This window comes from Streptomyces umbrinus (genome assembly GCF_030817415.1).
GTDB lineage: Bacteria > Actinomycetota > Actinomycetes > Streptomycetales > Streptomycetaceae > Streptomyces > Streptomyces umbrinus_A.
The window spans coordinates 6,417,839-6,471,889 of record NZ_JAUSZI010000002.1 but is presented as its reverse complement, the minus strand read 5'-3'; the positions used below and the strand labels follow the sequence as shown (position 1 = coordinate 6,471,889).

Below are 54,051 nucleotides of genomic sequence, written 5' to 3'. Positions count from 1 at the left end.
CGTCCACGGAGGCGAGCACGGTCGCGGTGAGGGGCGCGACCAGTGTCACCATGCCGAGGCCGAGCACCAGGACGGCGGGCAGCACGTCGCCCACGTACGAGGCGTCGGTGCCCACCCGCAGCATCAGCAGCATCCCGGTCGCGCACAGCAGCGGGCCCACGGTGAGCGGGATGCGGGGGCCGATGCGCTGGGCGAGTTCGCCGGAGCGGGCCGACAGGAACAGCATCAGGACCGTCGTCGGCAGCAGGGCCGTGCCGGCGCCGAGGGCCGAGTATCCGGCCACGACCTGGAGCTGGACCGCGGAGAGGAAGAAGAACCCGCTGAAGGCCGCGTACACGCACAGGGTGACGACGTTGACCGCCGTGAACTGGCGGGACGCGAAGATGTCGAGCGGCATCATCGGGTCGGCCCGCCGCCGCTCCACGGCCACGAAGGCGACGCCCGCCGCGACCCCCGCGGCAGCCGTCACGGCGACGACGGCCGTCGATCCGGCGGACGCCTCGATGAGGGCGTACGTCACCAGGGCCAGCGCCAGCGCGCCGAGGGCCGCGCCGAGCACGTCGAAGCCGCGCCCGTGGACCCGGTCGTCCTTCGACTCCGGTACGTGGCGCAGGGCGATCGGGGCGCAGAGCAGCGCGAGCGGGACGTTGAGGAGGAACACCCAGCGCCAGCCGGGGCCGTCCACCAGCCAGCCGCCCAGGAACGGGCCGACCGCCGCGCCGATGCCGCCGAAGCCCGACCACAGTCCGACGGCCCTCGCCCGGTCGTCCGGGTGGAACGACGCCTGGATCAGCGCGAGCGAACCGGGCGTGAGCAGCGCGCCGCCGATGCCCTGCAGCGCGCGGGCCGCGACGAGGACGCCCGCGCTGGGCGCGAGCCCGCAGAGCAGGGACGCCGCCGCGAACCACACCACGCCCGACGACGAACACCTTCCGGCGCCCGAAACGGTCACCGAGCGCTCCGCCCAGGAGGATCAGACCCGCGAGGGTCAGCATGTACGCGTTGACGGTCCACTGGAGGCCCGCCAGGTCCGAGTCGAGATCGCGGCCGATCGTCGGCAGCGCGACGTTCACCACGGTCGAGTCCAGCATCGCCATGCTCGACCCGAGCACGGTGGTAAGCAGGATCCACTTCCCGGCGGGGGAGGACATTCTGACGGCCGGGGACTCCTGGGGCGGGGCAGCCATACACCGGAGCATACGGACATACGGCGGGGCCCGGCTCTCCGAAAGGAAAACCGGGCCCGAGCCGTACGAAACGGGGTTACTTGATCTTCGTGCCCGTGGAGCGCAGGTTGGCGCAGGCCTCGGTGACGCGGGCGGCCATCGACGCCTCGGCGAGCTTGCCCCAGGTGCGGGGGTCGTACGTCTTCTTGTTGCCGACCTCGCCGTCGACCTTCAGGACGCCGTCGTAGTTGCGGAACATGTGGTCCGCGACCGGGCGGGTGAACGCGTACTGCGTGTCCGTGTCCAGGTTCATCTTCACGACGCCGTTCTCCAGCGCGGTGGCGATCTCGTCGGCCGTGGAGCCGGAGCCGCCGTGGAAGACGAAGTCGAACGGGGACGGCTTGCCGTACTTGGCACCCACGCCCTCGTTCAGCTCCTTGAGGAGCTCGGGGCGCAGCACGACGTTGCCCGGCTTGTAGACGCCGTGCACGTTGCCGAAGGACGCGGCCAGCAGGTAGCGGCCCTTCTCGCCCAGGCCCAGGGCCTCCGCCGTACGAATGGCGTCGTCGACCGTCGTGTAGAGGGAGTCGTTGATCTCGTGCGAGACGCCGTCCTCCTCGCCGCCGGTCGGGGTGATCTCGACCTCAAGGATGATCTTCGCGGCGGCGGCGCGGGCGAGCAGCTCCTGGCCGATGGCCAGGTTGTCGGCCAGCGTCTCCGCCGAGCCGTCCCACATGTGGGACTGGAACAGCGGGTTCTCGCCACGGGCGACGCGCTCCTCGGAGACCGCGATCAGCGGGCGTACGTACCCGTCGAGCTTGTCCTTGGGGCAGTGGTCCGTGTGCAGGGCGACCGTGATGTCGTACTTCTTGGCGACGATGTGCGCGAACTCGGCCAGGGCGACCGAGCCGGTCACCATGTCCTTGTTGTACTGGCCGCCCAGGAACTCCGCACCACCGGTGGAGATCTGGACGATGCCGTCGCTCTCGGCCTCCGCGAAGCCGCGCAGCGCAGCGTGCAGGGTCTGGGACGAGGTCACGTTGATGGCCGGGTAGGCGAACTTGCCTGCCTTCGCCCGGTCGAGCATCTCGTTGTAGACCTCGGGGGTTGCGATCGGCATCTGTCCGCTCCTTGTGTATGTGCGGGTGGCGTTCTGCTGCTTACGGCCCTGACCTAGGGGGTGACGTCATCGTCGGCCCCATCTTTCCAGACTTGCCCGGATGCTCCGGCCCCCGTGCCCAGCCTGTGGACAACTCCCGGCGCGGGCTCGGACCGGGGAGGAGACGGGGGATGGGACCGGGGCCCGGAACCGGGCTCAGTCCAGGCCCAGTTCGTCCTTCGAGTAGGCGAAGAGGTACGGAACGCCCGCGCCCTTCTGGATCTTCTCGCCGGCACCGGTGGCGCGGTCGACGATGGTCGCGACGGCGACGACCTCGGCCCCGGCCTCGCGCACGGCCTCGACGGCGGTGAGCGGGGAGCCGCCGGTGGTGGAGGTGTCCTCGACGACGACCACGCGGCGGCCCGCGATGTCCGGGCCCTCCACGCGCCGCTGCATGCCGTGCGCCTTGGCCGCCTTGCGTACGACGAAGGCGTCCAGGCGGCGGCCTCGCGCGGCGGCCGCGTGCAGCATGGCGCCGGCCACCGGGTCGGCGCCCATGGTGAGGCCGCCGACCGCGTCGAACTCGAGGTCCGCCGTCAGGTCGAGGAGCACCTGGCCGACCAGCGGGGCGGCCTCGCCGTCCAGGGTGACCCGCCGCAGGTCGACGTAGTAGTCCGCCTCCAGGCCCGAGGAGAGGGTCACCTTGCCGTGCACCACGGCCTTGTCCTTGATCTGCTGCAGCAGCTCGCCGCGTACGTCACTCATGCGGGCCAGCTTAGAGGCGCCGCCGGGTCACTCGCCCTGTCCGGTCGTCCGGTCAGAGGCGCCGCCAGGTCCAGGTGGTGGTGGCTTCGAGGGGATCGATGGGGGTGACCAGGCGGGGCAGGGTGTTGAGCCCGTTGGGCGGCCCGGTCTGCGGCTCCACGCAGACGGCGGCCTCCTGCTCGTCGTACACGACGACCCAGTGCTCACGGCTCGCGACGTTCAGCTCCAGCCGGCCCGGCCAGGTGAGGGTGACGTCGACTCCGTCCGGCATCCCGAAGCAGTCGTCCCAGGGGCCGGGCTTCGGGTCGATACGGCGGCCGGTGGGCAGGTGGTCGTCGCCGCGCTCCTCCTGCCAGGCGGCGGCGAAGTCGACCCGCACGTCCTCGGTGCCCCCGCCCAGGTTGCGGTTGAACCAGGGGTGCCAGCCGATCTGCGCCGGGAAGGAGTCGTCGTACGTCTCCACCGACATGGTCAGCGTCAGGGTGTCCGCGGTCAGCGCGACGACCTGCGTGACGCGGCCGGTGTACGGCCAGGGGTCGACGAGGTCGTACGTGATGACGGCCTCGTTCTCGCTCCTGCGGGCCGTGTGCCAGGCGGCGTCCCGGGCGGTGCCGTGGATGGCGTGGGGTGGGGAGTTGAGGGGGAGCTGGTGGGGGGTGGCGCCGTTCAGGAAACGGCCGTCCCTGGTGCGGCCGCACCAGGGGACCATCGGGAAGCAGCCGAACTTCTTGCCCTGGCGGAGCAGTTCGACTCCGTCGACCTTCAGTCCGCCGATTCGTCCGCCGTTGCCGGGCTGGACGGTCACCTCCGCGTCGGCCGCGGTCAGCGTGATGTCTTCGTTACTCACGCAGGAACCCTACGTGGCGCTCCGCGGGGTTGGGGGACTTGGGTCGTGGCTTGGCTGCGGGCGGGTGGGGGCTTGTCGCGCAGTTCCCCGCGCCCCTAAAAGCGGCTGCGCCCCGGCTTTTGTCTTTAGGGGCGCGGGGAACTGCGCGCTCAGCCCACGACAACCCGCGGACGACTTCCCGGGGGTGGGCCCCTTCAGGGGCGCGGGGAACTGCGCGACCAGACCCCACCGGGCCCGCAGCCGAGACGTCTACCGGCGCTTACGGAGGGCTCTGCCCAGTACTACCGCCGAGGCCAGGAGGAGGGCCGCCGCGGGGGCCGCCCAGCGGAGGGCCGCGCTGGGGCCCGTCGCCTCGGGCGCGGGGACGGGGGCGTAACGCCCCCGCGGAGGCGCGTGGTCCACCTCCTCCGCGCTGCGGCCGATCATCGTGCGCCGGGCGTGCGCCGCCTCGGCGGGAGCGCCGGACGCCGGGACCGCGTCGTCCTCGAAACCGCCCTCGAAGTCCTCCTCGGCGAACGGTTCGAGAGAGGGAGGCGGAACCTCGGCCTCGTGGATCGAGGAGGACTCCTCGACGTCAGGGGTCTGCTCGGCGGGCGAGGCCTCCTCGGCCGGCGGAGGCTCCGAGGCCGCCGCCTCGGGCGCGGGGGCGGACGCCTCGGGCTCGGGAGCCGCTTCCGTCGCCCCCGCCTCACCGCCGGAGGCCGCCGCGGCCAGCCCCTCCGCGAAGCGGCTCAGCAGGCGGGTCGTCGCCGAGGTCACCGCGTCCGCCGGAAGTTCCGTGACCCGGCCGTCGGCCGACGCCGTACCGGTGAACGTGACGGTCGAGCCGCTCAGGTCGTCGTCCTCGCGCGAGCGCAGCGACAACGTGAGGGCGAGCTTCACCGTTCCGCTGCCGCGGGCCTCCGTGGCGTCGGCCTCGACGGCGTACGTGCCGTCGTCCTGCGGGGAGACGGTGAGCGCCCCGCGATACGTGATGGCGTGCCCGCCGACGCGTACCTTCAGGCGGCCGGAGACGGGCGGTGTCCCCGCGTCCTGCTGGAGCCCGGGCACGGCCCGGGCAACCCGCGCGGGATCGGCGAGAGCCTCGCGCAGCGACTCGACGGGAACCGGAACGAACACCTCATGCTCCATGTCGGCCGAGCCTACCCAGCACCGCCCGTACCGCACCTCTGTATGAGGGGATTCCCCCGGATCCGCCGGCAGAGCGACTCGGTCGGAGTCAGTCCGCGTACCTCGGATGCACCAGCGTGGACGGCGGGAGGCCGGTGAGCCGGGTGCGTTCCGCCGCCCGCACGCCCGCCCGCAGGGACGGCACGTACGGGGTGCCCGGCGGCGTACGCAGCTCCGGCCGGGCGCGGGACGCGAGGACGAACCCCCAGTCGTGGGGAGCCCGGGACCGGCTCGCCGCCGCCGGGTCGCGTCCGGCCACGGCGTACGGGACGGTCCGCAGACCGGCCGCCCGTACCGTCGCGTCGACCGTCCAGAAGGCCCGTGGCCGCGACTCCACGGGCCCCGCGTGCACGACGAGCCGCCCGCCGCCCGCGAGCACGCCCCGCGCGAGCCCGTAGAACTCCTGCGAGTACAGCTTCGTACTGGACGTGATCCCGGGATCGGGCAGATCGGAGACCATCACGTCGTACGCGCCCCGCGGGGCCCTCCGCAGCCAGCCGAACGCGTCCGCGGCGACCACCCGCACCCTCGGGTCCCCGTAGACGTGTCCGTTCAGTTCGGACAGCGCCCGGTCGGTGCGGGCCAACTCCACGAGCCGTGTGTCGAGTTCGACGACGTCGACCTGCCGTACGCCGCCGTGCCGCAGCACCTCGCGCACGGCGAGCCCGTCGCCGCCGCCGAGGACGAGCACGCGCGCGTGCGGGCCGTTCATCGCGGGGTGGACGAGGGCCTCGTGGTAGCGGCGTTCGTCGCTGCCGCTGACCCGCAGGCGTCCGTCGAGGTAGAGGTCGAGGGGACGGCCGTCCGTGCCGCCGGTGAGGACGACCTCCTGGACGTCGGTGTGCATCGCCACGCGTACATCCTTGCCGTACACCGCGTGCCGCGCGGCCCGTTCGAAGTCGTCCACGAGGACGGCGGCCGAGGCGAGCAGTGCGAGCACGACGAGGTTGGCGACGACCAGCAGCCAGCGGGCACGCCGGCTCAGGTCCTGCCGGAACAGGCCGAGGACGAGGGCACCGCCCGCGATCGCGTTGACGGTTCCGGTGATCAGCGTCGCGGTCAACTGGCCGAGCAGGGGCAGCAGCAGGAAGGGGAAGGCGAGCCCGCCGGCCAGCGCGCCCACGTAGTCCGCGGCGAACAGGTCCGCGACCGCGCCGCCCGCGTCCTGTCTGCGGATGCGCTGGATCAGCTCCATCAGCAGGGGGACCTCTGCGCCGATGAGCAGCCCGATGGCCAGGGAGAAGGCGACAAGGACGTAACTGGAGCCGCCCTGCCAGGCGCCGCCCCAGTCGCCGGTCCAGGCGAAGACGGCGTACAGGGCCATCGCGCTGCAGCCGCCGACGAGCGCGAGCAGTGCCTCGACGGCGCCGAAGCCGGCCGCGGCGCGGCCTCGCAGGCGCTTCGCGACGAGCGAGCCGAGGCCCATCGCGAAGACCATCACGGACAGCACGACGGAGGCTTGGGTGACCGAGTCGCCGATCAGGTACGAGGCGAGGGCGACGAGTTCGAGTTCGTACACGAGTCCGCAGGCCGCGCAGATGAAGACGCCTGCGAGGACGAGGAACCGTCCGGTGGCCGTGCTGACCGGCAGACGCGCCGGGCCCTGGCCGCTCCAGGGCGGCGGGGCCTTGGCCGTGCCGGGCTGGGCGGGGGCCGTGGCCGTGCCGGGCTGGGCGGTGGCGTGCGGCTCGATCACCCAGCGAACGGTACGTCACCGAACAACTGCGTCCTGTCACCCACACGTGTGAAAAGTCGGGCCTGAACGCATACTTTGGCCAGGGCGCGTACGGGCCGTGAACGGGGTTCTTGTCTTTTTACGGTCGCGTTGTCGGGTGCGGGTGAGTGCGGGCTTGTCGCGCCCACGCGGCGGAGCCGCAAATGTCACAGCCCCGCGCCCCTTACGGGGCTTGCCCCGCGGCTCTGTCCGATTCTCCTGGGGCCAAAGGACTACTGAACGCCGATCACGGCTAGGGTCGAAGTCAGGTAACCACGTGCAATCCTCAGGAGTACCCACCGAATGTCTATCGACCCGTCCTCGATTCCGAACTTCGGGGGCCAGCCCGAGCCGAACCCCGGCGGACCGGCGGGCCCCGTCGTCCCTGATCAGGACCTTGTGAAGCAGCTCCTGGACCAAATGGAGCTGAAGTATGTCGTCGACGACGAGGGTGACCTCGCGGCGCCGTGGGAGCAGTTCCGCACGTATTTCATGTTCCGCGGTGAAGGCGACCAGCAGGTCTTCTCGGTGCGGACGTTCTACGACCGGCCGCACCAGATCGACGAGAAGCCCCAGCTCCTTGAGTCCATCGACGACTGGAACCGGCGCACGCTCTGGCCGAAGGTCTACAGCCACACGCACGACGACGGCACCGTCCGCCTGATCGGCGAGGCGCAGATGCTGATCGGCACCGGCGTCAGCCTGGAGCACTTCGTGTCGTCCACGGTCAGCTGGGTGCGGGCCGCCATCGAGTTCGACAAGTGGCTCGTCGAGCAGCTCGGCCTGGAGCAGGAGATCGACGAGGCCGACAAGCCCGAAGAGGACGAGTAGGACTCACTCGGGCGCGAGCCCCGCGGGCCACGGCCGCGCGGCGGCTCACAGCGGCTTGTGGGCGAGCACGACGAGGTACGCCCCGTACGCGAACGAGAGCCCGGCCAGGGCGCCGACCACCAGGGTCGCGTGCCACGGTCGGGCTCTCGCCGTCCGTACCAGCGCGCAGGCCAGCGGCAGCAGCAGCGGGAACGCCGGCAGCAGGAACCGCGGCTTGCACTCGAAGAAGCCGGCGCCGCCGACCGCCACGAGCAGCAGCGCGCCCGCGTAGACCAGCAGCGGCAGAGGCGCGCGGTCGGCGATCAGCAGCCCGTACAGCAGCAGGCCCGCCGCCACGATCACCATCGACATGGGGAAGACCAGCCGGTCGCCGTGCAGCAGCAGATGCTTGACGAAGCGCAGCGCGCCGAGGCCGAAGTCGAAGCGTGAGCCCCACAGCCGCTGCACCTCGAAGTACCCGCCGAGCAGATCGCCCTTGCGCCGCCCCACCCACAGGAAGAACCCCGCCCACCCGAGCGGTGCGAGCGCCGCGCCCGTCCACAGCCTGTGGGAAACCTTTCCGCGCCGCCTGAAGATCTCGTACGCCGCCGCCGCGAGCACGGCCGCCGCCACGGCGAAGCCGTTCGGCCGGGCCAGCCCCGCGCAGGCCGCGAGGGCGCCCGCCCACACCCAGCGGCCGGAGAGGACGGCGTAGAGCGACCAGGCGGCGAAGGCGGTGAGGACCGGCTCCGTGTACGCCATCGAGAGCACGACGGAGTGCGGCATCAGGCCCCACAGGAGGACCAGGGTGGTGGCGACGGCGCGGTCGTGCAGGCGGGCCCCGATCGCGTAGATCCCGCAGGCGGCGACCGCGGCGGCCGTCCACGAGATCAGCAGGCCGGCGCCGGGGCCGCTGAGCGGGGTCAGCTCGGTGACGGCCCGCAGCAGCCCGGGGTAGAGCGGGAAGAACGCCAGGTCGCTGTGGACGACGGTGGGGCGGAAGTGCAGGCTGCGTCCGTAGCCGTCGCCGGCGATCCGCAGATACCAGACGGAGTCCCAGGACCGGCCGAGCAGGAGCACCGGGTGCCCGCCGGTCGCCCAGGCGGTCATGGCGACGGCCGCGGCGCCCAGCAGCCGGGCGGCGGCGAACAGCCCGAGGGCGGTACCCATCGCCGCCGCCGGGGACGGACGCGGACGGGCACGGCCCTCGGTGGCGGGCTTTGTGACGGCGAGGGGCGGGGGTGCGAGGGTACTTGCTTGGGTCACACCAGAAGATTGCTGGCAATTCGTATCATTTGCGAGCAACGCGCGGCTCGGAGAGTGCGAATTCCCCCGAGGCGGACGTCCGCCGACGAAGCCGCGGCCATACCGCCGGCGGGTCCGCTCCCGATGCGCCTTGGAAAAAAGCTACGGGCCGCTGTCGATTGGGCCACGTCTCATTCGACATCATGATGTGCGGCGCCTCGCCACACGATGACGTTGACAGGACCTGACGAGGAAACCCATGGATCAACTGCTGAGAGTCATGAACTTCATGGTCTCGAGTGACGGCATCGGTGCCGGCGAGGACCAGAGCTTCGAGCACCCGTTCGGCCGTGCCATCAATCCCCAGAGGATGTTCGCCTGGGCAGGCGCCACGGCAAGCTGGCCCATGCGCACCGATCCCGGGGGGAGCCGGGGCCTCGATGACTACTTCACGCGAGACTACGAGCGCAACATCGGTGCCGAGATCATGGGCCGCAACAAGTTCGGGCCCCAGCGCGGGCCCTGGCACGACCACGAGTGGCTCGGCTGGTGGGGTGACGAGCCCCCGTTCCGCACCCCGGTGTTCGTCATGACTCACCACGAGCGTCCGTCGTTCACGCTCTCCGACACCACATTCCACTTCGTCGACGGCGACCCGGCCACGGTCCTCGCGCAGGCACGGGAGGCGGCGCAGGGCAAGGACGTCCGGCTCGGCGGCGGGGTTACCACCATCCGGCAGTTCCTTGACGCCGACCTTGTCGACACCATGCACGTGGCGGTCTCGCCGGCAACGCTCGGGTCCGGACTACGACTCTGGGAGTCCCCCGATGAGCTGCTCGACCGGTTCCACCTGGAGGTCGTGCCCAGCCCGAGCGGCGTGACGCACCACCTGTTCTGGCGAAGGTGACGCGAGGACCCACTCGGGGATGCCGACGCACCCGCACAGGCCCGGCCACCCCACCTCCAGCGGTCGGAGCGGACGTCACCGCCCGTCCGCCGCTCCGACCGCCCCGACCGCCCCGACCGCCCCGACCGCCAACCCGGCGAACCCTCCCGGTCGGAGCACTAAACGACAGCTGATGGCTCGATGGGCACCTCCGCCCATACCGTCTTGCCCACGAGTCGACGAGGCTCGGACCCCCAGCACACGGCCAGGACGTCCACCAGGAGGAGCCCTCGGCCCGACTCGCCCTCGGGGTACGACGAGGGCGGGGCCGTGGGCGGCCGCACCGCGGAAGCGGCGTCCGCGACCTCGATACGCACCAGGCCCGCAGCCGCGTCGAGGACGAGCCGGAGGCCGAAGTCACGCCCGGGGACCCGGCCGTGCTGCACGGCGTTCGCGGCGAGTTCGCCGACGACGAGGGCGACCGTGCACGACGCGTCCGACGCGGGCGGGTGGCCCCACTCCTCCATTCGCCGGACGGCGAGCCGCCGTGCGAGCCGCGCACCTCGCGGCGAGGAGACGAACTGCTCGCTGTATGAGGGGAGTTCGCGTGCCGCGTCGGCGAGCGCAACGGTTTGCGCGGCATGGGGCGCGGCGCTCCGCCGTGGCTCGTCTCCCGGGGTGGTCGTTCCTGTCAGCACGGCTTGTCCGTCCTTGTCTGTCGAGCTGGGCGACATCCCGTGACGTACACGATTCGTCACGTTCCGTGCTCAAGAGTCGTCCGATCGCCCTACGCTCGACAGGTGACACGGCCTTACTTTTCAGCCCGTAAGGAACGGAAGTGACGCTTTGGCCAACGGAATTGACCCCAGTACGTCGATGGCGGCGCTGTTCGGTTCGCGGGTGCGCAGACTCCGTACGGCGGCCGGACTGACCCAGGCCGAACTCGGCGACCGGACACACGTGGTGAGCACGCGGATCACGCAGATCGAGCGAGCGTCCGGAGCGAAGCCGACGCTGGAACTGACGCGTGCGCTGGACGCGGCCCTCGGTGCGGACGATCTGCTGGTCGACCTGTGGCCGTACGTGTACCGGGAGGCGTTTCCGGACTGGTCGCGGAAGTTCATGGAGTACTCGGGGCGGGCGGTGGCCATCCGCGAGTACGCGGCTCATGTGGTGCCTGGCTTGTTGCAGACGGAGGACTACGCGCGGGCGGTGCTGAGAGTCGGTCGAACGCTTGGCAGCGAAGAGCAGTTGGAGGAGCGGGTCGCCCTTCGCATGGGACGACAGGAGCGTCTCGGAATGCCCGACCGTCCCGAGCTGTGGGTGGTCCTCGACGAGGCGGTACTCAGGCGTCCGGTCGGTGGCCAGGCGGTGATGTGTGAGCAGTTGGCGCGGTTCCTCAGGACCGCGGCTGAACTTCACATCACCGTGCAGGTACTGCCGTTCGACCAGGGCGAGCACGATGTCATGGGCGGCTCGCTCACGGTTCTCACCATGCCGGACGGCTCGGAGATCGCTTACACGGAAGGCGCGCACTACGGCCAACTCGTCGAGGATCCGGACGAAGTCAGAAGATTCGCGCTGACTTACGATCGGCTGCGGGCGGCAGCTCTGCCCCCGCTCATGTCACTCGACATGATCCGATCCGTGATGGAGGACAACCACCGTGGAGCGAAGGTCCCGTCCCGATCTGAACGGCGCCGCGTGGCGCAAGAGCAGCTACAGCAATCAGGAAGGCGGCAACTGCGTGGAGGTGACCGACGGGTTCCGGGCCGTCGTCCCCGTCCGTGACAGCAAGGTCCCGCACGGTCCGGCGCTGTGCTTCGAAACCGCCGCCTGGGCCGCCTTCATAGGCGAGTTGAAGTCCGGGAACCACCGTCCCTGAGGCGGCCGGACCCCGGCCGCCGTCCGTCTTCCGGGCTCGCCGGGCCCTTGTCCGCGAGGGTCCGGCGGGCCGCTGACCTCCCCAAAGAACCGGGGGAAAGAACTACCCGCCCACCCACCCTCCCCCGCCAGGAAGCCTGCGTCACCCGTCCGAGTGACCGGCTTGCAGGCGCGGGACACGGCCGGTTACGTTCGCCGCGACAACCGCAAACAGATACGGCCCCCGGCCGGGACTGCAATCCCGAACGAGGGCCTGACCAACCAGGAAGTAGCACCTTCCCGATGGCTGACTCGCAGTCTAACGCGCGCCTGCGCGCCGACGCCGGAGCTCCGACCTCCGGCGTGATCCACGTACGCACCCGCCTCACGGCCGACTTCACCGTCATCGCCAACGCCCTCGCACAACGACGCGGCAGCGCGGTCACGGTCGGCGTCGCGGTGTACATCCTCTCCCTGCCCACCGGCACCCCCGTGACCATCGCCGCCCTGTGTGAGCACTTCACCGAGGGCGAGATCCTGATCTCGCGGGCGCTCAGGGAGCTGGAAGCGGCCGGATACCTGGAGCGCCGCCGCGAGCGAACGCCCACCGGGCAGGTCCGAACCCGGACGTACTTCTACGACGTCCCCGGCGGCGATCCGGACCGTCCGGACCCTGACGGGTCTCCCGAGCCACCCAGGCCCCGCCGTCCCCGGGAGCAGCCCGCCGCGGCGACAGTCACACCCAAGTCCGCGTCCGTGGAGGAAACGATGGCCGCGCCCGTACAGGCCGAGGCGGAGGCACCCGTCCCGCTCGCCGACGCAGACCCGCAGGCCATCGCCGTACTCGCCGCCCTGCGCAGGGTCGACCCCCGTCTTGTCCTGTCCGCGCGTGAAGCCGTACGACTCGCACCGGCCGTCTCCCAATGGCTCGCGGCCGGCCTCCTGCCCACACAGGTCACGGACCACCTCACTTCAGGGCTCCCGGTCGGCCTCCTGATCCGCCCGGCCGGCATCCTCGCCTACCGGCTCAAGGAGACTCCCCTGCCCGCACCGGCCAGAGGCGCAGAACCCGCAGTACGTCCGTCGATCGCGCCCATGCGGAACTGCGACGGCTGCGACCGGGGGTTCCGCTCGACGGAACCCGGCCGTTGCCGGGACTGCAGGTCGGGGGACCGTCTCCGTGCGGCCGGTTGAGCCCGTGGCTTGGTGTGTGATCCACCCGCAGGTGGGAGTCTTGACGTGCGACGACGCGAAACTCGGTGCCAAGAGGAGGTGGGGCATGGTCGACAGGTTCCAGGACGGGCTTCTGACACCTACGGAAACGGCCTCCTACCTTGAGATCCCGCAGTCGACTCTCACCTCGTGGCTGAAGGGCAAGGCGGCCGGAGCACCACTGGTTCACCAGGTGGAGCCGGTGCGCAAGGGGCAGCCTTCGGTGCCGTTCATCGCGGTGGCCGAGGCACACGTCCTTCGATCTCTGCGTTCCCTGGGGCTCCGCATGAGCGAGATCAGGGAGGCGGCCGCCGCCGTACGGGACGCGTTCGACACCCCCTATGGCCTCGTGTCCAAGCGGATCGCCACGGACGGCGTGGACATCTTCGTCGAGCACGGTTGGGGGGATCTCCGCAGAGCCCGCGACGGCCAGGTCCCCATCCAGGAAGTGGTCTCCGACTATCTCCGCTACCTCACCTGGGAGCCGGGCGACGACTTCCCTTCCAGCCTGCGACTGAGGCAGTATCCGGACTCGGTCCCTGTCGTGATCGATCCGAGGTTCGGCCACGGTCTCCCCGTGGTGGCCGCCAACCGCGTCACGGTCCGGGCCATCACCGACCTGTGGGAGGCCGGGGAGACCATCGAGGACATCGCGTACGACTACGACATGACGCCTGAGCAGGTGGACGCGCTCTGCCGAGCAGTGGTTCACCTTGCCGCCTGAGTTCTTCCTCGACCGGAATCTCGGTCGTCGTGTCGCCGAGGGGCTGAGAAGCTCCGGATGGACGGTTCACCGCATCGGGGACGTCTTCCCGGACGACGGGCAGGATGTTCCCGACGAGGAGTGGATCACTCACGGTCTCGACCGATCCTGGGTCCCGCTGTCGAAGGACGGGCGGATCAAGACCGGGACCTGGAGATCCGGCCCGTCCTGGAGCGCGAGGCAGTGCTGTTCTACCTGGACAACCAGCAGCTTCGCAGCGCCGAGATGGTCGAGCGGCTCGTCGCACGCCGTGACGCGATCCACCGGGCTGTCGAGAAGGGTGGTCCGGCGGCCTACGCCGTACGGCACGACCGTGTTGAGCTCACCTGGCCCTGACAAGCGGACGGTCCGGACCGGCTTGCCGCCGCCTGGGACGAAGACCGAAGCCCAGCCCTTCGCGTCGAAGGCGAGGGCTCAGCTCCCATCCGTGCAGTACCTCTGGAGTTCCCGCGACCACCGCGCTCTCGCAGAGGAACACATGCACATCACGGTCGCACGGCACCCGCTTCGGCCATACGACGGTCCAGTTGGGCATCCAGTTCGGCCTGCTCGGCATCGTTCGGGTCGCAGCCGTTCCACTCCCGCCGTACCACCCGCGCCTTCTCCGCCCGCTCGGCCGGGGTGAGCAGAGCCTCGGCAAGCCGGACGCGGGCATCGGCGGGGATGCGGATGTTGGCGTCCGACATGATGAGGGCTCCCTTTCGTTCGATCGCGCGGGTACGGGTACATCCCCGTACCCGTCGCTCTGACCCGCCCGTTGTGCTGCGGGCAGGTACATCGCGGCAGGCGCCCACAGGGCGGCCCCGCCCACCGGGCTCACCCCGCGAGCGTCTTGAGGCGCTTCACCGCCTCCTCCAGGACGGGCGTCTGCTTGCAGAAGGCGAAGCGGACGAAGGGGGCCCCGGCCTCGCGGTGGTCGTAGAAGACCGCGTTCGGGATGGCGACCACGCCCGCGCGCTCGGGCAGCGCGCGGCAGAACGCGAACCCGTCGCTCTCGCCGAGCGGCCGGATGTCGGTGGTGATGAAGTACGTGCCGGCCGGGCTGAACACCTCGAAGCCCGCCTCCGCGAGCCCCGCGCCGAGCAGATCCCGCTTGGCCCGCATGTCCGCGCGGAACGCCTCGAAGTACGTGTCGGGCAGCGCCAGCGCCTCGGCGACCGCGTACTGGAAGGGCCCCGAGGCCACGTACGTCAGGAACTGCTTGGCAGAGCGGACCGCCGCCACCAGGTCGGGCGCGGCCGTCACCCAGCCGACCTTCCAGCCGGTGAAGGAGAAGCTCTTGCCCGCGCTCCCGATGGTGACCGTGCGCCCGCGCATCCCGGGCAGGGTCGCGAGCGGGATGTGCTCGGCCTCGTCGAAGACCAGGTGCTCGTACACCTCGTCGGTGACGACCAGCAGGTCCCGCTCGACGGCCAGCTCGGCGATCGCGGTGAGCTCCTCGCGGGTGAGGACCGTGCCGGTCGGGTTGTGCGGGGTGTTGATCAGCAGCAGCCGGGTGTTGTCGGTGACCGCGTCGCGCAGCTCGTCCAGGTCCAGACGGAAGCGCCGGTGCACGACCCCGTCGTGGGTGTCCTCGTGCGGGCGCAGGGTGACCGGTACGCGCGTACCGCCCGCCATCGCGATGCACGCCGCGTACGAGTCGTAGTACGGCTCCAGGGCGATCACCTCGTCGCCCGGTTCGACGAGGGCCAGCAGCGCCGCGGCGATGGCCTCCGTGGCGCCCGCCGTGACCAGGACCTCGGTGTCCGGGTCGAACGTGAGGCCGTAGCGGCGCTCCTGGTGCGCGGTGATCGCGGTACGCAGCTCGGGCACGCCCGGGCCCGGCGGGTACTGGTTGCCGCGGCCGTCGCGCAGCGCCCGCACCGCCGCCTCGCGGATCTCCTCGGGGCCGTCGGTGTCGGGGAAACCCTGGCCGAGGTTGATCGAGCCGGTACTCAGGGCCAGGGCCGACATCTCGGCGAAGATCGTCGTGCCGAACTCTGCGAGGCGGCGGTTGAGGAGCGGGCGGCGTGCACTGGAGGTCATGACCGTCATCCTGCGCTCAACCTCTGGAGTTGCTCAACTCTGCTTTGGTCCGTGAGGCGCGGGGGCATCCCCCTTTCACACAAGAAGCACACACGGGAAAACAGCAAGAGGAACAGACAGAAACGCAGACAGAAGCACTGGCAAGAAGCAGAGCCCACGGGGGGCCGCTTCGGGGGAACGGAAGGAGGGTGGCGCCATGATCGTAGGCATCATCCTGGCGGTGTTCGTCGTACTGGTCGTCATTGGACTCGTGTCCGCCGCGACGAGCGGCAGCAGGCGGCGTTCGCGCCGGTCCAGGCACAGCTGGTGGGCCGGCGGCTCGGGTTCGGGCTCGGGCGGGGGCGCCGGCTGTTCGACGGGGAGTTCTTCGTGCGGTGGCGGTTCGTCCTGCGGAGGCGGGTCGTCGTCCTGCGGGGGCGGGGGCGGTGGGGGCGGATGCGGCGGAGGCAGCTGACACGGGGCAGCTGAGCTCCGGACGGGGAACCGTGTCCGGGCCGTCCGGCACCACGAGAGTCCGTCGGGATTCTTCTCCCGGCGGGCGCTTCGCCGTGTGCCGGGGTTCGCCGCCCGCGGGGGCTCTTCGCCGTGTGAGGAGAGCCGGGCGGGTGTCGAGGAGTGTTGAGGGACGTTGAGGGGCGTTGAGGAACGTTGAGGGAGTGGGGGGCGTGAAGGCGCACGTGTGAGCCAATGGCGCACCTCCTGCTTGAACAGTTGAGCTGTGGAGCCCTCGGAGGGATGGAAACCCTACGAAGTTGGGTAAAAACGCTTTGGCGGACGCGCCGTTCATGATTCCCTCGTAATTGCCGACGCAGACCCCGGAACATCCTTCTGACCCGGCCGCCTGGGCCCAATCCCCGCCCGGCGCCGACCGGGGTGCGACGGACCGACTCACCCTCACCCTTCACAGACACCAACCCCACCCTTTTGCGTGCAGCGGAGCGGACCCATGCTCACAACCCTCAACACCGCCTATTCCGACACGCGTGCGGCAGATCTCGCTTGGGCCCTTGGTCGCGAACCGCTGCCCGCGCTCGCCACGCTCGATCTCGAACTCTCGGGTTCGAAGCTTCAGTTGAGACTGCTCGGGGCGTCCCACCAGGTGCTATTGGAGGAGGAGCGGGGCAGCTGTTCGGAGACCGTCGCCTGTATTCCGGGCAGCAGCACACCGTTGCCGCTCGGCGTCGCCAAGCGGGTGGGCGACTGGGAGTACGAGTTCGCCGCGCGGGTCGAGACGTTGTCCCGGGGCTCGTTCGCGGGGCGCGCGCAGGAGTTGCTCGCGCTGGTGGCCGACCATCCGAATGGTCTGGCGGGGGTCTTCCCCGGCAGCCCGCACGCCTTCACGGCGATGCTCGCGCAGCGGCATGAAGGCCAAGTGCACTGGCGCACTTGGCATGCGTATCCGCAGGACGGGCAGCTTGTGGCCACCCGCACGCGGGTGGGTGTGCGGGTGGCTGCGCCGGCGTGAGGGGTGGGTGGGGTTCGGTTGTGCGGGTGCGGCCCGGTGGGGGCTTGTCGCGCAGTTCCCCGCGCCCCTAAAGGCGAAAGACGGGCTGCGCCCCCGTCTTTCGCCTTTAGGGCGCGCAGCCCCTGCTTTTAAGGGGCGCGGGGAACTGCGCGAGCAACCCCCACCGGCCCGCACACGAACTCCGGCCTCCTTACAGCTCCTTGCCGGAGGCGGCCGTCGCCGGGCCGACGATCAGGCCGTCGCCGAACGCGTCCACGCGAACCGTGTCGCCGTCGTTGACCTCGCCGGAGAGGATCTCCTTGGCGAGCCGGTCACCGATGGCGGTCTGGACGAGCCGCCGCAACGGCCGCGCCCCGTACGCCGGGTCGTTGCCCTCGTCGGCGAGCCAGGCCAGCGCCGCGTCGGTGACCTCCAGGGTGAGCCGCCGCTCGGCGAGCCGCTTCGCGAGCCGGTCGACCTGGAGCCTGGCGATCCGCTCCAGCTCGGTCTTGTTCAGTGCGGAGAAGACCACCAGATCGTCGAGCCGGTTGAGGAACTCCGGCTTGAAGGAAGCCCGTACGACCTCCAGGACCTGCTGCTTCTTCTCCTCCTCGGACGTCAGCGGCTCGACCAGATACTGGCTGCCGAGGTTCGAGGTGAGGACCAGGATGGTGTTGCGGAAGTCGACCGTCCGCCCCTGCCCGTCCGTCAGGCGGCCGTCGTCCAGCACCTGGAGCAGGATGTCGAAGACCTCCGGGTGCGCCTTCTCCACCTCGTCGAGGAGCACCACGCTGTACGGGCGGCGGCGGACCGCCTCGGTCAGCTGGCCGCCCTCCTCGTAGCCGATGTAGCCGGGCGGCGCGCCGACCAGCCGGGCCACGCTGTGCTTCTCCCCGTACTCCGACATGTCGATGCGGATCATGGCCCGCTCGTCGTCGAAGAGGAAGTCCGCGAGGGCCTTGGCGAGTTCGGTCTTGCCGACGCCGGTCGGGCCGAGGAAGAGGAACGAGCCGGTCGGGCGGTCCGGGTCGGCGATGCCCGCGCGGGTGCGGCGTACGGCGTCCGAGACGGCCTGTACGGCCTCGGTCTGGCCGATCAGCCTGCGGCCCAACTCCTCCTCCATGCGCAGGAGTTTCTGGGTCTCGCCCTCAAGGAGGCGTCCGGCGGGGATGCCGGTCCAGGCGCCGACCACGTCCGCGATGTCGTCCGGGCCGACCTCCTCCTTCACCATCGTGCCCTTGGCGGCCTCCTCCTCGGCCTCGGAGGCTTCCTCCAAGTCCCTTTCCAGGGTGGGGATCTCGCCGTACAGCAGCTTGGAGGCGGTGTCGAAGTCGCCGTCGCGCTGGGCCCGTTCGGCCTGGCCGCGCAGTTCGTCGAGCTTCTCCTTCAGCTCACCGACACGGTTGAGGGACTGCTTCTCCTTCTCCCAGCGGGCGGTGAGGCCGCGCAGTTCCTCCTCCTTGTCGGCGAGGTCGCGGCGCAGCTTTTCGAGGCGCTGCTTGGAGGCGGGGTCGGTCTCCTTGTCGAGCGCGAGCTCCTCCATGCGGAGCCGGTCGACGGCCCGCTGGAGTTCGTCGATCTCGACGGGGGACGAGTCGATCTCCATCCGCAGCCGGGACGCGGACTCGTCGACGAGGTCGATGGCCTTGTCGGGCAGGAAGCGGGAGGTGATGTACCGGTCGGAGAGCGTGGCGGCGGCGACGAGCGCGCTGTCCGCGATGACGACCTTGTGGTGGGCCTCGTACCGCCCCTTGAGTCCGCGCAGGATCGCGATGGTGTCCTCGACGGTCGGTTCGGCGACCAGCACCTGCTGGAAGCGGCGTTCGAGGGCGGGGTCCTTCTCGATCCGCTCGCGGTACTCGTCGAGGGTGGTCGCGCCGACCATGCGCAGCTCACCGCGGGCGAGCATCGGCTTCAGCATGTTGCCGGCATCCATGGAGGAGTCGCCGCCGGCGCCAGCGCCCACGACGGTGTGCAGCTCGTCGATGAAGGTGATGATCTGCCCGTCGGAGTCCTTGATCTCGGCCAGGACCGTCTTGAGGCGCTCCTCGAACTCACCGCGGTACTTGGCGCCGGCCACCATCGCGCCCAGGTCGAGCGAGACGAGCCGCTTGTTCTTGAGGGACTCGGGCACATCGCCCTTGACGATCCGCTGCGCGAGCCCCTCGACGACGGCGGTCTTGCCGACGCCGGGCTCGCCGATGAGGACGGGGTTGTTCTTGGTGCGCCGGGACAGCACCTGGACGACCCGGCGAATCTCCTGGTCACGGCCGATGACGGGGTCGAGCTTCCCCTCACGCGCGGCCGCCGTGAAGTCCGTACCGAACTTTTCGAGTGCCTTGTACTGGCCCTCGGGATCCGGGGTGGTCACCCGGCGCCCTCCCCTGCTCTTCTGAAAGGCCTCAAGCAGCTTCTTCGCACTGGCCCCCTGCTGGGAGAGTACGTCCCCGCTCTGGCCGCCCTTCGCCGCGATCCCCATGAGCAGGTGCTCGGTGGAGAGGTACTCGTCGCCCAGCTCCTTGGCGCGCTCGGCGGCGTCGGCGATGACGGCGAGCAGTTCGCGGTTGGGCTGCGGCGGGGCGACGGTGGAGCCCGTCACGCTGGGCAACGCGCTCAGCACGCGCTCCGCGCCGGTCCGTACGGCGGCCTGGTCGGCCTCCACGGCGGCCAGCAGGTCGGTGATGTTCTCGTTCTCCTGCCCCTCAAGGAGCGCGAGGAGCAGATGCGCGGGGGTGAGATCGGCGTGACCCCCGGTCACGGCCCGGTTGCTGGCCGCGTTGATCGCGTCCCGGCTCCTGTTGGTCAGCTCGGCGTCCACGTGTCCGTTCTCCTCCTCGTGCTCCTGCACATACGCGTGCTCCAGGTCGGCCTGACCCAACCAACGTACACAAAGTTGAGTCTATTCCACTCAAGAAGGTGCGGGCGAGGGTCAGCGGATAGGTTCCGGTCCATGGCCTCGTACCCCGTGAACCCGCACGATCCCGACGACTCGTACCTCGGATTCTGGCGGGAACGTCACCTGTGCACCCTGACCACCCTCCGTCCCGACGGCACGCCGCATGTGGTGCCCGTCGGGGTTACATACGATCCGGAGGCCGGTCTCGCTCGGGTGATCGCGAACAAGTCCAGCACGAAGATCCGGAACGTGCAGGCAGGCGGGCCCGACGGCGTCCCGGCTGCGGTCTGCCAGGTGGACGGGCGGCGATGGGCGACGCTGGAGGGGCGCGCGACGGTTTCCACGGATCCGGCCCGGGTCGCGGAGGCGGTACGGCGGTACGCCGAGCGCTATGGCCGGACCCCGTCCCCCAACCCGTCCCGGGTGGTCATCGAGATCGCGCTGACGTCGGCGATGGGGCACGGTTGAGGGGACGACCGATGGGATGGCCGATGGCACGGCTGACGGGAAACCGGTGCGAGGCGAGCGCACAGCGGGACACCAGTTCGGTACCAGGCCGATTTCAGCCCTTGTGAAAACTGGTGGATGCCCTGAAATATGCCTGGAAACTGCAGCGGCGTCACCGTGTTCAGGTCACGGTGACGCCGCTGCGGGGGGAAGCGCCTGAGCGATTTACAACGACGGGGGAATCGCGTCAGGCACTGCGGGGGGTGGCTGAGATGGCTCGTACGTCCGGGGCTTCCGGCTCGTCCAGTCGGTGGTCGCGCTGGTCGAGGTTCACAAAGATCATTCCGTACCGAATGGCGCACCGTACCGGCTGCGGCGCCCCCCGAGGCCGTCGCAGACACCGGTACGCCCGCAGGTCGTCGTCGTCGTCCCGGGTCACCACGACCGGCTCCCCGAACACCGTCACCATCAACGAGTCACCGCTGTGGGGGACAGCAGTGGCCAGATCGATGAAGTGCCAGCCGGAGCGGTACGCGGTGGCCATTTCTCGGCGGAAGGAGCGGTCGTCGGGAGGGGTGGTCATCGGCTCAGCCCCAGGAGCTGTCAGGGGGTGTTTCCGCGTCGTTCACACTGGCGGGCTGCGCCGAGCCCCAACTACTGTCCGCCGTTACGTCGCTCGGCTCCCCCGACAGGCCGCTCAAGGCCCCGAAGGCCACGACCGCGGAGAGAGCAGCAGCAAGTACCGAGCGAAGCATTCTGTTCCGCATAGTCGGCTTCGTCCTCACTTGAAGGTCTCCTCTTCCCCCGTCGAGTACGACGATGGCTCATTCAGGCACGTCATGGCCACACAATCGATGCATCATGTTCCTGCATGTTCAGGACCCTGGGGGGTGGAAATTTGGCAACACATGGGACACAACGGACACATCCCCATGGCGTCACCGAACTGTGTGCCGAAGGTGAGCGTCTCTACGCGAATGCGCTGCGCACAGGACGCATCGCCCGAACGGAGGCGGAATCTGCTCCCTGCCTGATGGAGCTGGCCCTGGTCCACCCCGACCCCGACGACGCGAACTGGCTGCGTCCGGTGCCTCCGTCGGTCGCCCTGGCTCAGCGCCTCCACCCCATAGAGCGTGAGATCACGGAGCGTAGGCGGCTCTCCATCGAACTGGCCGACGCTTTCGAGCCGTTCCTCGCGGTCAGCGCCCAGGCCACGGCGTCCACACACGCAATCCGGGTGCTGGAAGGATTCGAACGGATCAATGCGGCGCTCGACCTCGCCACGGCCGAGTGCCGCTCCGAGATGCTCACGGTCCAGCCGGGCGGCCGACGCCTGGAGTCGACCCTGCTCCAGGGGCTGGAACGCGACAGACCGTTGATCGACCGCGGAGTGAGTCTGCGCACCCTCTACCAGCACACCGCCAGATACAGCCCCGAGACGCTGGCCTATGTGGACCAGATAGTCAAAGGCAAGGTGGAGATACGCACCATCGACGAGCTCGTCGAGCGTCTCATCATCTGCGACGAGACCGTCGCGTTCATCCCCACCCGCGACGACAGACAGGTCGCCCTGGAGCTACGGCACCCGGGCCTCGTCCGCTACCTGGTCAAGGTCTTCGAGTTCATGTGGGGACGCGCGGTCCCGCTGGCCGCCGGCGATCCGTACGAAACCGCGTCCGACGGCATCACCGACATCCAGCACTCCATCGCGAAGCTCCTCGTGGAGGGCTACGTCGACGAGGCCATAGCCCGCCGCCTCGGCATGAACGTACGCACCTGCCGCGCCCACATAGCGAAGCTGGCCACCGCCCTCGGCAGCGGCAGCAGGGCCCAACTCGGCTTTCTCATAGCGCAGTCGGGGATCCTGGAGCAGGATCACTGACATGTCCTCCAGACAGAACCGTGAGCTTCATGCACACGGGGCCGAGGAGCTGTGCGAGGCAGGCATGAGCCTCTACGCCCGCGCCCTGCGCGAGGGAAGTGTGCTCGAAGTTGATGTCGAAGCTGCTCCCTGTCTGCTCGGCCTCGGTCTGTTGCACCCCGGCATGGACGACGAGAAGCGTCTGGTGCCCACGGCACCGGCCGTAGCGCTGCCCCGGCTGCTGCGGGCGTTCGACGAGCGGATTGCGGAGGAGCGGCGGCGGGAGACTCGGCTGGCCGACTCGTTCGAATCGCTGATGAGGATCGACGGACGGAACACAGCCCCGGCGGAACCGACGGGCATCACCGTTCTCAACGGCCTCGAGCGGATCAACACGGCCATCACCGAGGCCATGGCGGACGCCTCGACGGAGCTGCTCACCGTCCAGCCCGGCGGCGCCCGGCCTCTCAAGGCCCTCGCCATCGCCCTGCCCCGCGACCAGGCCCTGCTCGACCGCGGCTGCCGTATGCGCACGCTCTACCAGCACACGACCCGCCACGCCCTTCCGGTGGTCGCCCACTATGAACGGCTGCGCGGCGCCGTCGAGGTACGTACGCTCGACGAGATCACGGAGCGCTTGATCGTGGTCGACGGGGCCGTCGCGTTCATCCCCGCGAAGCGGGACCGCACCATCGCTCTGGAACTGCGCCATCCCGCGCTGGTGGACTACCTGGTCACCGTCTTCGACCGCCTCTGGAGCCTGGCCACCCCCATGCACCCCAAAGCGGTGCGCCGCCCGTCCCTCAACGGCATTACCCCCCGCCAGCACGCCATCGCCGCCCTCCTCATCGAAGGCCACACCGACGCGGCCATCGCGGACCGGCTCGGGCTGAACATCCGCACCGCCCGAGTCCACATCGCCAAACTCGCCGCCACCCTCGGCAGCGAGAGCCGGGCGCAGCTCGGTTACCTCATCGGTCGGTCGGGGATTCTGGAATCCCGGGACCGGGAGCCGTGAGGGGCTGGAGTTCCGGGTCGCGGGGCGGGCCGTCGAGGCCGGCCTGGGCGATGCGGACGCCGAGCTGGGTGCGGCTGGCGGCGCCCAGGGTTTCCGAGAGGCGGGCTATGTGGGCGCGGCAGGTGCGGACGCTGATGCCCAGCCGCTCCGCGACGACCGCGTCCTGATGGCCTTCCGCCAGCAGCGCCGCAATCGACCGCTCCCGGTGCGTGATGCCCTCGATGCCCGTGTCCGGGAGGGGTGCGGTGAGGGGGATCGCCAGGCGCCAGAGCCGTTCGAAGACGGTGACCAGGTAGTCCACCAGCGCCGGGTGACGCAACTCCAGCGCGATCGTGCGGTCGGCGCTCGCCGGGATGAAGGCGACCGTGCGATCGAAGACGATGAGCCGCTCGGTGACCTCGTCGAGGGTGCGGGCCTCGGCCGCGTCGCCCATCAGCTCCATGTAGTTGAGCAGGCCCTGCCCGTGCCGGGCCACATGCGTGTACAGGTCGCGCATGCGCACGCCCCGGCGGCGCAGCGCCATCGCCCGGTGCAGGCCCTCGGAGAGTTCGTCCTCGCGTCGGATGCCGCCCGGCTGGACGGCCAGCACCTCGGACGCGCACGCCTCGGTCGCCTCGTCCATCGCGGCCCGGATCCGGGGCAGTCCGTCGAGCACCCGGATCGCCACGCCCTCGGCGCGCGAGTCGGCGTTGCCGCCGAGGGCCGCGTACCACTCGAAGGCGGACACCGCCGAGCCCATGCGCGACTGCGTCGAGGCGACGTGCTCGTGCATCTCCCTCAGCAGCCGTGTCATGACCTCCTGCGGCGAGGTCGGCACCAGCCAGCCCATGTCGTCGGGGTCGGGGTGCAGCAGCGCCAGCTCGACCAGGCAGGGCACGGTCTCGGCGTCGTCGCGGGACACCCGGCCGCGTCGTACCGCCCGGGAGTACACCCGGTCCCCCGCCTCGCACAGGCGGTCAGCACCGTGCGGATGCGCTTCCTTCCCGTGCCCGGCCATCTCCTCAACCCCCGGTTCCAGCCTCTTCCGGAGCGCAACTATGCGCGGCTGCCCCCGCCTCCGCAACATGGGCTCCACCGAACCGTGCCCCCTATCGACACAGTGAATCCCCATTTGTCCACTCCTCAGCATGGCTCGTTGCAACAAGCTGATGGTGGTGGGCGGGCGCGTACCCGTTGCATCGTGGGACCGCTTAACGACTTCAGAACGTGCGGACTGTCCTCCCAGAGCTTCGACACGGTTTCGTGACCCGCCTCGCCTCACGCAGCTACCTGTGCTTTCTCCGGGCACGCAGCGTCGGAACCTCTCTCGCCGTCATCGCTGCGGTGAGCGCAGTTTCACTGCTGGCCGGCGCAAGCCTCATCGACCTCCGCGTCGGAAGCGGCGCGGGAGTCCCCTATGCCACGCTCGCGCCGGCCATGTCGGGAAGTCTGATCGCGGCCTCTGCCCGCAGTGGCTTGTTCCGACAGGAGCAGTTGGCCTCCAGAAACCTATGGGGCCCCCGCGCCGCCCTGCTCCTCGGAATGGTCCTGTGGGCCGCGGCATGGGCAGCCATCGCCCAACCGACACTCCCCAGCTCACCCGGGGACGTCGCCGCAGTCCGCAACGTCGTCGGCTTCACAGGACTGGGGCTGATCGCCAGCCGCATCGTCGGGGGTCGGCTCGCGTGGATCGCGCCGATCAGCATGGCGATCGCCGCGCTGACCTTGGCCAGTTCCAGCGGTCAGTCCCGTGGCGCCGCACTCGTATGGCCACTGACCGCCGACGGCAACGTCACCGCAGCTCTCGTAGCTCTCACGTTATTCGCGGTGGGTGCAGGCATCGTCATTGCACAGGGAACGCGCGAGCGGGAGACAGGTGCAGAGGAATGATGTCAGCAGACCTCAGCCATTGTTCACAGACCGGTAGACGACGGACTCGACGCGACAGAATACTGATCACATGCCCGAATTGATGTCAGAGGATGCGGTTCGAGACCTCGCACAGGCCCCTGCCGAAACCCGGTCCTTGCACCGCAACGAAGTCTTCCCCGTGCACGTGCTCCTCTGCGTTGCTCACCATGAGAGCGATGCGAGCAGCCTGCTGAAGGCCGCGGGAGTCGAGTACTCGGTCCTGCACGCGGCACTGACGGCCGGTCAACCGGCCGACAAGCCGACCAACAAGCGAGAGCTCCCGTGGTCCAGCTCGATGGATCACATCCTCCAGCTCTCCCAGAGCTACACCAAGAAGCACTTCACCTCGAGTCACTTGCTGGCCCTGATCCTGGACAACGACAAGGACAGCGTCACGCTGCTGCGCGAGTGCGGCCTGAACGTCCCAGAATTCCGAGCCGCGCTTCTCTCAACGTTTGGGTGACGCCTGACCGCCAATCGAGCGGGAGTCCGTCCCTCCTGCACGGATTGCTCGGGCAAGCCCGCCCTGCGGAAAGGGCAGCCGGTCAGGTTAAGGGCGGTCCGCTCACCCAGCAGCACCCCCGTTAGGCGCGTTTGTCCGTTTCGCCTGTTTCGGGGAGCTGGTGAGGGATGGACATGCGGCAAGTGGACGGCATGCGGGCGGAGTCAGCTCGGTTCGTGGCGGATGTGTTCGCGTCTGTGCCACGTCGGGAGCAGCGCGCCAAGGGTGACTGTTACCTGCGGATGTTGATACTGGATGGCCGGCGCAAGTCGATCGCCGCGATGCCAGGCCGGTTGCCGGACGGTGATGAGCAGAATCTGCAGCAGTTCGTGAACCAGTCGCCGTGGGATCCGCAGCCGGTGCGGCAGCGGATCGCCAAGCGAGTGGTGCCGCTGATCGGCCCGGATGCAGGGGTGGTCGACGATGTGTCCTTCGCCCAGGACGGCCGCATGTCGGTGGCGGTGGCGCATCAGTACTGCGGTGCGCTGGGCAAGCAGGCCACTGCCAGGTCGCGGTGAGCGTGCATGCCGTCACCGACGCTGCGTCCGTCCCCTTGTTCTGGCGGCTATTCCTGCCCACGGAGTGGGATTCGCCAGCGGCATCGACTATCCCCGCTTGGGTCCGGTGATCGCCGTGCCGATCACGAAGCCCTTGGCGGGGCCTTCGGGGATGGTTACCTCGGTGCCGTAGAGGACGCGGTGGATGTCTTCCCAGTCGGCCTTGTCGGGGCGCGGTCCGGTGAACAAGGTGACGGAACCCTGATCATCGAAGTCGTCGATGATGACGTAGATGGGGATGCCGGAGCGGGCGCCCTACGCTTCCGCACTCGGTCCCGGTCCCGGTCCTGGTTGCGGCTGCCCGGAGAGACGACTTCGACGATCAGGCACACGGACTCGGCCGTGACTCCGAGGTCGTCCTCGTCACCGCACTGCTCGGTGTCCTCAGGCGCGACGAAGGCATCCGGAATCCATGCCCTGCGCTTGTGGATCACGTTCACATCCTGGTGACAGGCGTACTCGCCGCCGTCCAGGAACTTGTCCAGAGCCCTTCGCACACGGTTGGTGATCAGGCCGTGCGACCGGCGAGCGGTGGGCGACACCTCGATGGCTCCCCCGATGATCTCGGCGCGGTAGCCCTCGGGGAGTTCCAAGGCTTTCCATGCCTGCCACAGGACCTCGTCCAGGTCGGGGCCGTTCTCGGCGGGGGACACGGACTTCGTCCTGATCTCAGGCATGGTCTCGGGCCTCTCGTGCGCAAGAGCGGTCATGGCGGCACCTCCTCCTCAAGTGTGGGCTTGGCGTAACAGAGGCACAAGCAACGCGATCACGGTACGTACGTCGATAGGGCCGACCAGGGGAATGGTCCCCGCGTCACCCGCTGCGGTGAGGGTGGAGCGGACCGTCGGCTGCCGCATCCCCCAGCTCGAATCGAGGCCCTGGTCGCGATGAGCGAGGACAGCGGCAAGGGCTGGTGGACCGGGTACCGCCGCGCGCTGAGCCAGCCAGTACTGGATCTGGCGGAGCTTGAGGCAGCCGCTGACGCGCTGTTCTCGTATGAGTCCCTGTTCGTCCCAGGCATCCTTCAGACCCCGGAATACACTCGCTCCATCTTCCGCTCCAGCCAGATCGAGCGGCCCCGTGACAAACTGGAGAAGGCCGCTCAGTTCCGTACCGAACGGCAGCAGATCCTCACGCGGGTAACGCCCCCGACCCTGCACGCGGTGATCCACGAGGCCGCTCTACACATGCGGTTCGGCGGAATGGCGGTCATGCGCAGGCAGCTCCTGCACCTGATCCGCATGGCGGAACTCCCCCATGTCACCATCCAGGTGCTGCCGTTCACGGCTGAGGGCCTGTCGGCCTGTAGCACCCCGCTTCTGCTCATCGAGTCCCACGGCTCGGCGCTGGACACTGTCCTCGTGGACAACCCTGCGGCTGCGCTCTTCATTCACGAGGAGGACGCGATCCTGAAGTATCGAACGCGCTTCGACCGACTGCGTACCGCGTCCCTCCCGCCTCTGGACCCAGGAGTGTCCGCATCCACGCATGAGTCCCGCGATTCCCTGGGACTGCTCCAGCATGTGCTCTACAGCCTTCAGGAGGTCTGACCATGTCCGAACCCACCTGGCAGAAGTCATCGTTCAGCGAGGATCAGGTGAACTGCATATACGTCGCCCCCGCCCTCGACGGAACCATCCACCTCCGGGAGAGCGAAGAACCCCGCACCGTACTCACCAGCGCCCCGCAGGGACTTACCGCACTCCTCCGCCATCTCAAGGCCGAACCGCCCACACCTGTGTGACCGCGACGCACCACGTGAGCTGCCGGAATTCACCGAGTGATCGTCGTGTCACGTGCTGCATCCACCGTCAGGCCATGGCGGACATATGTGACGCATACGCGTTGGCCGACGCCCTCTCGGGCGACGAACGCCGGCCCTCGGACGTGGACGCCTCACTCCCCTCGGTACAGCCGCCCGAGGTCAATCAACTGGACGGACGGATCGGTAGCGGCGGTGCCGCGGAGGTTGTCGGTGAACCCCGCGCCGCTGAAGCACAGCAGGCGGGTACCGGCGGCGTCCGCACCCGAGCGCTTACCCAACAGCTCGCGGATGCGGCGAAGTCGGTCGAGGTGACCTGCGCCCATGGTCTCGTTCCACTTGGCCTCGCCGATGGCCAACAGGACCTCACGGCCGTCGTCCGCACGTCCGAAGACCGCCAGGTCGACCTCGCGGCTGGTCCTGGCCGTGGGGTCCGCGACCGTGCCGGACTCGACGCGGGTTCGCTGTCCGCCCAGGGTGTCGGCGGAGGCGTACCAACGGGCCCAGGTGCGGCAGATCTGTTCGAAGTGCGGGCCGACGACCTTGCTGCGGAAGGTGGACTGCGACCGCTCCCAGACGGCCGGCGCCTGTCCCGGCCGCTCCAGATCGCTCCACTCCGGGCGCATGACGGCGTAGTAGAAGGTGAGGATGGGCTCGGCAATACGGTAGGCGGAACGCTTGCCATGGAAGGCGTCCGGATCGCGCGTGATCATGCCGGTGTCCTCGAGGACGGTCAGCGCGTGGCCGAGGTCGGTGGACTTGCGTTCCAGGAAGCTCGCGATACCGCCCCGGGTGTGGTTGCCCTGGGCGATGGCAGCGAGGACGCCGTGGTAGAGCGCGGTGTCACGCAGATCCGGCTCCTCGGCGAGGAGGAATCGCGCCTCGCGGAAGAGAGGGCGGCCGGGGTTGAGGACGTTGCGCAGTATCCAGGGGCCGAAGTCGTCGAGGTCGGCGGGGGTGTCGCCGAGCACGAACTCACGGCCATAGGCGGGGGTGCCGCCTACTACGGAGTTGAGCACGAGAGCCAGGCGGGGGTCCTCGACGCCCCAGAACCGGGCGGCGGACCGGTAGTCGAGCGTCGGCACGACCAGCTCCAGGCTCGCCCGGCCGCGCAGCGGCGCCGTACCGGAGAGCAGGTTGCCCATGAAGGACAGCGCCGATCCGCACAGCAGCAGCCGGACGGGCCCGCCCTCCCGGCGCCCCTGCGGCCCCAGGGCGCGCTGGAGCAGTGAGGGCAACTCGGGCGAGGCCTTGACCAGGAACGGGAACTCGTCGAGTACGACGGTCAGTGGTCCGGTGTCCGACGTCGCGAGCCGCATCATCGCCTCGACGGCCTCGTCCCAGTGCGCGAACCGGTACGGCGTCCGCCGCCCCTGGAACCGGGCCATCGCCGCGCCGAACTGCCTTAGCGATTCGGCCTCGGTGGCCTCACTGGCCGCGAAGAAGAACCCGCCGTTCGCCCGGCACACCCCGTCCAGCAGAAAGGTCTTGCCCTGCCGCCGCCGCCCGGACACCACGCCCAATGTGGCCTCGGGCCCCTGGTAACCCGCGTAGCGCACGAGCTCCGCCCACTCGAAGTCGCGGTCGAACATGGTCTCGGGTTTGGGAATCACGGGGCCTCCAGGTGTGCCGCGTCCTCTTGCAAGGATTCAATAAGCAGGGAATCTATTATAGGTGTGCTTATTACAAGGTCCCGCACGCCCCACCGCCCCTCGCCCCGCCCCTCGATCACCTGCGTGAGCTGCCGGAAATCACCGAGTGATCGTCGTGTTACGTGCCGCATCTAACGTCAGGCCATGGCGGACATATTTGACGCATACGCGTTGGCCGACGCGTGGGACGAGATGTTTGAGCGGCCGGGTGAGGTCAGGACCGCCTATGAGCCGGTTCTGGCGGCACTCCAACCGATGGAACCGGCCGAACTTCGGTTCAGGGCCGATCAGATGGCCCGGTCGTTCACGGACCGCGGTGTGACGTACGCGTTCGCGGGGGAGGAGCGGCCCTGGCCGCTGGACCTCGTGCCGCGCGTGCTGGACGCGCTGGAATGGGATCTCATCCAGCGCGGGGTTTCTCAACGGGTCAGGGCTCTGGAGGCCTACCTCGCGGACGCGTATGGACCGTGCCGGGCCTTCGAGGACGGGGTCGTGCCCTGGCGGCTCCTCCTCAACTCCCCCCACTTCCACCGGGCCGCGCACGGCGTGGAGCCCCCGGGAGGGGTACGCATCCACGTCGCCGGCATCGATCTCGTACGGGACGAGGCGGGCGACTTCCGGGTCCTGGAGGACAACGTCCGGGTGCCGTCCGGCGTCTCGTACGTCATCGAGAACCGGCGGGCGATGACCCGGATCTTCCCCTCGCTCTTCGCGGAGCAGCATGTGCTGCCGGTCGACGGGTACGGGCAGCGGCTGCTCGCGGCGCTGCGCGCGGCGGCGCCCGACGGGGTCGGCGACCCGCGCGTCGTCGTGCTCACCCCGGGCCCCAGCAACGCCGCCTACTTCGAACACGCCCTGCTGGCACGGCTGATGGGCGTGCAGCTGGTGGAGGGGCACGATCTGGTCTGCCGCGGGAACCGGGTGTGGATGCGGACCACGCGCGGCGAGATGCCCGTCCATGTCGTATACCGGCGGCTCGACGACGACTTCCTCGACCCGCTGCACTTCCGGCCCGACTCGGTGATCGGCTGCCCCGGCATCATGAACGCCGCCCAGGCCGGGAACGTCACACTCGCGAACGCCGTGGGCAACGGCATCGCGGACGACAAGCTGCTCTACACGTACGTTCCCGATCTCATCCGGTACTACCTGTCCGAGGAACCGGTCCTCCCCAATGTCGAATCGTTTCGCCCTGATGAACCTGGGCAGTTGGAGGCAGTCCTCGACCAGCTCGACCAGCTCGTCGTGAAGCCGGTCGACGGGGCCGGCGGGCAGGGCATCGTGATAGGACCGCACGCGGACCGGCAGACACTCGATCGCGTACGCAAAGAGGTCGTCGCCGATCCTCGGGGGTGGATCGCCCAGCGGCCGGTGGCCCTGTCCACCTCCCCGACCCTCGCGGGCGAGCGGATGGCTCCGCGCCACATCGATCTCCGGCCGTTCGCCGTGAACGACGGCAGCGATGTGTGGGTGCTGCCCGGCGGGCTCACCCGGGTCGCGCTCCAGGAGGGCAACCTCATCGTCAACTCCAGCCAGGGCGGCGGCTCCAAGGACACCTGGGTGCTCGCGGAGGGACCGGCGGAGGGACCGGCGGCGGAGCCCACGGGCCCCCTGCCCGAGGTCGCCCCGCGTCAGCTCGGCCCCGACGGCGAACGCCTCGTCCCGCAGGAAGGGGCGCAGCAGCAATGACAGCCACACATGGAGTGCCCGCACAAGCAGCTCGAACAGCTCAGGCAGCACATGCAGCACAAGCCGCTCAAGCAGCAGGAGGTACGGCCGTGAACGACGTGATCCTCTCCCGCATCGCCGAGGCACTGACCTGGACGGGCCGCTATGTCGAACGGGCCGACACCACCGGCCGCATCCTCGACGCGTATCTGCACCGGCTCCTCGAAGACCCCTGGCGGGACGAGGACGTCGCCTGCCGTTCCCTGTACGCGATCCTCGGCGTCGACGCCGGCACCGACGCCGTCGACATGCAACAGGTCCTGGACCAGCTGGCCTTCGACGCCCGCTCGACCTGTTCCATCGAGGGTGCGCTGGGCGCCGCCCGGCTGAACGCGCGCAGTGCCCGCGAGGCGGTGTCCTCCGAGATGTGGGAGTGCCTCAACTCCACCTGGCACGCCCTCGCCGACCAGCGTCTGGCGGCCCGCCGCACCGGTCCGTACGCCTATCTGGAGCTGGTCCGCCGACGGGCCGCGCTCTTCTTCGGGCTGGCCGACTCGACGATGAGCCGGGACGACAGCTGGCGTTTCGTGGTGCTCGGCAGGAGCCTGGAGCGGGTGGACATGACCGTACGGCTGCTGTCCGTACGGGTGCTGGACGCGGCGCACGCGCCCGACTGGCCGACGCTGCTCAGCGCGAGCGGGGCGGACGAGGCGTACGCGCGGGTGTACGGCGGTTTCGGGGACACCGCCCGGGTGGCCGAGTTCCTCATCATGGACCGGGAGTTCCCGCGGTCGGTGCTGCACGCGCTGACCACGGCGGAGGAGTGCCTGGCGGCGCTCGGCCGCCCGCGCCAGGATCCGGCGCGCCGCCCGATCGGCAGGATGCGCACCCGCCTCGAATACCTGGACTCGACGGCTCTGGAGGACGTACTCCCCTCCCTCCTACGGGAGTTGCAGACGTCCTGCATGGCCTCCGCCGAGGCGGTCGCGGAGAGGTTCTTCCCGTACCAGGGGCCCGTCGAGTGGGCCCAGGAAGGAGCGTGAGCATGAACGCGAACACGAGTATGAACTCCAACACGAGCGCGCCGATGACCCGCCGGCTCCGCATCCGGCACATCACCCGTGTCTCGTACGCGCAGGCCGCGGTCCGCTCCCACAACGAGGTCCGCATGACCCCGCTGACGCTGCCGGGCCAGACGACGCTGGACGCCCGCGTCCTGGTCAACCCGTCCACACCGACCTGGTCGTACTGGGACTACTGGGGCACCCAGGTCACCGGCTTCGACCTGATGGAGCCGCACGAGGATCTGACGATCACGGCGGTGAGCCTGGTGGAGACGTCACCGCCGGCCGACCTGTCACCGGCCCCGGCCTGGGCGGAGGTGGCCGACCAGGTGGCGAACTCCCGCCTCCTGGAACATGCGGTCCAGACCTCCCGTACGGCCGTCCCCGAGGAGCTGGTCGAGCGGGCCCGCGCGGCGGCCGCGGGCCTGGACCCGCACGAGACGGCGGTCGCGGTCTCGGACCTGGTCGCCGACCGGGTCTCGTACATCCCGGGCTCCACCGGTGTGAACACGAGCGCGGCCGAGGCCTGGGACCAGGGCGCGGGCGTCTGCCAGGACATAGCCCACCTCACGGCCGGACTCCTGCGGGCACTCGGCCTGCCGACCCGCTACGTGTCCGGCTACCTGCACCCCGAACGGGACGCGGAACTGCACCGCCCCGTCGCCGGCCAGAGCCACGCCTGGATCGAGTACTGGGCCGGCGACTGGACCGGCCACGACCCCACCAACCGCACCCGCGCCAACGAGTCCCACGTCGTGGTCGGCCGAGGCCGCGACTACGACGACGTGACCCCGCACAAGGGCATCTACCGCGGGGTCGCCGGGGGCCCGCCGGAGGTGACGGTGGAGTTCACCCGGGTGGCGTGAGTTCCCGGGTGGCGTGACTTCCCGGGCCCCCGTGGGCCGAGAGGTTCAGGGGTTTTTCCACAGATGTGGGAAACCCCCTGAACCATCCCGGTTACGCGCGTCGACCACGCACCGCACAAAGTGCTACTTGATGCCGAGGGAATCGCAGGCCGCCTTGTACTTGGCCGTGCAGATCTGGTCGGCCGTGTAGATGCCGTCCCGGAGGACCGTCGACTTGATGGTGTCCTTGGTCAGGGCGGAGACCTGGAGGAGGTTGGACGGGATGTTCTTCTTCGTGGGGCTGCTGGCCTTGTCGGGGGTCAGGGAGTCGAACTCGATGCCGAAGCCGCGGACGACGGCCACGGCCATCTCGGCGGCGGTCTCGGCCTCCTGCGGGTACGGCTTGTAGACGCTCATGAACTGGTCGCCGATGACGACGCGCTGCACCGCGTCCAGCTCGGCGTCCTGCCCGGTGATCGGCGGCAGGTCGGTGACCCCGGCCGCCTTCAGCGCGGAGATGATGCCGCCCGCCATGCCGTCGTTGGCGGAGTACACCCCGGCGATGTTGTCGGCGCCGACGGCGGAGATCGCGGCCATCATGTTGGCCCGGGCGTTGGCCGGCTTCCACTCCTTGGTGTCGTACGACTTGGCGATCGTCACCTTGCCCTTGAGTTCGGTGAGGGCGCCCTCCTTGAACTGGGCGGCGTTCGGGTCCGTCACCGCGCCGTTCATCATGACGATCTTCTGCGTCTTGCCGCCGTTGAGCTCGTCGGCGAGGGCCCGGCCCTGCACCTGGCCGACCGCCTCGTTGTCGAACGAGACGTACGCGTCGATCGGCCCCTCGGCCAGCCTGTCGTACGCGATGACGGGAATCCCCGCCTCCTTGGCCTGCTTCACGCCGGAGGCGATGGCCTTGGAGTCCACCGCGTCCACGAGGAGTACGTCGACCTTGTCGGCCACCATCCGCGCGAGCTGCTTGTTCTGCTCGGCCGCGTCCTGCTCGGCGTTCTCGTAGACGACCTTCCCCTTGCCGTCGGTCAGCGTCTCGACCTTCTCCTTGATGATCGGGTAGTCGAACTTCTCGTAGCGCGAGTTCGACTTCTCCGGCAGCAGCAGCCCCACCGTGATGTCGTCGCCCTTGGTCGGGCTCGCTTCGTCGCCGCCGCTGCTCCCGTCCAGTGCTCCGCATGCGGCGAGCATGAGGGTCATCGTGGAAGCCGAGACGGCTACGGCGGTACGACGTATGGCGCTGTTCACTTTCGGGTGCCTTCCGGACGAGGGCGCAACCGTGCGGGCCCAGGTGACAAAAGCCAACGTCGGGGTTCCTGGTGCGTCAAGGAGTAACTGCTAACGAGATCGCAACGGAAACCTGTGGAGAGACCGGGGTGATGTGGGGGAAATCCGTCGGGCAGGGGTCCACACGCGCGTCGCACGAGGGGGTCGAGGGTGGGGCGGACCTGGGCGGAAGCGGCCAGAACGCCACGTCCGGGTCAGTACGGGCACCTGTTCGGCCGCGTACGGATTGCGGTGGCGCGGCTCTCGGAAGTTGCTGGGAGGAGGTGCCGGGAGCAGGCAGTTCGTCCCGCCCGTGTCCTCACTCACTCTGGAGTCCCCATGCGCACGCTCTCCCGATGCCTCATACCGCTTCTGGCGGCCGGCTGCCTGGCCGTGACGGCCACCTCCGCGACGGCCGCACCCGAGCCCGCCCCCGACCCGTGTGCCGCCGACTGGTCCTCGCTCGCCGGGCTCACCGATACCGGCACGCTCCGCGAGGCGATCGTCGCCTGCGTCGAGAGCTACACGGAACGCCCCCTCGAGAGCTGGCTCCAAGCCCCCCCGAAGCCGTCCGTGGAGCAGATGACGCAGGCGGCACAGGCAGCGCAGGTGGCCCCGTCGGAGACGAAGGAGCAGGGGGTCACCGCCGTGGAGGACTGGACCGGCGCCGACGCCGCCGACTGGGACGACGATCTGGCCTGCGACCTCGCCGAGATCTTCGACGAGCCGACGTTGTGCCGCCCGGCCCCCGCCGATCCGGCCCCCTGACAAAGGGGTTCACGGCAAAGGGTTCACGGGGTTCGTGAATCACGGAAGAGGGTGGGCGGTGTTTCCCGCCGGAGAAACGCCCACCCCTTCCGGCCAGGGACGACACCGCGCCGGACCCTGCTCGCATTTGACAGAACGGCTCGAAGTGTGAGCACTCGCGACGGAATTCAATTCCCGAGCGCCCACAATTAAGATCGCCCGTCAAGGGCGAGAAGAACCACATTTTGAGAATGCGCATTCTCGCCCCTCCCGGCGGATATCGACTGCTACGTTTGGGCTTCGTCCCGAGTCAGGCGGGCGTGCCGTCGACGGCAGCCCCGTGAAGACCGGCTTCGCGTATCTGCCGTTCAGCTTCGGTATGGCCGCGGCGGCGGGGGTCAGCTCCAAGCTGGTCGCGCGCTTCGCCCCTCGGCTGATCGCCGGGCCGGGGCTGCTGGTCGCCGCGGTGGGCATGGGCTGGTTCGCGACGCTGGAGGCGGACTCGTCGTACGCCGCCCATCTCATGCCGGCGATGTTCGTCACCGCGCTCGGGCTCGGCATGGGTTTCGTGCCGATGACACTCGGGGCGGTGAGCGGGGTCGGCCATCTGGACACCGGGGTCGCGTCCGCGCTGCTGAACACCGCGCAGCAGGTTGGTGGGGCATTGGGGCTTGCGGTTCTGTCCACGATCTCCACGTCGGCTGCCGACGGGAAGCTGCCCGATGCGGCCGCGTCCCTCTACCGAGGGCTGGCCACCGAGGACTTCGGGCTGGTGTCCCGGGCCGGGGAGGCGCTGACGCACGGCTACACGATGGCGTTCGTCGCCGCCGCGGGGATGTTTCTGGCGGGCCTTGTCGTCACGGCCTTCGCGGCCAACGCCGGCCGCCAGCAGGACGCGACGGCTGCGCCGGGGGCTCACATGGGGTGACCCGAACGTTTTTCGCCCCCGCCGCCCCTGCCCTCCCCCATCGTCACTTACTCAGGGGCTCCGCCCCCGAACCCCCGCTCCTCAGACGCCGGAGGGGCTGGGGGGTGGTTGTCTGACATCGGGTGCGGGCCGGTGAGGGCTGGGCGCGCAGTTCCCCGCGCCCCTGAAAGACGGGGCTACGCCCCTGTCTTTCAGCCCGCCTTGCATCATCCAGCCCGCCTTGCACCTTCCAGCCCGTCCGGCGCTTGAGAACAAGGCCGTTCAGGCCGATCTTCCGCCCACCCCACTCAGCCTGTCCGGCGTTTGAGGACGAGGCCGCAGGCCGATTTCCCCACCGACCCACGGTCAACCCACTCACCTCCGTCAGCCCCCACCCACCCAGCCCGTCCGGCGCTTGAGGACGAGCGCGTCAGCGCGATGCGGGGGCCTGGGGGCGGCAGCCCCCAGGGATGGGACGGGTAGGGGCGGCGGGGGCGAAAGAAAGCAGGGCTCGCTCAGCCGCGGACACTGCCGCGACCATCTGAGAGCCTGCGTCACCCAGGCGGTCAGTGATCAGTCCCGGCCCGCGCCCCCGCCCTCGTCATCCTGCGGGCGTTCCGGGAAGCGGAGAAGCCGGGCCGAGGGCGGGACCGGAAAGTCCTCCGTGTCGGGATGCCCGGAGGCGTCGGAGCCGGTCCGCGCCCGCCCCTCCCGCCGCGCCGGCCCCTCCCCCGTCGCCCGCGCATGTTCGTCCCAGCCCGCGCGGAACCAGTTCAGTTGATGCCGTTGGAGTTCTTCCTCGGTGAGGACGCGGACGGAGTCCGGTCCCGCCGACCGGACCTTCTCGCCGAGGCCGACGAGCAGCTCGCCCACCAGGCGGGAGACGCGTTCCGCCTCGTCGTCCGGGCCGCCGCCTCCTGGAATTCCCATGCCGCGCTCCCTCAAGGCCCCGCAGACCACGCAGACCACGCAGACCAATGGCCCGAGTACTCCGGCCCCGGCCCCTTCGTCGTCAGCCGCCCTCCGGCAGGAACTGCTGGGCCACCTTGGCGAACAGCTCCCGCAGTTCGGGCGGGACACCCATGCGCAGAGCGGCCTCCTCGGCGCTCAGCCACGGGCGGTCCTCACCGCCCGCGGGGCGCCCACCGTCCGACACCGGCAGATCGTCCTCGGTGAGCCGGCCCGAGCGGATGAGCATCTCCCGCAGCGGCACGCCGAGTACGGCCGCGATACGCCGCATCGTCTCCAGGTCGGGCATGGACTGCCGCTGGAGCAGCCGGCTCACGGCGGCCCGGTGCACCCCGGCGTCGTCGGCGAGCTTCGAACGGCCGCCGCCGCGCGGGCTGTCGATGTCGTAGCCCCGGGCGCGCAGCAGTCCCTCGATCCAGCCGGCGAAGCCGTCGAGGCCCGCGGCCCGAAAGTTGTGGTCCACGCGGGCACCGGCCCGTGAGCTCGTCGAAGCCATGAGTCCGCTCTCCCCTCGTCGCCGAGGCAGCGTACCGATCGCACACGCACCAATGTGTGTGCGCGCCCGCGCGTAACTGTGGAGATTCGGCAACTTCCCGCAGCTCAGGAGGGGTTGAGGGCCCGCCGTCACATCGACCTCCACGGAACGTAATCACTTGCGTACGCGCTCGCAACATGCAACCCTGTCCGCTCGTTCGCAACCATCGAACATATGTTCCCATAGATCGAGAGGGGTTGCACGTGCCCGACCAGCCGCCCGGAGCCGCCGCCACCACGATCACAGCCTTGGCCTGGCGTTCTGCTGCCGCACCGGTATTGCGCGGCTGCAACCAGTGCCCGGCCCACAAGCAGCGCGAGGTAAGCCGATGAGCGAGGACCACGGTGGAGCCGTCTGGATCGCCTCGCTCGTCCGCCGCTTCCCGGACCTCGTCGACGAGTTGTCCCCCGCGGTCCACGGAGGCCTGCGCGAGCGCCGGGACAGCGGACCCGTCGGCGGCACGACCGCCCCGGTCCGCCTCTACGTCTCCGACGCCGTACGGGACATCACCGACGGAGTCGTCGAACTGGAGGAGGCCGTACGTGAACGGCTCGGCCTGCGGCCGGTGCCCCCGGCCTCCGTTCCGGTACGGCTGCGCCGTATCGCCGGACTGCTGGACCGCATCGCCGCCGACCCGCTGCTCGCCCCGCACGTCGAGGACGAGACCCGGCGGATGGCCGCACGCTGCGCCCGCGCGCTCGGCGACCCGGAGCAGCTCGTACGGCTGCCCGGCCGCTGCCCCGCCTGCGGCTGCGTCTCGCTGCGGGCGTTACCCGAGCGGGCCGAGATCAGATGCGTCAATCCCGTGTGCGGGCGGTTACTGGAGGCCGAGCACTCATGACCGGAACCACGAACACCGGCAAGGCTGTCAACATCCCCCTGATCACCGCCGAGTTGGCCGCCGACGAGGCGGGCGTCACGACCGCGACCATCCGCAAGTGGGTGCAGCGCGGCCATCTGCGGCCCGCGGGCACGCAGGGCCGTCGGCGCCTCTTCCGCCTGGAGGACGTCTTCGCCGCCGAGCGGACGACACACCTCGCCCGGCACCACGACCACTGATCCCACCGAACCCGCTGGTCCCGCTGATTCCGCCGTACGCGCGAGGGGTCCCGCCGCACCACGCGGCGGGACCCCTCATGCGTACGGCCCGAATAACCGCCAGGCATAAGCCAGTTGCATGTTTCCCCGACCGGTGTCACAGTGGATGCAGCGGCAGAGCTGCGCCCGGAGGACGGGCGGCGGACCTGCCGCTTCGTGTTGCCCGGAAACTCCCGGGCCAGGCCGCCCGGAGACCCCGGAAACCCGTCTCCCGAAGGGAGCGTCCATGTGGCCATCCTGACCTTCCCCGACGCCGAGCAGTTGGTCGTCGACTTCCTCAAGAACCGGGCCGAGCTGACCGGTGTCACCGTCGACAGCCGCCCGCCGGCCGGGTTCGACGGCACCCAGAAGGTGGTGCTCGTCTCCCACATGGGCGGCGCCTGGGTCGACGACCAGCATCTCGACCAGCCGCTGCTCGACCTGGAGGCGTACGGCCCGGACAAGCCCACGGCGCACACCGTGGCGCTGTCCGCCCGTGCCTGCGTCCTGGAACTGGCCGACACGGTGTACGGCTCCGCGGTCGTCGTCGATGTCTCCGAGGCCGACGGACCGCGCTGGCTCCCCGACTACACGCGGTCGGCGGCGAACCGCTACCGCTCCACGATCCGGCTGCTGCTGCGGCTCGGCTGAGCCGCGCGCCCCACCGCACCGCCCTTCACCGCAGCACCGCTCAAGTCCCTTGACTGAAAGAGGCGTTCGCATGGCAACGAACAACGGCAAGGAAATCCGTGTCGCCGGTACCGGCCGGGTCCTGGTGGCCCCCGCCGGGAACACTGCGCCGGCCAAGTCCGACGACGTCTGGCCGATCGGCTGGGTCGAGCTGGGATACACCTCCGTCGACGGCATCAAGCTCAACAAGAAGGACAAGATCGACCCGGTCGACACCTGGCAGTCGGCGAGCCCGGGCCGGTTCATCTACTCCGACCGCGACCTGACCGTGAAGTTCCAGCTGCTCCAGATGAACAAGAGCACGCTCTCCTTCTTCATGGGCATCCCGGCCACCGACATCACCCAGACCTCGGTGGGCGGAACCGCGGTGGCGGACACGTACGAGTTCCTGATCCCGAGTACGCCCGCGAAGGACGAGCGGGCCCTCGGCATCGAGTTCACGGACGGCACGGACGCCGTGTACCGCTTCATCCTGCCGCGCGGGCAGGTCACAGAGACCGAGGAGATGGGCTTCACCCGGACCGGTTCCGTGAAGCTCGGGGTCACCTTCACCGCGCTGGAGGCGGAGACCGCCAAGCGCGAACTGGCCAAGTGGATCATGAAGGACAAGGCGTACGCGGCTCTGTGACGGACCGCCCGTCCGCCCTCTGATCCACCTTCTGTGACAGCCCTGTTCGGGCTCGTCACCCGGGGCGTCGGGCTCCCCCCGCCCGCCGCCCCGGCCCCCATTCAGACCGCGCAGTCCCCGCGCCCCCAACGACAAAAGCAAGGGCGCAGCCCCGCTTTCAGGGGCGCGGGGAACTGCGCGCTCAGCCACAACGCACCCGCACCCGACACACCACGGCACCACCCCCATCCGCAAGGGAGTTCACCCATGGCCGGATTCAACGTCAACGCGGCCCGCGCACAGCGCCTGGAGGCGCTCGGCCGGGCCTGGACCTTCGAACTCGACGACGACAGCTTCGAGCTGCCGACCGAGCTGACCCGCACCACGGCCCGCACACTCCGCGACCTCGACGACAACGACGTGGACGGGCTGCTCCAACTCCTGCTGGGCGAGAAGCAGTTCGCCCGCTTCGAGCGGCACGACGTCACCATGCAGGACATCGCCGCCATCCTGGAGGCCTACGGCAAGGAGACGGGGCTGGGCCTGGGGGAAGACTGAGCCTCGGTGAGCTCGTCGAAGAGCACGCCGAGGCCCTGGAGGCGGACCTGCTCCGCCATTACGGGGTCGACCTGCTGGACTGGCACCGGGGGCTGCTGTCGTCGCGGCGGCTTTCGGTACTGGTCCAGCACCTTCCGCGGGACAGCGCCACTGCCCGCGAACTGCACGGCGAGTCGGCGGACTGGTCGGTCACCGACTACCTGCTCGCCTCCGTCGTCGACCAACTCGCCGAGGCCAACTGGATGTTCGCGACGGTCAACCGGGACGAGGACAGCGAACCGCTGGAGTTCCCCGAGTCCCTGCCCCGGCCGGGCGACCAGCCGGAGGCGGGCCCGGACGCCGGGCCGCCGAAACGCACGGGGACGTCCGCGGGGTCACCGACGGCGGAGGAACTCACCCGCTTCTTCCTCTGAAGATCCCCCGAGACCTCTTCGTGCTCTCAGTCGCCGAAGAAAAGCACGAAGACCGCAAGAGCGAGCACCAGACCGGAAAGGACAGCCGCCGGCAGGGAAACCCTCCCGCTCATCACATTGTCCGGGGTCTCGGCATTGGACAGGTCCTCGGGGTCATAGACCACATCAATGATTCCCCCTACGAGGGCGGGCGGATTCCTGAAGGGCCCCACCCGCACCTGCAGCTTCCTGCCGTCCTCCGCCGTGAACTGCATCGTGAGAGTGCTGATGCCTTTGGTGTCCCTTTCTCTGTTCACGCATTTCGCGGCGATGCGTACGCCGCGCTCTCTTAATGCTCTGCCTCGCCGGAAGGCCGTGGCGGAGAACCAGAAGACCAGGGCCGTCAACATGACTACCGGTATCGCAGGACCGTACATCTAGACCCCCACTGGAATGCGAACCTGCCTCTCGGCATCACATGAGAGCCACGACACCGAAGCCCGCGGTGGCGGCCCCGGCCATGGAGGCGAGAAGGGCGATCGGCCACAGCCGGATCACGGGGTACTCGCCTGCTGGGTAGAAGAACGCAGGATATCCAGGATCGTAATCGATGGATACGGCCTCCCCCATGGAAAATTTACGGTCCCCAAATTTCCGCGGCGTGCTTGCGATCCAGTCCGTTTCCGTTACGGACCGGTCGAGTCGCGTATCGCCATTCACCGGCGAAAAGCGGTAGGAGAGGCCTGTCGAGAGTTTGAGCGTATCGAGTATCTCAACCTCAATGGTGACCTTTCTTCGATACTCCCGCAGGCAGCTCAGGGTCAGAAGAACCCCCCACAGCAGGACACCGAAACCGACACTTATCACGACGAATGCACCCAGAGTCCCTAAATTCACGGGCATATTCTATCAAGATCTCACTCAATAAGGGGGAGTGATGACGGACAAGACACCAGCGCAACTGGACAAGGAGATTCGCGACCTCAGGTCGGATCTGAACAAAAAGGTTGATTCTGGCACACTGGCCGGACTGGCCAGAATCGCCGACGTCAAGAAAGCGGCACTCAAGGGCAGCGGCGAGGAAATCGCCACTCGGACATGGGTCCAGAACGAGACAAAGAGCAAGATATGGGAGGAGATCAAAAGTCCGGAAATTCTGGGTCTGGTCGCGGCGCTGACGATCGTCAAGTTTGAACTTACTCCTTTCCTGAGTCTGGAGCCGGTCGTCGAGGAGATGTTCAAGAAGAAGGGGCTTGAGCGCAACAAATTCGGCGTCATGTGGAAAGTGCAAGCAGAAGAGCTGCAGAGACGTGCGCGAGAGATCGCGGCCGTCGAATCCCGACTTGCCAGAATGGAGAAAGGTATAGGGAGACTCCAGGACTTGGCGGTCGGCGCACACAGCAAAATCCGTAACTCCAACACACGCATCCAGTCGCTGGAGCGAAAGGTTTCCCGCATCGACCGGGCGGCGAACACAGCCAGGCAGCAGGTCCGGCACATGGATTCCTCCTCTGCGCTGTCCGGCACGACCAACCAGGTCACGCTCCTCGAACGACGTGTCGGCCTGCTTGCTTCCGCGCTGTCCTGACCTCACACCTCCAGAGGGATTCCTCTCATGAATCTGAAACAAGCCCTCACGAATGCCACGGCAGGAATGGAGCGGTTTCGCAGCCGCACGTCGGTTTCCAGCTCGGCCATGTCCCAGCTCAAAGGATCCGTCAACTCCGGTGCGAGCGCTGTGGGAAGGCTGCGCGGCGGACTGACCAACGCCGAGACCACCCTGGGCAGATCCAAAGGCGCCACCGACAGGTTCAAGGCTTCCCTCGACAAGCTCAAGTCCTCCGCCGACAAGGCCAAGGGTGCTCTCAAGGACGTCAAGCAGCAGTCCGACGCCGTGGAGAAGTCCGTGGGGAAGGCCGGCAAGAACGCGGACAAGGGCGGGAAGTCCATGGGGAGCCTCGGGAAGGGGCTCAAGGGGGCGTCCACCGCGCAGAAGGGGCTCAACCTCGCCATGGCGTCCAACCCGTTCGGGCTGGTGATGACCCTGGTGGCCCCGCTCATCGCCCAGTTCGTGAACATGGACAAGGTCGCCGCCCTGGTCCGCAAGGGGCTCACCGCCGCGTGGAGTCACATCAAGAGCTCCTCGCAGTCGGCCGCGAAGATCATCGGGCCGCTCTTCAAGGGTGTCGTGAACGGGTTCCTGACGCCCACCCGGATGCTCGTCCGCGGGCTCAACGTCCTCATCGGCGCCCTCAACCGCGTCAAGTTCAAGGTCCCGGACTGGGTGCCCGGCATCGGCGGCCGGGGTTTCGCCTTCAACCTGTCGCCCATCCCGGTGCCGCAGCTCGCGAAGGGCGGCGTCGTACGGGCCCGTACCGGCGGCACGCTCGCCCTCGTCGGTGAGGGCGGTGAGCACGAGGCCGTCATCCCGCTGTCCAAGCTGGAGCGGATGCTCGGCTCCGGCGGTGGCATGCGCAGGCTCGCGGCGGCCGTCGAGGCGCTCGCCGAGCGGCCCGTCCAGATCGACGTGGACTCCCAGACCATCGCGCGCGCCGTCCAGCTGGGACAGCGCAAGCTCGCCCGGAGGTGAGGCAAGGACATGGCCAGGAACCTGTGGATCGGCAAGCCCGGTCTGCTGCGGGAGATCGACCAGGCCGCCAAGAGCTGGGACCGCAGCGCCGAGTTGAACGTCACCGAGTTCAAGTCCCTCGAAGGACGCGTCACCACCATCGCACCGCCGCGTACGGTCCGCCGGCTCAAGTTCTCCTGGGACTGGCTCGAACCCGGTGACGCCCAGCACCTGACCCGGCTCGCCCGCCGGGTCAACGGCCCCGGCCTGCAAGGCAGTCCGGCGCCCGCGTACGGACCGCTCGCTGTCATCGACCCGGCCTCCGTCAACCTGCTCGGGCCGTACCAGGCGGCAGCCCAGAGCGGTGAACCCGGCGGCACCGACCACTGGTTCACCGTGGCCGGATCCCTGGGCGTGCTCCCGTACACCGGTGACACCGTCATCGGCGACTTCGGGGAGAACACCCGGGTCGGCTGGAGGCACGGTCTGTGGGCCGGCTGGCCGGTTGCCCCCGGTATGCGGGTGTCCTGGCAGGTGCCGCCCGACTGGAACCCGGCACTCGCGAGCGCCCAGCTGGACTGGAAGCGCGCCGACGGCACGTATTTGAGCACCACGGCCGCGACCGGCGCCGCCGTCACCGGCACCGCTCCCGCCGAGGCCGCCTTCGTCACTCCGGTCGGCGGCCCCGGGGAAGCCGTACTCGCCGGACTGGCCGGCGCCTGTCTGACGATCGACGCGGCCCCCGTCGCGTACGCGCTCGGCGACGGCTGCCCGCCGATGACCGTGACCGCGTACAGCGACGTCCCGGCGGCCCGGCTGCCGTACCGGAACATCAGCATCGACCTGGTGGAGGTGTAACAGGTGCAGGACTCAGACGAGTTGCTCGGCGCCGCCCTCGCCGCCCCGGACCGGACCCCGGCCCACGCCACCCGGCTCGGCGGCCGGGAGCTGGGCGCGCAGATCCAGTCCTGGAAGGTGGAGCGGGCCTACAGCACGGATCTGCCCGAGGCCCTGCGCGCCTTCTCCGGAAGCGCGTCGGCCCAGCTGGAACTGCTGCTCGGCGGCACCGGCGTGCCCGCGCCCCTGCTGTACTCGGCCTGGGCTGGCCGCGGCACCGGCGACGTCGTACGCCCCGGTCAGTCCGTCGTCCACAGGGCGGGCGCGAACGGCCGTACGGTGCCTGCGTTCCGGGGCACCGTACGGTCCCGCGCTGCCTCGTCGGGCAGCGACACCGTCACCGTGCAGGCGCTGGACGGCGCGGAGCGGCTGCGCGGACGCGCCGAGTTGCCGCGGCCCTATCACGGTCTGCGCTACGGGCGTCCCGTGGCGAGCGCGACCTGGTGCGTGGACGAACTCCTGCGCCGGGGCGGCATCCACAGCTGCCCGCCGCCCCGGGGACCGGCCGTGGCCGAGGACCCCGCCAAGCCGTTCACCGTGCTCTACGCCTCGCTGCACGGCGGCTTCAACGCCTCGTACGGGCAGCCGGAGACGCTGCCGGCCCCGGCGTCGTACTCCTGGATCCGGGACGGAGCCCCGTTCGACACGGCGCTCATGCCGAAGGCGGCCGGGCTCGAAGTGTCCTGGATGCCGCGGTCCCGATTCGTCGTGGCCGGGAAGGTGTTCCAGGCCGAGCTGCATGTGAACACCGCGCTCTCGGTGGGCAGCGAACTGGAACTCAAGCTGGTCTTCGACCGCAGCGCGGGAGCGTTCGGCAACTACGCGCTGAACGTGTACTTCGCGACCGGCGTCGTGAAGATCACCTCGGGCACGGTCGACGGCGGCGGCACGGTCGCGAGCTGGACCATTCCCAAGCTCGCCTCCCTCAAGGGGGTGTGGCATCTCGGGTTCACGGTGGACACCCGGGCGGGGACCGCCGGCGCGAGCACCCCGGCGACCGTGTACCCGCGGCTCACCGCACCCGACGGGGAGTACGTCGTCCCGCCGACCGCGCCCTACACCTTCACCGAGGCGTCGGCGCTCCAGCCGCCCTCCGAGCTGTTCCAGGTCAATCTGAAGACGGACGTGGCCGTCGAGTGCCTCCAGGTCACCGACCGATCCTGGCCCGACCTGACCTCGTACACCGCCGACGAGTGGGAGCAGAAGGGCCGTTGGGCCAGGGGCGCGGTGCTCGACGACGCGACGGTGCCGCTGTTCGACCTGCCCAAGGTCTCCGGCTCCCAGTGGGACGCCATCACCGAGATCGCCCGCGCCACGCTGTCCACGGCCGAGTTCGACGAGCTGGGCGTCTTCCGCTGGCGCGGCCCCGGCCGGTTCCAGTCGGTGCCGGCGCGGCCCGATCTCACGGTGACCACCCGGCGGGACATCGCCGCGCTCACCGTCTCCGAGGAGATCGACGCCTGCCGCAACTACTGCGAACAGCCCTACCAGGACTGGACGGGCATCAGCCACACCTTCAGCGACACGGTCACCGACACCGTCGTACGGGAGATCCGGCCGGGCACCTCGGTGGAGGTCGCCTACGCCATCGCCGAGGACGAACTCGACATCGGGCCGCTCCAGATCGAGGACGACGTGGCTCCGATCGGGGGCCACCGGGTCCGCTTCGGCAGCGCGGCGACGGGCGGCACCTCGGTCAAGGGCCGGGTGACGGTCGGCTCGCGGCGCGACGGCCCGAACTACATCGTCCGCTTCACCAACCACGGCACGGCGAGCGTCTGGACGGTCACCAAGGACGGCAAGCCGTCCGTGCAGATCGTGCCGCAGAAGCGCACGGGCGATCCCCGGCAGCGCTCGTACGCCTGGTACAACACCAACAGCCAGCTCCACTACGGCAAGCAGGTCTACCAGGCGCCCGCGACCGAGTGGGTGCAGCAGCGGCAGGCCGCCTCGGACCTGTCGTTCGCCATGCTCGACGCCGGCCGCTATCCGGTGCCGGTGCTCGGCGAGGTGGAGGTGCTGCACGACCCCCGCATCCAACTCGGCGACGTCGTACGGGTGGTGGACACCAGCGGCGCCACGCTCGACACGCTCGCCTGGGTCGTCGGCATCCGCACCACCTGCGCGTCCGGCGCCGCCCCGCAACAGACCCTGACCCTGCGCGGCACCTCCTACAACGGTGTCCCGGCCGACGCCGGGCTCACCCCGGACCCGCCGGTCGACCCGGGGTACGGCACGCAGCGCACGTACTCCCTGATCGAGGCGCAGAACGCGACGCTCGACACCCTGACCAGCAGCAAGGTCTCCTACCGCGAGCTGCTCAACGCACCGGGAGGCGCGTCATGAGCGAACTGCCCGCGCAGGAACGGCCGTTGGAACCGCTGCAGGAACCGCTGTTGGACCCCGTCGAGGAGGACGGCAACGTGGCCCATCCCGTCCCGATCGACAGCCCGACGACACGCGACGGGGATGGCGGCATGCCGGCGGATTCGCTGCCGCCGGTCCTGGGCGACTGACCTCGCGCCGCGTCTCCCCATCCCCGTAACTCCACCCCAGCTCCCCAGCTCCCCAACTCCCCGTCTCCCACGAGCTCCAGGAGGAAGCCGTCATGGCCCTGCTCACTCCGCTCGGCAGTCTCCCGTACCCGCAGCCGGCCGACGCCGCGAACATTCCCGTGCACATCCAGTCGCTCGCCGAGGCCGTGGACGGCCGGACCGTGCTGCGGTTCGCCGACGGCGCCGCGCGGGACACCAAGGTGACCGCCCCGGTGGCGGGCATGCTGTGCTGGCTCAGCACGCCGAAGCAGTACTGGTACTACACCGGCAGCGTCTGGTCCCAACTGGCGCCCGCCCCGGTCCACAAGGCGAACTCGACGGTCGGCACCACCGCCGCGACAGCGTTCGTGGAGACGCTCACCGGTTCCACCGGCGACCCGACGGTGGCCGCCTTCACGGCTCCGGCCTCCGGCTCCGTGCTCGTGTCGGTGGGCGCACGTATCAGCAACAGCACCACCGGTACGTGCTTCATGTCGGCGAACGTCAAGGCCGGTTCGGGTTCGACGGTCGTGCTGGCCGCCAGCGACGGCCGCTCGGCCATCTCCACCGGTACGGGCCAGGTCTCGGCGAGCACCCAGTACCTGGTCAGTGGCCTCACCCCGAACAGCGCGTACACGGCGACCGCCGCCTACAGGTGCACCGCGGGAACGGCCACGTTCGCCTTCCGGTTCCTGACCGTCACCCCCGTCAACTGAGGACGTCATGGCCACACCCCTGACGGCCGACGCCCTCGCCCGCGCGCTGCGCGGCGAGGGCGTCGCCCTTTCCGAGCACGCCAACTGGCGTACGCACAACCGAAATCACAAGGGTCCCTGGGGTCCGGTGCACGGCGTGATGCTGCACCACACCGCGGGCACCGACAGTCTCCGCCTGTGCCGCGACGGCACCGCGGCGCTGCCGGGCCCGCTGTGCGTCGGGCTGATCACCAAGGACGGCACACTGCACCTGCTCGGGTACGGCCGTACCAACCACGCCGGTCCGGGTTCGGCCGCGGTCCTGGACGCCGTACGGGCCGAGAGGTCCACGCTCCCCGCCCCCGGGCCGGACGCCGTGGACGGCAACGCCCGCTTCTACGGCTTCGAGATCGAGAACCTGGGCAATGGCCGCGATCCGTATCCGGCGGCCCAACTCGCCGCCGTGGAGCGGCTGTCGGCGGCCGTGTGCCGTGCCCATGGCTGGTCGGCGGCCAGCGTGATCGCCCACAAGGAGTGGACGCGGCGGAAGATCGACCCGTCGTTCCCGATGGCGGTGATGCGCGCGCGGATCGACGCACTGCTGGGCGACAGGCCCACTCCGTGCCCCACACCTGTGGCGCACGCGCCCTTCCCGGGCGCCGCGTTCTTCGTGCCGGGCCGCCGCAGCGAACTGGTCACCGCCGTCGGCAGACGGCTGGTGGCCGAGGACTGCGGCCGGTACGCGAACGGCCCCGGCCCCGTATGGACCCGCGCCGACGTCCTCTCGTACGCCGCCTGGCAGCGCAAGCTCGGCTACGTGGGCGCGGCGGCGGACGGCATCCCGGGCCGCACCAGCTGGGACAGACTGCGCGTGCCGCGGGACTGACGGGCGACGCGCGCCGGCAAGCACCGACGAGACCGGGAAACACGGAAGAGAACGAGGAGCACGAGGAGCAGCACGATGACCGATACCGACGCCGATACCGATACCGATGCGGACGATCGCCGGGAGGTGCGCGATGACGGCGACTGAGACGGAGGAGGTCGTCCTGGAGCTGGAGCGGCTGCGTCGCTCGGTCGACGTCGGTTTCGCGACCACCCGCGGCGACCTCGCGCTTCTTCTCCAGCGCGCCGACCAGACCGACAAGGCCCTCGACGAACACGAGACGCGTATCGAGGCCCTGGAACGCGCCCGCTGGCCCCTGCCGTCCCTGGCGGCGGCCACGTCGTGCCTGGCACTGGCGCTGACGGTCTGGCAGACGCTGGGCCGATAGGTGCTCTACTTCTTGGTCCGCGCCGGTCCCGTGATCGCCTCCGTAACGACGAAACCCTTGGCGGGGCCTTCGGGGATGGTGACCTCGGTGCCGTAGGGGACGCGGTGGATGTCCTCCCAGTCGGCCCTGTCGGGGCGGGGCCCGGTGAAGAGGGTGACGGCGCCCTCACCGTCGTAGTCATCGATGATCACGTACACGGGAATGCCGGCGCGGGCGTATTCGCGGCGCTTCTTGATCCGGTCGCGATCCTGGCTGCGCTTGCCGGGAGAGACGATCTCGAAGATCAGTTCGACCGCAGGGGCCTTGATGCCCAGATCGTCCTCTGTCGCTGCTGGCTCCTCATCCCTTGGAGCCACGAAGCCATCCGGAATCCACGCCCGGTGCCCGTGGATCACGTTCGTGTCGTTCCAGGCAGCATGCTCACTGCCCCGCAAGAAGTCCGCCAGCGCGTCCCGCAAACGGTTGACGACACGAGCATGCGAATAACGGCCGGTGGGCGACACCTCGATGGCTCCCTCGATGATCTCAGCGCGGTAGCCCTCGGGGAGTTCCATGGCCTTCCATGCCTGCCACAGAACCCTGTCAAGGCCGGGGCCGTTCTCGGGCAGGCACTGAGGCTCGGTCCTGATCTCGGTCATGGTCTCGGGCCTCTCGTGCGCAAGAGCGGTCATCGTGGCGTCACCTCCTCAAGTGTGGGCTGGGCGTGCTTGTGGCACAAGCAACGCAATAACGGTAGGCAGCCATATGGGCTCACCTGCGGAAACGTTCGCTGTTCACTCGAACAGATGAAGCAGAAACGACTCACCCCGCCGGCCGCGGTTAGCCGCTCCGCGCACCGATGGCTGGTCTGCCTGCTCCCGGGACCGGTCCCGGGAGCAGGCGGTACGTTCAGCGGGCTCGCTCGCGCTTGACGCCTGCCTCTATGTTCCGGAGCCTTGGATGATCTTCGAGATCCCCGTTCTGTGCGTCTTCGCCTGGATGGCCTGGTCGGTCTTTCGGATGAGCCACTTGCCCCCCTGGCGTCAGTGGCTGCCCGCTGTACTGCTTACGGCTGCGGTGTCTTCAAGGTGCCTTCTCGCAGCTTCCGGTGCCTCGGACTTGTGGGTGTTCTACCTGCCCATCTGCCTCGCAGTGGCGTCGTGGGCCCTGAGCTTGCGGGAACGCCGCGCGGCGGGCAGGCAAATGGGCGTCGAGGCATCCGGCTGACTCAAACAGGTGAGCGGATACGGCTCACCCCGCCGGCCGCAGCTCGAACCAAACCCCCTTCGCGTACCGCCCCGTCCTCCCGTCCGCGACGCCCCATGTGTCCGCCACCTCCTCGACCAGGGCAAGCCCTCGCCCCCAGCAGGCGGCGACCCCCGCCGCCGGGTGCGCCACGACCGGTGGGTCGGGGCTCTCGTCGAAGACGCTCACATGGAGACGGGCCGGATTCAGCCGGATCCGCAGCATGGCGGCGCCCTTGGTGTGCAGATGGACGTTCGTGACGAGTTCCGAGGTGCACAGGGCGGCGGGCATGACGAGGGTTTCGCGGTCGTGCGTGAACAGGACGGCCCGCACGAAGTCCCGGCAGACGCGGGGCGCGGTGGCGTCCGCGGGGGCGAACAGGCTGTATTCGTAGGCGAGTTGCGCGGGGCGGTGGGCGGCGCGGCGGGCGGGGTTCATGGGTGGCGGCTCCAGTCGGGGGTGGGGGGTGACACGGCCCGCGCCCGGCGATGGCTTTGCCCGAGCGCTCCTGGGTGGAGGGGCGGGTGCTCTGTCGGCTTGTGGGCAGGGGGAGTTGAATGGTTCCTCTTGGTGACTGGAACCACACTCACAGTAGGGCCGGTGGTTTACATTGTTCAAGCTACTCACTCGTATCGGTGGACGAACTCCTGTGATCCGGGGAGACTTTGGCGACCGATGAGGAGTGAACCGTGGGACTGCGCACCACCATCAGCGAACGCCAGCGACGACTCGGCTACGAACTCAAACACCTGCGCGAACAAGCAGGGTTCAGTGCCGGGGAGGCTGCCGCGCGCATCGGCATGGGCAGGGCCCAGCTGAGCCAGATCGAGACGGCGAAGACGACCATCCTGACGGAACGCCTCCACGAGCTGTGCGACCTCTATGGATGCACGGATAAGACCTACATCGAGGCTCTGGTGGTCATGTCCGAGGCAACGGGCAAGGGGTGGTGGGCGGCCTACAAAAAGCCCATGGAACAAGGGCCCTTGAACATGGCGGAGCTGGAAGGGCAAGCGGTTGAACTGCGGTTGCACCAGTCACTCTTCATCCCGGGCCTCTTCCAGACGGCCGACTACGCACAGGCCATCTTCGCCACCCCGAAACTGGGCTTCGAGAACGAGGACGTCGAGTACGCACTGAGGTTCCGTATGGAACGGCAGCGGATCCTGACCCGCGAGAACCCCCCGTCCGTACACGCCGTGATCCACGAGTCCGCCCTGCACATGCGGTTCGGCGGCACGGACGTGGTTCGCGGCCAGTTGCTCCATCTCATCGAGCTGGCCCGGCTCCCCCACGTGACCATCCGGATCTATCCGTTCAGCTCTCAGGCGCATGCCGCCATCAGCGGGAACTTCGTCCACCTGCTCCCTTCCGAGCCACGACTGGGCACCGTGGTACTCGAACAGCCCACCGGGATCCGGTACTTGGGCGACCAGGAGGCCCTGCTCCAGTACGGGAGGCTGTTCGAGCGGCTTGCTGATTACGCCTTGCCCCCGATCGACGTATCGTTGGCCCCGGAAGCACACTCCGTGAAGGACTCTCTGGCCCTCATCCAGCACGTCCTCTACACCCTCTAGGGAGACGCGGATGCCTGAACTCAACTGGCAGAAGTCGACGTTCAGCGGCGGCCCGCAGGGCGAGTGTCTCTACATAGCCACCGCCCCCGACGGAACCCTCCGCCTCCGCGAGAGCGACACCCCCGGCGTCGTCCTCGCCACCGCCCCGCAGGGCCTCGCGGGACTTCTGCACCACGCCCGTACCCGTACCGCCGGGCGCGCGCCTCGCAACTGCTGATGGCGGGCGAAGCCTTCCGGCATCCGCGGCTCGCCGCGCTCTACGACCCGCTCGATCCCGATCGGAGCGACCTCGACGCGTACGTGCGCATCGCCGAGGAGTTCGGGGCGCGTCAGGTTCTCGACATCGGCTGCGGGACGGGCGTGTTCGCGCTGCTGCTCGCCGATCGCGGGATCGACGTCGTCGGTGTCGACCCCGCCCTGGCGTCCCTCGACGTGGCCCGGGGCAAGCCCGGCAGTGAAAGGGTGCGCTGGGTCCACGGGGACGGCACCACCCTCCCGCCGCTCCAGGCCGATCTCGCGACCATGACGGCGAACGCCGCCCAGGAGTTGGCCGATCCGGAGATGTGGCGGAAGACCCTGCGGGGCGCCTACGAAGCCCTGCGGCCCGGTGGGCGTTTCGTCTTCGAGACGCGGAATCCGGCCCGGCGCGCCTGGGAGGAGTGGAACCGCGAGGCCTCGTACGGGGTTACGGAGCTCCCGAGTGTCGGCGCGATCGAGGGCTGGGACGACCTGGTCGAGGTCGACGGGCAGTTGGTGACATTCCGCCACACCTTCGTGTTCGCCGCGGACGGAGAGGTTCTGACCTCGGAATCGACCCTCCGTTTCCGCGAGCGGAACGAGATCGAGGCGGACCTGGCCGCGCAGGGGTACGTCGTGGAGGACGTCCGCGACGCCCCCGACCGGCCGGGCCGGGAGTTCGTCTTCGTCGCGCTACGGCCATGAGCCGGCCACCCCTGATACCCCGCCACTCCTGATGCCCGTTCACTCACGAGAGGCTGCCGACCCCGACCCACTCCCGCAGCAGCCCCTCCCGCTCCGCCGCCCGGGGCGAACCGTCCTCCTGCGCCCGGCCCCACTGCGCCATGGCGGCCAGCGTCGCCCGCAGGGTGGCCTCTCCCGCCGTCAGGTGGGACAGGAGGGACAGCGAGAGGTCGTACTCCTCCTGGGAGTAACTGGACGCCGCCGCGTACACGGTCAAATCGGTGGTCCCGTCGGCTGTTTCGACCATGACGCTCATCATGGGCGGTGCGTCGGTCTCGCCGAAGCTGGTCACGGTCAGCACCATGTCCACCATCACGCTGATCTGACGCTTGAGGGTTTTCAGCGGGACATCCCCGACGGTCAGCCCACGCACCTCGTCCCACGGCCACAGGTCCGAGCTGCCGTCGCCGAGCGACACAACCCCCTCCGGCGTCAGCCGCACCCCCGGGGCCTGCCCGGACGGTTTCGCCCCCACATACACATCGCCCTCGGCGATCCAGAACAGCCCCACCATGGCCATGGGAAAGCTCCATTCCCCCAGAATCCGACAACACATGGGAGGGGCCCGGAGGTTCGGTCGAACCTCCGGGCCCCTCCCATGTACTTATACGTGTGTCCTCATGCGCGCGTGTCAGTCCGACTGCTGTCGCTTCGGGCGCCACACCACCAGCGCGCTCGTCTGCTGGACCTCCTGGTACGGGACCAGGTCGCGGCGGTACGAGGCGTGGACGGCGGCCTCGCGCTGCTGCATCGCGGCCGCCGCGCCGTCCAGGGCCGCTTCCATCTCCGCGACGCGGGACTGGAGCGCGGCGACCTGGTTCTCCAGCTCGATGATGCGCTTGATGCCGGCGAGGTTGATGCCCTCGTCCTGCGACAACTGCTGGACGGTGCGCAGCAGTTCGATGTCACGGGCCGAGTAGCGGCGGCCGCGCCCGGCTGTGCGGTCCGGGGAGACCAGGCCGAGACGGTCGTACTGGCGGAGGGTCTGCGGGTGCAGGCCGGAGAGCTGGGCGGCCACCGAGATGACGTACACCGGTGTTTCTTCCGTCAGCTCATATGCGGAATAAGAACTCTGTCGACGGCGTCCGGTTGCGTCCATGGTGTCCTCATGCTCCCTTCGCGGCCTGGAACAGCTCCGCCCGCGGGTCCTCGTCCGCGGTGGCCTCGCGATACGCCTCGAGCGCGTCACGAGCCTTCCCCGTCACGTCCGTGGGGACACTCACCTCGACGGTGACCAACAGGTCCCCGCGGGTGCCGTCCTTGCGGACCGCGCCCTTGCCACGGGCGCGCATCGTACGGCCGTTGGGCGTGCCCGGGGGCAGCTTCAGGGTGACCGGAGGCCCCCCGAGCGTGGGCACGCGGACCTCGCCGC

The 54,051-nt window shown here is 69.4% G+C and carries 61 protein-coding genes and 3 pseudogenes (2 of these 64 only partly in view); 39 read left to right on the top strand and 25 right to left on the bottom strand.

Annotation, left to right across the window (positions count from 1 at the left end):
• The 6 genes and pseudogenes from QF035_RS28555 to QF035_RS28530 all read right to left on the bottom strand — a co-directional run.
• A pseudogene (locus QF035_RS28555) lies at positions 1-1,187 on the bottom strand (MFS transporter); its annotated part reaches 302 nt to the left of the window's first position; the annotation flags it as partial.
• A 76-nt stretch (positions 1,188-1,263) separates the two neighbouring features.
• Positions 1,264-2,286, bottom strand: coding sequence for a class II fructose-bisphosphate aldolase (gene fbaA / locus QF035_RS28550; protein ID WP_307523417.1), 1,023 nt, complete (start codon positions 2,284-2,286; stop codon positions 1,264-1,266).
• A 195-nt stretch (positions 2,287-2,481) separates the two neighbouring features.
• A complete protein-coding gene (pyrE, locus tag QF035_RS28545) occupies positions 2,482-3,030 on the bottom strand; it encodes an orotate phosphoribosyltransferase (RefSeq protein ID WP_307523416.1) in 549 nt (182 codons plus the stop codon).
• Positions 3,031-3,082: 52 nt separating this feature from the next.
• Positions 3,083-3,877: an aldose epimerase family protein gene (locus QF035_RS28540; RefSeq protein WP_307523415.1), complete on the bottom strand. Its 795-nt coding sequence runs from the start codon at positions 3,875-3,877 to the stop codon at positions 3,083-3,085.
• A gap of 249 nt (positions 3,878-4,126) precedes the next feature.
• A complete protein-coding gene (locus QF035_RS28535; RefSeq protein WP_307523414.1) occupies positions 4,127-5,008 on the bottom strand; it encodes an SRPBCC domain-containing protein in 882 nt (293 codons plus the stop codon).
• A gap of 88 nt (positions 5,009-5,096) precedes the next feature.
• Complete coding sequence (locus QF035_RS28530; protein WP_307523413.1) at positions 5,097-6,743, bottom strand: polyamine aminopropyltransferase; 1,647 nt, start codon at positions 6,741-6,743, stop codon at positions 5,097-5,099.
• 321 nt (positions 6,744-7,064) lie between these two features.
• On the opposite strand from QF035_RS28530, the gene QF035_RS28525 reads away from it, so the two are divergent.
• A complete protein-coding gene (locus tag QF035_RS28525) occupies positions 7,065-7,592 on the top strand; it encodes a YbjN domain-containing protein (RefSeq protein WP_143640163.1) in 528 nt (175 codons plus the stop codon).
• Between the two features lie 45 nt (positions 7,593-7,637).
• Here the strand turns inward: QF035_RS28525 and QF035_RS28520 are convergent, their stop codons facing one another.
• Complete coding sequence (locus tag QF035_RS28520; RefSeq protein ID WP_373466740.1) at positions 7,638-8,837, bottom strand: hypothetical protein; 1,200 nt, start codon at positions 8,835-8,837, stop codon at positions 7,638-7,640.
• Between the two features lie 238 nt (positions 8,838-9,075).
• Here QF035_RS28520 and QF035_RS28515 point away from each other — a divergent pair, with 238 nt between their 5' ends.
• Entirely contained in the window at positions 9,076-9,723 is a 648-nt protein-coding gene (locus QF035_RS28515; RefSeq protein WP_307523412.1) for a dihydrofolate reductase family protein, read from the top strand.
• Positions 9,724-9,881: 158 nt separating this feature from the next.
• Here the strand turns inward: QF035_RS28515 and QF035_RS28510 are convergent, their stop codons facing one another.
• Positions 9,882-10,400, bottom strand: a complete 519-nt coding sequence (locus QF035_RS28510) for an ATP-binding protein (protein WP_307523411.1) — start codon at positions 10,398-10,400, stop codon at positions 9,882-9,884.
• A gap of 178 nt (positions 10,401-10,578) precedes the next feature.
• On the opposite strand from QF035_RS28510, the gene QF035_RS28505 reads away from it, so the two are divergent.
• From QF035_RS28505 to QF035_RS28480, 6 genes and pseudogenes are all read left to right on the top strand, one after another.
• A complete protein-coding gene (locus tag QF035_RS28505) occupies positions 10,579-11,493 on the top strand; it encodes a helix-turn-helix domain-containing protein (protein ID WP_307531480.1) in 915 nt (304 codons plus the stop codon).
• The gene (locus QF035_RS28500) at positions 11,450-11,587 is read left to right on the top strand and encodes a DUF397 domain-containing protein (RefSeq protein WP_307523410.1); all 138 of its coding nucleotides are present in this window, start codon (positions 11,450-11,452) and stop codon (positions 11,585-11,587) included. Before QF035_RS28505 ends, QF035_RS28500 begins: the two co-directional genes overlap by 44 nt.
• A gap of 281 nt (positions 11,588-11,868) precedes the next feature.
• A complete protein-coding gene (locus QF035_RS28495; RefSeq protein WP_307523409.1) occupies positions 11,869-12,759 on the top strand; it encodes a hypothetical protein in 891 nt (296 codons plus the stop codon).
• 85 nt (positions 12,760-12,844) lie between these two features.
• Positions 12,845-13,501 (top strand): DUF433 domain-containing protein, encoded by a 657-nt coding sequence (locus QF035_RS28490; protein WP_307523408.1) that lies wholly within the window; start codon positions 12,845-12,847, stop codon positions 13,499-13,501.
• A pseudogene (locus QF035_RS28485) lies at positions 13,491-13,628 on the top strand (toxin-antitoxin system, toxin component, PIN family protein); the annotation flags it as partial. The gene QF035_RS28490 and the pseudogene QF035_RS28485, both read left to right, overlap by 11 nt.
• Positions 13,622-13,876 (top strand): hypothetical protein, encoded by a 255-nt coding sequence (locus tag QF035_RS28480; RefSeq protein ID WP_307532050.1) that lies wholly within the window; start codon positions 13,622-13,624, stop codon positions 13,874-13,876. The pseudogene QF035_RS28485 and the gene QF035_RS28480, both read left to right, overlap by 7 nt.
• Positions 13,877-14,025: 149 nt before the next feature.
• On the opposite strand, the gene QF035_RS28475 is transcribed toward QF035_RS28480, so the two are convergent.
• Complete coding sequence (locus QF035_RS28475; RefSeq protein WP_307523407.1) at positions 14,026-14,226, bottom strand: hypothetical protein; 201 nt, start codon at positions 14,224-14,226, stop codon at positions 14,026-14,028.
• Positions 14,227-14,356: 130 nt separating this feature from the next.
• Positions 14,357-15,574 (bottom strand): pyridoxal phosphate-dependent aminotransferase, encoded by a 1,218-nt coding sequence (locus QF035_RS28470; protein WP_307523406.1) that lies wholly within the window; start codon positions 15,572-15,574, stop codon positions 14,357-14,359.
• A 937-nt stretch (positions 15,575-16,511) separates the two neighbouring features.
• On the opposite strand from QF035_RS28470, the gene QF035_RS28465 reads away from it, so the two are divergent.
• A complete protein-coding gene (locus tag QF035_RS28465; RefSeq protein ID WP_307523405.1) occupies positions 16,512-17,030 on the top strand; it encodes a DUF2617 family protein in 519 nt (172 codons plus the stop codon).
• Positions 17,031-17,220: 190 nt separating this feature from the next.
• Here QF035_RS28465 and clpB read toward each other — a convergent pair whose 3' ends face one another.
• Positions 17,221-19,827 carry an ATP-dependent chaperone ClpB gene (clpB, locus tag QF035_RS28460; RefSeq protein WP_307531479.1) on the bottom strand — a complete coding sequence of 869 codons (2,607 nt, stop codon included), beginning with the start codon at positions 19,825-19,827 and terminating at the stop codon, positions 17,221-17,223.
• Positions 19,828-19,959: 132 nt separating this feature from the next.
• Between clpB and QF035_RS28455 the strand changes: the two genes are divergently transcribed.
• Positions 19,960-20,373 carry a pyridoxamine 5'-phosphate oxidase family protein gene (locus QF035_RS28455; RefSeq protein WP_307523404.1) on the top strand — a complete coding sequence of 138 codons (414 nt, stop codon included), beginning with the start codon at positions 19,960-19,962 and terminating at the stop codon, positions 20,371-20,373.
• A gap of 226 nt (positions 20,374-20,599) precedes the next feature.
• On the opposite strand, the gene QF035_RS28450 is transcribed toward QF035_RS28455, so the two are convergent.
• Positions 20,600-20,935, bottom strand: coding sequence for a hypothetical protein (locus tag QF035_RS28450; RefSeq protein WP_143640154.1), 336 nt, complete (start codon positions 20,933-20,935; stop codon positions 20,600-20,602).
• A gap of 288 nt (positions 20,936-21,223) precedes the next feature.
• Here QF035_RS28450 and QF035_RS28445 point away from each other — a divergent pair, with 288 nt between their 5' ends.
• Entirely contained in the window at positions 21,224-22,234 is a 1,011-nt protein-coding gene (locus QF035_RS28445) for a helix-turn-helix transcriptional regulator (RefSeq protein WP_307523403.1), read from the top strand.
• A gap of 1 nt (position 22,235) precedes the next feature.
• Positions 22,236-23,231: a helix-turn-helix transcriptional regulator gene (locus tag QF035_RS28440; protein ID WP_307523402.1), complete on the top strand. Its 996-nt coding sequence runs from the start codon at positions 22,236-22,238 to the stop codon at positions 23,229-23,231.
• On the opposite strand, the gene QF035_RS28435 is transcribed toward QF035_RS28440, so the two are convergent.
• Entirely contained in the window at positions 23,185-24,228 is a 1,044-nt protein-coding gene (locus QF035_RS28435) for a helix-turn-helix transcriptional regulator (protein ID WP_307523401.1), read from the bottom strand. The two genes, QF035_RS28440 and QF035_RS28435, sit on opposite strands and share 47 nt — an antisense overlap.
• A 245-nt stretch (positions 24,229-24,473) precedes the next feature.
• On the opposite strand from QF035_RS28435, the gene QF035_RS28430 reads away from it, so the two are divergent.
• The 3 genes and pseudogenes from QF035_RS28430 to QF035_RS28420 form a co-directional block, all read left to right on the top strand.
• Positions 24,474-25,100: a hypothetical protein gene (locus QF035_RS28430; RefSeq protein ID WP_307523400.1), complete on the top strand. Its 627-nt coding sequence runs from the start codon at positions 24,474-24,476 to the stop codon at positions 25,098-25,100.
• Positions 25,101-25,170: 70 nt separating this feature from the next.
• Positions 25,171-25,584, top strand: a complete 414-nt coding sequence (locus QF035_RS28425; protein ID WP_307523399.1) for a Clp protease N-terminal domain-containing protein — start codon at positions 25,171-25,173, stop codon at positions 25,582-25,584.
• 167 nt (positions 25,585-25,751) lie between these two features.
• Positions 25,752-26,218, top strand: a pseudogene (locus tag QF035_RS28420) (transposase); the annotation flags it as partial.
• Positions 26,219-26,296: 78 nt separating this feature from the next.
• Here the strand turns inward: QF035_RS28420 and QF035_RS28415 are convergent.
• Positions 26,297-26,890, bottom strand: a complete 594-nt coding sequence (locus QF035_RS28415) for a Uma2 family endonuclease (protein WP_307523398.1) — start codon at positions 26,888-26,890, stop codon at positions 26,297-26,299.
• A gap of 177 nt (positions 26,891-27,067) precedes the next feature.
• On the opposite strand from QF035_RS28415, the gene QF035_RS28410 reads away from it, so the two are divergent.
• Positions 27,068-27,730 (top strand): DUF5753 domain-containing protein, encoded by a 663-nt coding sequence (locus QF035_RS28410; protein ID WP_307523397.1) that lies wholly within the window; start codon positions 27,068-27,070, stop codon positions 27,728-27,730.
• 2 nt (positions 27,731-27,732) lie between these two features.
• Positions 27,733-27,924 carry a DUF397 domain-containing protein gene (locus tag QF035_RS28405; protein ID WP_307523396.1) on the top strand — a complete coding sequence of 64 codons (192 nt, stop codon included), beginning with the start codon at positions 27,733-27,735 and terminating at the stop codon, positions 27,922-27,924.
• A gap of 152 nt (positions 27,925-28,076) precedes the next feature.
• Here the strand turns inward: QF035_RS28405 and QF035_RS28400 are convergent, their stop codons facing one another.
• A complete protein-coding gene (locus QF035_RS28400) occupies positions 28,077-29,534 on the bottom strand; it encodes an AAA family ATPase (RefSeq protein WP_373466982.1) in 1,458 nt (485 codons plus the stop codon).
• Between the two features lie 204 nt (positions 29,535-29,738).
• Between QF035_RS28400 and QF035_RS28395 the strand changes: the two genes are divergently transcribed.
• The 3 genes from QF035_RS28395 (at position 29,739) to QF035_RS28385 (ending at position 33,192) form a co-directional block, all read left to right on the top strand.
• Positions 29,739-31,283 carry a circularly permuted type 2 ATP-grasp protein gene (locus tag QF035_RS28395; protein WP_307523395.1) on the top strand — a complete coding sequence of 515 codons (1,545 nt, stop codon included), beginning with the start codon at positions 29,739-29,741 and terminating at the stop codon, positions 31,281-31,283.
• An 89-nt stretch (positions 31,284-31,372) separates the two neighbouring features.
• Positions 31,373-32,305 (top strand): alpha-E domain-containing protein, encoded by a 933-nt coding sequence (locus QF035_RS28390; RefSeq protein ID WP_307523394.1) that lies wholly within the window; start codon positions 31,373-31,375, stop codon positions 32,303-32,305.
• A 44-nt stretch (positions 32,306-32,349) separates the two neighbouring features.
• The gene (locus tag QF035_RS28385; protein WP_307531476.1) at positions 32,350-33,192 is read left to right on the top strand and encodes a transglutaminase family protein; all 843 of its coding nucleotides are present in this window, start codon (positions 32,350-32,352) and stop codon (positions 33,190-33,192) included.
• A gap of 123 nt (positions 33,193-33,315) precedes the next feature.
• On the opposite strand, the gene QF035_RS28380 is transcribed toward QF035_RS28385, so the two are convergent.
• The gene (locus QF035_RS28380) at positions 33,316-34,371 is read right to left on the bottom strand and encodes a sugar ABC transporter substrate-binding protein (protein WP_307523393.1); all 1,056 of its coding nucleotides are present in this window, start codon (positions 34,369-34,371) and stop codon (positions 33,316-33,318) included.
• 414 nt (positions 34,372-34,785) lie between these two features.
• Between QF035_RS28380 and QF035_RS28375 the strand changes: the two genes are divergently transcribed.
• Positions 34,786-35,214: a hypothetical protein gene (locus tag QF035_RS28375; protein WP_307523392.1), complete on the top strand. Its 429-nt coding sequence runs from the start codon at positions 34,786-34,788 to the stop codon at positions 35,212-35,214.
• Positions 35,215-35,533: 319 nt separating this feature from the next.
• Positions 35,534-36,121: a hypothetical protein gene (locus tag QF035_RS28370; protein WP_307523391.1), complete on the top strand. Its 588-nt coding sequence runs from the start codon at positions 35,534-35,536 to the stop codon at positions 36,119-36,121.
• Between the two features lie 552 nt (positions 36,122-36,673).
• Here QF035_RS28370 and QF035_RS28365 read toward each other — a convergent pair.
• Together QF035_RS28365 and QF035_RS28360 are read right to left on the bottom strand one after the other, a co-directional pair.
• Positions 36,674-37,030 (bottom strand): hypothetical protein, encoded by a 357-nt coding sequence (locus QF035_RS28365; protein ID WP_307523390.1) that lies wholly within the window; start codon positions 37,028-37,030, stop codon positions 36,674-36,676.
• Between the two features lie 82 nt (positions 37,031-37,112).
• The gene (locus QF035_RS28360) at positions 37,113-37,565 is read right to left on the bottom strand and encodes a helix-turn-helix domain-containing protein (RefSeq protein ID WP_307523389.1); all 453 of its coding nucleotides are present in this window, start codon (positions 37,563-37,565) and stop codon (positions 37,113-37,115) included.
• Positions 37,566-37,932: 367 nt separating this feature from the next.
• Here QF035_RS28360 and QF035_RS28355 point away from each other — a divergent pair, with 367 nt between their 5' ends.
• The 6 genes from QF035_RS28355 (at position 37,933) to QF035_RS28330 (ending at position 40,949) form a co-directional block, all read left to right on the top strand.
• Positions 37,933-38,445: a hypothetical protein gene (locus QF035_RS28355; protein WP_307523388.1), complete on the top strand. Its 513-nt coding sequence runs from the start codon at positions 37,933-37,935 to the stop codon at positions 38,443-38,445.
• Positions 38,442-38,663, top strand: a complete 222-nt coding sequence (locus QF035_RS28350) for a helix-turn-helix domain-containing protein (RefSeq protein ID WP_307523387.1) — start codon at positions 38,442-38,444, stop codon at positions 38,661-38,663. Before QF035_RS28355 ends, QF035_RS28350 begins: the two co-directional genes overlap by 4 nt.
• Positions 38,664-38,930: 267 nt before the next feature.
• Positions 38,931-39,332 carry a hypothetical protein gene (locus QF035_RS28345; protein ID WP_055618397.1) on the top strand — a complete coding sequence of 134 codons (402 nt, stop codon included), beginning with the start codon at positions 38,931-38,933 and terminating at the stop codon, positions 39,330-39,332.
• 70 nt (positions 39,333-39,402) lie between these two features.
• The gene (locus QF035_RS28340) at positions 39,403-39,999 is read left to right on the top strand and encodes a phage tail tube protein (RefSeq protein ID WP_307523386.1); all 597 of its coding nucleotides are present in this window, start codon (positions 39,403-39,405) and stop codon (positions 39,997-39,999) included.
• Between the two features lie 246 nt (positions 40,000-40,245).
• On the top strand, positions 40,246-40,536 hold the full coding sequence (locus QF035_RS28335) for a hypothetical protein (RefSeq protein WP_266762190.1): 291 nt from the start codon (positions 40,246-40,248) through the stop codon (positions 40,534-40,536).
• 47 nt (positions 40,537-40,583) lie between these two features.
• A complete protein-coding gene (locus QF035_RS28330) occupies positions 40,584-40,949 on the top strand; it encodes a hypothetical protein (protein WP_307531475.1) in 366 nt (121 codons plus the stop codon).
• 26 nt (positions 40,950-40,975) lie between these two features.
• Here the strand turns inward: QF035_RS28330 and QF035_RS28325 are convergent, their stop codons facing one another.
• Both QF035_RS28325 and QF035_RS28320 read right to left on the bottom strand, forming a co-directional pair.
• Positions 40,976-41,338: a hypothetical protein gene (locus tag QF035_RS28325; protein ID WP_307523385.1), complete on the bottom strand. Its 363-nt coding sequence runs from the start codon at positions 41,336-41,338 to the stop codon at positions 40,976-40,978.
• Positions 41,339-41,402: 64 nt separating this feature from the next.
• Positions 41,403-41,825: a hypothetical protein gene (locus tag QF035_RS28320; protein ID WP_307523384.1), complete on the bottom strand. Its 423-nt coding sequence runs from the start codon at positions 41,823-41,825 to the stop codon at positions 41,403-41,405.
• Positions 41,826-41,865: 40 nt separating this feature from the next.
• On the opposite strand from QF035_RS28320, the gene QF035_RS28315 reads away from it, so the two are divergent.
• From QF035_RS28315 to QF035_RS28280, 8 genes are all read left to right on the top strand, one after another.
• Positions 41,866-42,516 (top strand): hypothetical protein, encoded by a 651-nt coding sequence (locus QF035_RS28315; protein WP_307523383.1) that lies wholly within the window; start codon positions 41,866-41,868, stop codon positions 42,514-42,516.
• 108 nt (positions 42,517-42,624) lie between these two features.
• Entirely contained in the window at positions 42,625-43,518 is an 894-nt protein-coding gene (locus tag QF035_RS28310) for a hypothetical protein (RefSeq protein ID WP_307523382.1), read from the top strand.
• 9 nt (positions 43,519-43,527) lie between these two features.
• Positions 43,528-44,355 (top strand): hypothetical protein, encoded by an 828-nt coding sequence (locus QF035_RS28305; RefSeq protein WP_307523381.1) that lies wholly within the window; start codon positions 43,528-43,530, stop codon positions 44,353-44,355.
• 3 nt (positions 44,356-44,358) lie between these two features.
• Positions 44,359-46,740, top strand: a complete 2,382-nt coding sequence (locus QF035_RS28300; protein ID WP_307523380.1) for a hypothetical protein — start codon at positions 44,359-44,361, stop codon at positions 46,738-46,740.
• On the top strand, positions 46,737-46,910 hold the full coding sequence (locus tag QF035_RS28295; protein WP_307523379.1) for a hypothetical protein: 174 nt from the start codon (positions 46,737-46,739) through the stop codon (positions 46,908-46,910). Before QF035_RS28300 ends, QF035_RS28295 begins: the two co-directional genes overlap by 4 nt.
• 92 nt (positions 46,911-47,002) lie before the next feature.
• Complete coding sequence (locus tag QF035_RS28290; protein ID WP_307523378.1) at positions 47,003-47,644, top strand: hypothetical protein; 642 nt, start codon at positions 47,003-47,005, stop codon at positions 47,642-47,644.
• A gap of 7 nt (positions 47,645-47,651) precedes the next feature.
• A complete protein-coding gene (locus QF035_RS28285) occupies positions 47,652-48,509 on the top strand; it encodes a peptidoglycan-binding protein (protein WP_307523377.1) in 858 nt (285 codons plus the stop codon).
• A gap of 133 nt (positions 48,510-48,642) precedes the next feature.
• A complete protein-coding gene (locus QF035_RS28280; protein WP_307523376.1) occupies positions 48,643-48,897 on the top strand; it encodes a hypothetical protein in 255 nt (84 codons plus the stop codon).
• 5 nt (positions 48,898-48,902) lie between these two features.
• Here QF035_RS28280 and QF035_RS28275 read toward each other — a convergent pair whose 3' ends face one another.
• Together QF035_RS28275 and QF035_RS28270 are read right to left on the bottom strand one after the other, a co-directional pair.
• Entirely contained in the window at positions 48,903-49,568 is a 666-nt protein-coding gene (locus QF035_RS28275; RefSeq protein WP_307523375.1) for a Uma2 family endonuclease, read from the bottom strand.
• A 559-nt stretch (positions 49,569-50,127) separates the two neighbouring features.
• Positions 50,128-50,559 (bottom strand): ATP-binding protein, encoded by a 432-nt coding sequence (locus QF035_RS28270; protein WP_307523374.1) that lies wholly within the window; start codon positions 50,557-50,559, stop codon positions 50,128-50,130.
• Between the two features lie 251 nt (positions 50,560-50,810).
• Here QF035_RS28270 and QF035_RS28265 point away from each other — a divergent pair, with 251 nt between their 5' ends.
• From QF035_RS28265 to QF035_RS28255, 3 genes are read left to right on the top strand one after another with little or no spacing between them, the layout of a single operon-like run.
• Complete coding sequence (locus QF035_RS28265; protein ID WP_307523373.1) at positions 50,811-51,698, top strand: helix-turn-helix domain-containing protein; 888 nt, start codon at positions 50,811-50,813, stop codon at positions 51,696-51,698.
• Positions 51,699-51,708: 10 nt separating this feature from the next.
• Complete coding sequence (locus QF035_RS28260; protein ID WP_307523372.1) at positions 51,709-51,915, top strand: DUF397 domain-containing protein; 207 nt, start codon at positions 51,709-51,711, stop codon at positions 51,913-51,915.
• Positions 51,915-52,640 (top strand): class I SAM-dependent methyltransferase, encoded by a 726-nt coding sequence (locus QF035_RS28255; protein WP_307523371.1) that lies wholly within the window; start codon positions 51,915-51,917, stop codon positions 52,638-52,640. The genes QF035_RS28260 and QF035_RS28255 overlap by 1 nt, the downstream gene beginning before the upstream one ends.
• Before the next feature lie 43 nt (positions 52,641-52,683).
• Here QF035_RS28255 and QF035_RS28250 read toward each other — a convergent pair whose 3' ends face one another.
• The 3 genes from QF035_RS28250 to dnaJ form a co-directional block, all read right to left on the bottom strand.
• Positions 52,684-53,199: a hypothetical protein gene (locus QF035_RS28250; RefSeq protein ID WP_307523370.1), complete on the bottom strand. Its 516-nt coding sequence runs from the start codon at positions 53,197-53,199 to the stop codon at positions 52,684-52,686.
• 111 nt (positions 53,200-53,310) lie between these two features.
• Positions 53,311-53,778 (bottom strand): heat shock protein transcriptional repressor HspR, encoded by a 468-nt coding sequence (locus tag QF035_RS28245; protein ID WP_055615521.1) that lies wholly within the window; start codon positions 53,776-53,778, stop codon positions 53,311-53,313.
• A gap of 7 nt (positions 53,779-53,785) precedes the next feature.
• Positions 53,786-54,051 carry the 3' portion of a molecular chaperone DnaJ gene (gene dnaJ, locus QF035_RS28240; RefSeq protein WP_055615522.1) on the bottom strand. The gene runs 931 nt beyond the window's last position, so only the last 266 of its 1,197 coding nucleotides appear in the window; the start codon falls outside the window, past its right edge — the gene reads right to left on this strand; it ends in the stop codon at positions 53,786-53,788.

Bases quoted from the DNA above. Each gene is read 5' to 3' on its own strand.
- QF035_RS28360 (WP_307523389.1), bottom strand. From the start codon at position 37,565: ATGGCTTCGACGAGCTCACGGGCCGGTGCCCGCGTGGACCACAACTTT.
- QF035_RS28515 (WP_307523412.1), top strand. From the start codon at position 9,076: ATGGATCAACTGCTGAGAGTCATGAACTTCATGGTCTCGAGTGACGGC.
- QF035_RS28455 (WP_307523404.1), top strand. From the start codon at position 19,960: ATGGCCTCGTACCCCGTGAACCCGCACGATCCCGACGACTCGTACCTC.
- QF035_RS28425 (WP_307523399.1), top strand. From the start codon at position 25,171: ATGCCCGAATTGATGTCAGAGGATGCGGTTCGAGACCTCGCACAGGCC.
- QF035_RS28385 (WP_307531476.1), top strand. From the start codon at position 32,350: ATGACCCGCCGGCTCCGCATCCGGCACATCACCCGTGTCTCGTACGCG.
- QF035_RS28410 (WP_307523397.1), top strand. From the start codon at position 27,068: ATGAGCGAGGACAGCGGCAAGGGCTGGTGGACCGGGTACCGCCGCGCG.
- QF035_RS28280 (WP_307523376.1), top strand. From the start codon at position 48,643: ATGACGGCGACTGAGACGGAGGAGGTCGTCCTGGAGCTGGAGCGGCTG.
- QF035_RS28440 (WP_307523402.1), top strand. From the start codon at position 22,236: ATGTCCTCCAGACAGAACCGTGAGCTTCATGCACACGGGGCCGAGGAG.
- QF035_RS28275 (WP_307523375.1), bottom strand. From the start codon at position 49,568: ATGACCGCTCTTGCGCACGAGAGGCCCGAGACCATGACCGAGATCAGG.
- fbaA (WP_307523417.1), bottom strand. From the start codon at position 2,286: ATGCCGATCGCAACCCCCGAGGTCTACAACGAGATGCTCGACCGGGCG.
- QF035_RS28325 (WP_307523385.1), bottom strand. From the start codon at position 41,338: ATGTTGACGGCCCTGGTCTTCTGGTTCTCCGCCACGGCCTTCCGGCGA.
- QF035_RS28445 (WP_307523403.1), top strand. From the start codon at position 21,224: ATGTTCAGGACCCTGGGGGGTGGAAATTTGGCAACACATGGGACACAA.
- QF035_RS28415 (WP_307523398.1), bottom strand. From the start codon at position 26,890: ATGACCGCTCTTGCGCACGAGAGGCCCGAGACCATGCCTGAGATCAGG.
- QF035_RS28490 (WP_307523408.1), top strand. From the start codon at position 12,845: ATGGTCGACAGGTTCCAGGACGGGCTTCTGACACCTACGGAAACGGCC.
- QF035_RS28505 (WP_307531480.1), top strand. From the start codon at position 10,579: ATGGCGGCGCTGTTCGGTTCGCGGGTGCGCAGACTCCGTACGGCGGCC.
- QF035_RS28295 (WP_307523379.1), top strand. From the start codon at position 46,737: ATGAGCGAACTGCCCGCGCAGGAACGGCCGTTGGAACCGCTGCAGGAA.
- QF035_RS28475 (WP_307523407.1), bottom strand. From the start codon at position 14,226: ATGTCGGACGCCAACATCCGCATCCCCGCCGATGCCCGCGTCCGGCTT.
- QF035_RS28305 (WP_307523381.1), top strand. From the start codon at position 43,528: ATGGCCAGGAACCTGTGGATCGGCAAGCCCGGTCTGCTGCGGGAGATC.
- QF035_RS28315 (WP_307523383.1), top strand. From the start codon at position 41,866: ATGACGGACAAGACACCAGCGCAACTGGACAAGGAGATTCGCGACCTC.
- QF035_RS28405 (WP_307523396.1), top strand. From the start codon at position 27,733: ATGTCCGAACCCACCTGGCAGAAGTCATCGTTCAGCGAGGATCAGGTG.
- QF035_RS28310 (WP_307523382.1), top strand. From the start codon at position 42,625: ATGTCCCAGCTCAAAGGATCCGTCAACTCCGGTGCGAGCGCTGTGGGA.
- QF035_RS28395 (WP_307523395.1), top strand. From the start codon at position 29,739: ATGGCGGACATATTTGACGCATACGCGTTGGCCGACGCGTGGGACGAG.
- QF035_RS28290 (WP_307523378.1), top strand. From the start codon at position 47,003: ATGGCCCTGCTCACTCCGCTCGGCAGTCTCCCGTACCCGCAGCCGGCC.
- QF035_RS28255 (WP_307523371.1), top strand. From the start codon at position 51,915: ATGGCGGGCGAAGCCTTCCGGCATCCGCGGCTCGCCGCGCTCTACGAC.
- QF035_RS28525 (WP_143640163.1), top strand. From the start codon at position 7,065: ATGTCTATCGACCCGTCCTCGATTCCGAACTTCGGGGGCCAGCCCGAG.
- QF035_RS28250 (WP_307523370.1), bottom strand. From the start codon at position 53,199: ATGGCCATGGTGGGGCTGTTCTGGATCGCCGAGGGCGATGTGTATGTG.
- QF035_RS28400 (WP_373466982.1), bottom strand. From the start codon at position 29,534: ATGTTCGACCGCGACTTCGAGTGGGCGGAGCTCGTGCGCTACGCGGGT.
- QF035_RS28365 (WP_307523390.1), bottom strand. From the start codon at position 37,030: ATGGGAATTCCAGGAGGCGGCGGCCCGGACGACGAGGCGGAACGCGTC.
- QF035_RS28270 (WP_307523374.1), bottom strand. From the start codon at position 50,559: ATGAACCCCGCCCGCCGCGCCGCCCACCGCCCCGCGCAACTCGCCTAC.
- QF035_RS28495 (WP_307523409.1), top strand. From the start codon at position 11,869: ATGGCTGACTCGCAGTCTAACGCGCGCCTGCGCGCCGACGCCGGAGCT.
- QF035_RS28260 (WP_307523372.1), top strand. From the start codon at position 51,709: ATGCCTGAACTCAACTGGCAGAAGTCGACGTTCAGCGGCGGCCCGCAG.
- QF035_RS28355 (WP_307523388.1), top strand. From the start codon at position 37,933: ATGAGCGAGGACCACGGTGGAGCCGTCTGGATCGCCTCGCTCGTCCGC.
- pyrE (WP_307523416.1), bottom strand. From the start codon at position 3,030: ATGAGTGACGTACGCGGCGAGCTGCTGCAGCAGATCAAGGACAAGGCC.
- QF035_RS28245 (WP_055615521.1), bottom strand. From the start codon at position 53,778: ATGGACGCAACCGGACGCCGTCGACAGAGTTCTTATTCCGCATATGAG.
- QF035_RS28350 (WP_307523387.1), top strand. From the start codon at position 38,442: ATGACCGGAACCACGAACACCGGCAAGGCTGTCAACATCCCCCTGATC.
- QF035_RS28535 (WP_307523414.1), bottom strand. From the start codon at position 5,008: ATGGAGCATGAGGTGTTCGTTCCGGTTCCCGTCGAGTCGCTGCGCGAG.
- QF035_RS28375 (WP_307523392.1), top strand. From the start codon at position 34,786: ATGCGCACGCTCTCCCGATGCCTCATACCGCTTCTGGCGGCCGGCTGC.
- QF035_RS28340 (WP_307523386.1), top strand. From the start codon at position 39,403: ATGGCAACGAACAACGGCAAGGAAATCCGTGTCGCCGGTACCGGCCGG.
- QF035_RS28435 (WP_307523401.1), bottom strand. From the start codon at position 24,228: ATGGCCGGGCACGGGAAGGAAGCGCATCCGCACGGTGCTGACCGCCTG.
- QF035_RS28450 (WP_143640154.1), bottom strand. From the start codon at position 20,935: ATGACCACCCCTCCCGACGACCGCTCCTTCCGCCGAGAAATGGCCACC.
- QF035_RS28285 (WP_307523377.1), top strand. From the start codon at position 47,652: ATGGCCACACCCCTGACGGCCGACGCCCTCGCCCGCGCGCTGCGCGGC.
- QF035_RS28470 (WP_307523406.1), bottom strand. From the start codon at position 15,574: ATGACGGTCATGACCTCCAGTGCACGCCGCCCGCTCCTCAACCGCCGC.
- QF035_RS28465 (WP_307523405.1), top strand. From the start codon at position 16,512: ATGCTCACAACCCTCAACACCGCCTATTCCGACACGCGTGCGGCAGAT.
- QF035_RS28335 (WP_266762190.1), top strand. From the start codon at position 40,246: ATGGCCGGATTCAACGTCAACGCGGCCCGCGCACAGCGCCTGGAGGCG.
- QF035_RS28380 (WP_307523393.1), bottom strand. From the start codon at position 34,371: ATGCTCGCCGCATGCGGAGCACTGGACGGGAGCAGCGGCGGCGACGAA.